This is a genomic window from Streptomyces sp. NPDC050422 (genome assembly GCF_044458665.1).
In the GTDB taxonomy this organism is placed as follows: Bacteria; Actinomycetota; Actinomycetes; order Streptomycetales; family Streptomycetaceae; genus Streptomyces.
This window is the reverse complement of the sequence record NZ_JBITIE010000011.1, coordinates 57,672-113,616: the sequence shown is the minus strand read 5'-3', so window position 1 is coordinate 113,616 and position 55,945 is coordinate 57,672. Positions and strand designations below refer to the sequence as shown.

The 55,945-nt window shown below is 69.4% G+C and carries 54 protein-coding genes and 4 pseudogenes (2 of these 58 only partly in view); 32 read left to right on the top strand and 26 right to left on the bottom strand.

The genetic code is table 11. From position 1 onward, the window contains the following. Window positions 1-142: the 5' portion of an NEW3 domain-containing protein gene (locus tag ACIBJG_RS18930; RefSeq protein ID WP_399308659.1), read on the bottom strand. 860 nt of this gene lie to the left of the window's left edge; the window shows 142 of its 1,002 coding nt (coding positions 1-142); its start codon is at window positions 140-142; its stop codon lies beyond the left edge, outside the window. A 26-nt stretch (window positions 143-168) separates the two neighbouring features. Beyond that, complete coding sequence (locus ACIBJG_RS18925; protein WP_399308658.1) at window positions 169-1,617, bottom strand: Gfo/Idh/MocA family protein; 1,449 nt, start codon at window positions 1,615-1,617, stop codon at window positions 169-171. 218 nt (window positions 1,618-1,835) lie between these two features. On the opposite strand from ACIBJG_RS18925, the gene ACIBJG_RS18920 reads away from it, so the two are divergent. The 4 genes from ACIBJG_RS18920 (at window position 1,836) to ACIBJG_RS18905 (ending at window position 4,426) form a co-directional block, all read left to right on the top strand. After that, window positions 1,836-2,174: a YciI family protein gene (locus tag ACIBJG_RS18920; protein WP_399308657.1), complete on the top strand. Its 339-nt coding sequence runs from the start codon at window positions 1,836-1,838 to the stop codon at window positions 2,172-2,174. Window positions 2,175-2,212: 38 nt separating this feature from the next. After that, complete coding sequence (locus ACIBJG_RS18915; protein ID WP_399308656.1) at window positions 2,213-3,334, top strand: RNA polymerase sigma factor; 1,122 nt, start codon at window positions 2,213-2,215, stop codon at window positions 3,332-3,334. A 74-nt stretch (window positions 3,335-3,408) separates the two neighbouring features. Beyond that, on the top strand, window positions 3,409-3,966 hold the full coding sequence (locus tag ACIBJG_RS18910; RefSeq protein WP_399308655.1) for a YceI family protein: 558 nt from the start codon (window positions 3,409-3,411) through the stop codon (window positions 3,964-3,966). Between the two features lie 16 nt (window positions 3,967-3,982). Then, a complete protein-coding gene (locus ACIBJG_RS18905) occupies window positions 3,983-4,426 on the top strand; it encodes an ester cyclase (protein WP_399308654.1) in 444 nt (147 codons plus the stop codon). A gap of 90 nt (window positions 4,427-4,516) precedes the next feature. Here the strand turns inward: ACIBJG_RS18905 and ACIBJG_RS18900 are convergent, their stop codons facing one another. The 6 genes from ACIBJG_RS18900 to ACIBJG_RS18875 form a co-directional block, all read right to left on the bottom strand. Further along, window positions 4,517-5,848 (bottom strand): MFS transporter, encoded by a 1,332-nt coding sequence (locus ACIBJG_RS18900; protein WP_399308653.1) that lies wholly within the window; start codon window positions 5,846-5,848, stop codon window positions 4,517-4,519. A 227-nt stretch (window positions 5,849-6,075) separates the two neighbouring features. Further along, entirely contained in the window at window positions 6,076-7,026 is a 951-nt protein-coding gene (locus tag ACIBJG_RS18895) for a catechol 2,3-dioxygenase (RefSeq protein ID WP_399308652.1), read from the bottom strand. A 49-nt stretch (window positions 7,027-7,075) separates the two neighbouring features. After that, complete coding sequence (locus tag ACIBJG_RS18890) at window positions 7,076-8,146, bottom strand: 4-oxalomesaconate tautomerase (protein WP_399308651.1); 1,071 nt, start codon at window positions 8,144-8,146, stop codon at window positions 7,076-7,078. Beyond that, window positions 8,143-8,859, bottom strand: coding sequence for a 4-carboxy-4-hydroxy-2-oxoadipate aldolase/oxaloacetate decarboxylase (locus ACIBJG_RS18885; RefSeq protein WP_399308650.1), 717 nt, complete (start codon window positions 8,857-8,859; stop codon window positions 8,143-8,145). The genes ACIBJG_RS18890 and ACIBJG_RS18885 overlap by 4 nt, the downstream gene beginning before the upstream one ends. Then, a complete protein-coding gene (locus ACIBJG_RS18880; protein ID WP_399308649.1) occupies window positions 8,856-9,605 on the bottom strand; it encodes a PIG-L deacetylase family protein in 750 nt (249 codons plus the stop codon). Before ACIBJG_RS18880 ends, ACIBJG_RS18885 begins: the two co-directional genes overlap by 4 nt. Window positions 9,606-9,650: 45 nt before the next feature. Next, window positions 9,651-10,304 carry a GntR family transcriptional regulator gene (locus ACIBJG_RS18875; RefSeq protein WP_399308648.1) on the bottom strand — a complete coding sequence of 218 codons (654 nt, stop codon included), beginning with the start codon at window positions 10,302-10,304 and terminating at the stop codon, window positions 9,651-9,653. Between the two features lie 254 nt (window positions 10,305-10,558). Here ACIBJG_RS18875 and ACIBJG_RS18870 point away from each other — a divergent pair, with 254 nt between their 5' ends. Both ACIBJG_RS18870 and ACIBJG_RS18865 read left to right on the top strand, forming a co-directional pair. Then, the gene (locus ACIBJG_RS18870; RefSeq protein ID WP_399308647.1) at window positions 10,559-12,331 is read left to right on the top strand and encodes a tannase/feruloyl esterase family alpha/beta hydrolase; all 1,773 of its coding nucleotides are present in this window, start codon (window positions 10,559-10,561) and stop codon (window positions 12,329-12,331) included. A gap of 193 nt (window positions 12,332-12,524) precedes the next feature. Next, the gene (locus ACIBJG_RS18865; protein ID WP_399308646.1) at window positions 12,525-12,947 is read left to right on the top strand and encodes a hypothetical protein; all 423 of its coding nucleotides are present in this window, start codon (window positions 12,525-12,527) and stop codon (window positions 12,945-12,947) included. Here the strand turns inward: ACIBJG_RS18865 and ACIBJG_RS18860 are convergent. Beyond that, on the bottom strand, window positions 12,926-13,714 hold the full coding sequence (locus tag ACIBJG_RS18860; RefSeq protein ID WP_399308645.1) for a helix-turn-helix domain-containing protein: 789 nt from the start codon (window positions 13,712-13,714) through the stop codon (window positions 12,926-12,928). The two genes, ACIBJG_RS18865 and ACIBJG_RS18860, sit on opposite strands and share 22 nt — an antisense overlap. A 261-nt stretch (window positions 13,715-13,975) precedes the next feature. Here ACIBJG_RS18860 and ACIBJG_RS18855 point away from each other — a divergent pair, with 261 nt between their 5' ends. Continuing rightward, the gene (locus ACIBJG_RS18855; RefSeq protein WP_399308644.1) at window positions 13,976-14,854 is read left to right on the top strand and encodes a DUF4157 domain-containing protein; all 879 of its coding nucleotides are present in this window, start codon (window positions 13,976-13,978) and stop codon (window positions 14,852-14,854) included. A 71-nt stretch (window positions 14,855-14,925) separates the two neighbouring features. On the opposite strand, the gene ACIBJG_RS18850 is transcribed toward ACIBJG_RS18855, so the two are convergent. After that, window positions 14,926-16,278: a hypothetical protein gene (locus ACIBJG_RS18850; RefSeq protein ID WP_399308643.1), complete on the bottom strand. Its 1,353-nt coding sequence runs from the start codon at window positions 16,276-16,278 to the stop codon at window positions 14,926-14,928. 210 nt (window positions 16,279-16,488) lie between these two features. On the opposite strand from ACIBJG_RS18850, the gene ACIBJG_RS18845 reads away from it, so the two are divergent. From ACIBJG_RS18845 to ACIBJG_RS18830, 4 genes are all read left to right on the top strand, one after another. Beyond that, window positions 16,489-17,124 carry a response regulator transcription factor gene (locus tag ACIBJG_RS18845; protein ID WP_399308642.1) on the top strand — a complete coding sequence of 212 codons (636 nt, stop codon included), beginning with the start codon at window positions 16,489-16,491 and terminating at the stop codon, window positions 17,122-17,124. 257 nt (window positions 17,125-17,381) lie between these two features. Beyond that, the gene (locus ACIBJG_RS18840; protein WP_399308641.1) at window positions 17,382-19,421 is read left to right on the top strand and encodes an HYR domain-containing protein; all 2,040 of its coding nucleotides are present in this window, start codon (window positions 17,382-17,384) and stop codon (window positions 19,419-19,421) included. 16 nt (window positions 19,422-19,437) lie between these two features. Further along, window positions 19,438-20,199: a DUF4255 domain-containing protein gene (locus tag ACIBJG_RS18835; RefSeq protein ID WP_399308640.1), complete on the top strand. Its 762-nt coding sequence runs from the start codon at window positions 19,438-19,440 to the stop codon at window positions 20,197-20,199. Further along, window positions 20,196-22,259 (top strand): ATP-binding protein, encoded by a 2,064-nt coding sequence (locus ACIBJG_RS18830; protein ID WP_399308639.1) that lies wholly within the window; start codon window positions 20,196-20,198, stop codon window positions 22,257-22,259. Before ACIBJG_RS18835 ends, ACIBJG_RS18830 begins: the two co-directional genes overlap by 4 nt. 25 nt (window positions 22,260-22,284) lie before the next feature. Here ACIBJG_RS18830 and ACIBJG_RS18825 read toward each other — a convergent pair whose 3' ends face one another. After that, on the bottom strand, window positions 22,285-23,151 hold the full coding sequence (locus ACIBJG_RS18825) for a helix-turn-helix transcriptional regulator (protein WP_399308638.1): 867 nt from the start codon (window positions 23,149-23,151) through the stop codon (window positions 22,285-22,287). Between the two features lie 114 nt (window positions 23,152-23,265). Between ACIBJG_RS18825 and ACIBJG_RS18820 the strand changes: the two genes are divergently transcribed. From ACIBJG_RS18820 to ACIBJG_RS18810, 3 genes are all read left to right on the top strand, one after another. After that, window positions 23,266-23,964: an SDR family NAD(P)-dependent oxidoreductase gene (locus ACIBJG_RS18820; RefSeq protein WP_399308637.1), complete on the top strand. Its 699-nt coding sequence runs from the start codon at window positions 23,266-23,268 to the stop codon at window positions 23,962-23,964. A gap of 156 nt (window positions 23,965-24,120) precedes the next feature. Next, window positions 24,121-24,915 (top strand): alpha/beta fold hydrolase, encoded by a 795-nt coding sequence (locus ACIBJG_RS18815; RefSeq protein ID WP_399308636.1) that lies wholly within the window; start codon window positions 24,121-24,123, stop codon window positions 24,913-24,915. Continuing rightward, window positions 24,912-26,189 carry a cytochrome P450 gene (locus ACIBJG_RS18810; protein WP_399308635.1) on the top strand — a complete coding sequence of 426 codons (1,278 nt, stop codon included), beginning with the start codon at window positions 24,912-24,914 and terminating at the stop codon, window positions 26,187-26,189. Before ACIBJG_RS18815 ends, ACIBJG_RS18810 begins: the two co-directional genes overlap by 4 nt. Window positions 26,190-26,299: 110 nt before the next feature. Here ACIBJG_RS18810 and ACIBJG_RS18805 read toward each other — a convergent pair whose 3' ends face one another. The 4 genes and pseudogenes from ACIBJG_RS18805 to ACIBJG_RS18790 form a co-directional block, all read right to left on the bottom strand. Further along, the gene (locus tag ACIBJG_RS18805; RefSeq protein WP_399308634.1) at window positions 26,300-26,854 is read right to left on the bottom strand and encodes a M23 family metallopeptidase; all 555 of its coding nucleotides are present in this window, start codon (window positions 26,852-26,854) and stop codon (window positions 26,300-26,302) included. A 254-nt stretch (window positions 26,855-27,108) separates the two neighbouring features. Beyond that, window positions 27,109-27,573, bottom strand: coding sequence for an MFS transporter (locus tag ACIBJG_RS18800; RefSeq protein WP_399308870.1), 465 nt, complete (start codon window positions 27,571-27,573; stop codon window positions 27,109-27,111). A gap of 349 nt (window positions 27,574-27,922) precedes the next feature. Further along, window positions 27,923-28,417: pseudogene (locus ACIBJG_RS18795) on the bottom strand (MFS transporter); the annotation flags it as partial. A gap of 740 nt (window positions 28,418-29,157) precedes the next feature. Then, window positions 29,158-29,514, bottom strand: a pseudogene (locus ACIBJG_RS18790) (GNAT family N-acetyltransferase); the annotation flags it as partial. 236 nt (window positions 29,515-29,750) lie between these two features. On the opposite strand from ACIBJG_RS18790, the gene ACIBJG_RS18785 reads away from it, so the two are divergent. Beyond that, window positions 29,751-30,374 carry a hypothetical protein gene (locus ACIBJG_RS18785; RefSeq protein ID WP_399308633.1) on the top strand — a complete coding sequence of 208 codons (624 nt, stop codon included), beginning with the start codon at window positions 29,751-29,753 and terminating at the stop codon, window positions 30,372-30,374. A 101-nt stretch (window positions 30,375-30,475) separates the two neighbouring features. Here ACIBJG_RS18785 and ACIBJG_RS18780 read toward each other — a convergent pair. Further along, window positions 30,476-30,650, bottom strand: a pseudogene (locus ACIBJG_RS18780) (GNAT family N-acetyltransferase); the annotation flags it as partial. Window positions 30,651-30,947: 297 nt separating this feature from the next. Between ACIBJG_RS18780 and ACIBJG_RS18775 the strand changes: the two are divergent. Next, window positions 30,948-31,442 carry a hypothetical protein gene (locus ACIBJG_RS18775; protein ID WP_399308632.1) on the top strand — a complete coding sequence of 165 codons (495 nt, stop codon included), beginning with the start codon at window positions 30,948-30,950 and terminating at the stop codon, window positions 31,440-31,442. A gap of 185 nt (window positions 31,443-31,627) precedes the next feature. Here ACIBJG_RS18775 and ACIBJG_RS18770 read toward each other — a convergent pair whose 3' ends face one another. Then, window positions 31,628-32,254, bottom strand: coding sequence for a TetR/AcrR family transcriptional regulator (locus tag ACIBJG_RS18770; protein ID WP_399308631.1), 627 nt, complete (start codon window positions 32,252-32,254; stop codon window positions 31,628-31,630). 175 nt (window positions 32,255-32,429) lie between these two features. Here ACIBJG_RS18770 and ACIBJG_RS18765 point away from each other — a divergent pair, with 175 nt between their 5' ends. Then, window positions 32,430-33,575 carry an FAD-dependent oxidoreductase gene (locus ACIBJG_RS18765; protein ID WP_399308868.1) on the top strand — a complete coding sequence of 382 codons (1,146 nt, stop codon included), beginning with the start codon at window positions 32,430-32,432 and terminating at the stop codon, window positions 33,573-33,575. A gap of 255 nt (window positions 33,576-33,830) precedes the next feature. On the opposite strand, the gene ACIBJG_RS18760 is transcribed toward ACIBJG_RS18765, so the two are convergent. The 4 genes and pseudogenes from ACIBJG_RS18760 to ACIBJG_RS18745 all read right to left on the bottom strand — a co-directional run. Then, complete coding sequence (locus ACIBJG_RS18760; RefSeq protein WP_399308630.1) at window positions 33,831-34,091, bottom strand: hypothetical protein; 261 nt, start codon at window positions 34,089-34,091, stop codon at window positions 33,831-33,833. 131 nt (window positions 34,092-34,222) lie between these two features. Further along, window positions 34,223-34,393, bottom strand: coding sequence for a hypothetical protein (locus ACIBJG_RS18755; protein ID WP_399308629.1), 171 nt, complete (start codon window positions 34,391-34,393; stop codon window positions 34,223-34,225). Window positions 34,394-34,432: 39 nt separating this feature from the next. After that, on the bottom strand, window positions 34,433-34,642 hold the full coding sequence (locus tag ACIBJG_RS18750; protein ID WP_399308628.1) for a DUF6093 family protein: 210 nt from the start codon (window positions 34,640-34,642) through the stop codon (window positions 34,433-34,435). A gap of 4 nt (window positions 34,643-34,646) precedes the next feature. After that, a pseudogene (locus tag ACIBJG_RS18745) lies at window positions 34,647-34,982 on the bottom strand (DUF6093 family protein); the annotation flags it as partial. A gap of 639 nt (window positions 34,983-35,621) precedes the next feature. Between ACIBJG_RS18745 and ACIBJG_RS18740 the strand changes: the two are divergent. After that, window positions 35,622-36,308 (top strand): hypothetical protein, encoded by a 687-nt coding sequence (locus ACIBJG_RS18740; RefSeq protein ID WP_399308627.1) that lies wholly within the window; start codon window positions 35,622-35,624, stop codon window positions 36,306-36,308. 88 nt (window positions 36,309-36,396) lie between these two features. Here the strand turns inward: ACIBJG_RS18740 and ACIBJG_RS18735 are convergent. From ACIBJG_RS18735 to ACIBJG_RS18720, 4 genes are all read right to left on the bottom strand, one after another. Further along, window positions 36,397-37,205, bottom strand: a protein-coding gene (locus ACIBJG_RS18735) for an IS5 family transposase (RefSeq protein WP_399308626.1) whose coding sequence is annotated in 2 segments (ribosomal slippage) — window positions 36,397-36,885 and window positions 36,888-37,205 — 807 coding nt in all. Because the reading frame shifts where the segments join, the coding sequence is not laid out codon by codon here. A gap of 457 nt (window positions 37,206-37,662) precedes the next feature. After that, on the bottom strand, window positions 37,663-38,184 hold the full coding sequence (locus ACIBJG_RS18730) for an SUKH-4 family immunity protein (protein WP_399308625.1): 522 nt from the start codon (window positions 38,182-38,184) through the stop codon (window positions 37,663-37,665). 13 nt (window positions 38,185-38,197) lie between these two features. Further along, entirely contained in the window at window positions 38,198-38,683 is a 486-nt protein-coding gene (locus ACIBJG_RS18725) for a hypothetical protein (protein WP_399308624.1), read from the bottom strand. Then, window positions 38,680-41,958, bottom strand: a complete 3,279-nt coding sequence (locus tag ACIBJG_RS18720) for a hypothetical protein (RefSeq protein ID WP_399308623.1) — start codon at window positions 41,956-41,958, stop codon at window positions 38,680-38,682. The genes ACIBJG_RS18725 and ACIBJG_RS18720 overlap by 4 nt, the downstream gene beginning before the upstream one ends. A gap of 274 nt (window positions 41,959-42,232) precedes the next feature. On the opposite strand from ACIBJG_RS18720, the gene ACIBJG_RS18715 reads away from it, so the two are divergent. From ACIBJG_RS18715 to ACIBJG_RS18655, 13 genes are all read left to right on the top strand, one after another. Next, complete coding sequence (locus tag ACIBJG_RS18715) at window positions 42,233-43,771, top strand: phage tail sheath family protein (RefSeq protein ID WP_399308622.1); 1,539 nt, start codon at window positions 42,233-42,235, stop codon at window positions 43,769-43,771. Window positions 43,772-43,843: 72 nt separating this feature from the next. Beyond that, entirely contained in the window at window positions 43,844-44,287 is a 444-nt protein-coding gene (locus ACIBJG_RS18710; protein ID WP_399308621.1) for a phage tail protein, read from the top strand. Beyond that, on the top strand, window positions 44,287-44,730 hold the full coding sequence (locus ACIBJG_RS18705) for a hypothetical protein (RefSeq protein ID WP_399308620.1): 444 nt from the start codon (window positions 44,287-44,289) through the stop codon (window positions 44,728-44,730). Before ACIBJG_RS18710 ends, ACIBJG_RS18705 begins: the two co-directional genes overlap by 1 nt. Next, window positions 44,727-44,870, top strand: coding sequence for a DUF6760 family protein (locus ACIBJG_RS18700; RefSeq protein WP_326733618.1), 144 nt, complete (start codon window positions 44,727-44,729; stop codon window positions 44,868-44,870). The genes ACIBJG_RS18705 and ACIBJG_RS18700 overlap by 4 nt, the downstream gene beginning before the upstream one ends. Window positions 44,871-44,898: 28 nt before the next feature. Next, the gene (locus ACIBJG_RS18695) at window positions 44,899-46,605 is read left to right on the top strand and encodes a hypothetical protein (RefSeq protein WP_399308619.1); all 1,707 of its coding nucleotides are present in this window, start codon (window positions 44,899-44,901) and stop codon (window positions 46,603-46,605) included. An 81-nt stretch (window positions 46,606-46,686) separates the two neighbouring features. Next, window positions 46,687-47,124 (top strand): phage tail protein, encoded by a 438-nt coding sequence (locus tag ACIBJG_RS18690; protein WP_148016756.1) that lies wholly within the window; start codon window positions 46,687-46,689, stop codon window positions 47,122-47,124. Between the two features lie 5 nt (window positions 47,125-47,129). After that, entirely contained in the window at window positions 47,130-47,930 is an 801-nt protein-coding gene (locus ACIBJG_RS18685; protein ID WP_399308618.1) for a peptidase M23, read from the top strand. Further along, window positions 47,927-49,825 carry a VgrG-related protein gene (locus ACIBJG_RS18680; RefSeq protein ID WP_399308617.1) on the top strand — a complete coding sequence of 633 codons (1,899 nt, stop codon included), beginning with the start codon at window positions 47,927-47,929 and terminating at the stop codon, window positions 49,823-49,825. The genes ACIBJG_RS18685 and ACIBJG_RS18680 overlap by 4 nt, the downstream gene beginning before the upstream one ends. Before the next feature lie 33 nt (window positions 49,826-49,858). Then, window positions 49,859-50,140 (top strand): PAAR domain-containing protein, encoded by a 282-nt coding sequence (locus ACIBJG_RS18675; RefSeq protein WP_399308616.1) that lies wholly within the window; start codon window positions 49,859-49,861, stop codon window positions 50,138-50,140. 6 nt (window positions 50,141-50,146) lie between these two features. Continuing rightward, a complete protein-coding gene (locus ACIBJG_RS18670) occupies window positions 50,147-50,581 on the top strand; it encodes a GPW/gp25 family protein (protein ID WP_399308615.1) in 435 nt (144 codons plus the stop codon). Beyond that, window positions 50,578-52,557 carry a putative baseplate assembly protein gene (locus ACIBJG_RS18665; protein WP_399308614.1) on the top strand — a complete coding sequence of 660 codons (1,980 nt, stop codon included), beginning with the start codon at window positions 50,578-50,580 and terminating at the stop codon, window positions 52,555-52,557. The genes ACIBJG_RS18670 and ACIBJG_RS18665 overlap by 4 nt, the downstream gene beginning before the upstream one ends. Window positions 52,558-52,561: 4 nt before the next feature. Beyond that, window positions 52,562-53,128 (top strand): phage tail protein, encoded by a 567-nt coding sequence (locus ACIBJG_RS18660; protein ID WP_399308613.1) that lies wholly within the window; start codon window positions 52,562-52,564, stop codon window positions 53,126-53,128. Between the two features lie 608 nt (window positions 53,129-53,736). After that, window positions 53,737-54,261, top strand: coding sequence for an NADase-type glycan-binding domain-containing protein (locus ACIBJG_RS18655; protein WP_399308612.1), 525 nt, complete (start codon window positions 53,737-53,739; stop codon window positions 54,259-54,261). A 39-nt stretch (window positions 54,262-54,300) separates the two neighbouring features. On the opposite strand, the gene ACIBJG_RS18650 is transcribed toward ACIBJG_RS18655, so the two are convergent. Continuing rightward, window positions 54,301-55,500: a four-carbon acid sugar kinase family protein gene (locus tag ACIBJG_RS18650; RefSeq protein ID WP_399308611.1), complete on the bottom strand. Its 1,200-nt coding sequence runs from the start codon at window positions 55,498-55,500 to the stop codon at window positions 54,301-54,303. Between the two features lie 251 nt (window positions 55,501-55,751). On the opposite strand from ACIBJG_RS18650, the gene ACIBJG_RS18645 reads away from it, so the two are divergent. Further along, window positions 55,752-55,945: the start of a flavodoxin family protein gene (locus ACIBJG_RS18645; protein WP_399308610.1), read on the top strand. Its footprint extends 259 nt past the window's final position; only the first 194 of its 453 coding nucleotides appear in the window; it begins with the start codon at window positions 55,752-55,754; the stop codon falls past the right edge of the window.

Here is a 55,945-nt window from a genome sequence, read left to right as displayed (position 1 = left end):
GAGAGACGGTCACCTCGGTCTGCGACTCGGCGGCCGCGGCCGGCGGGGCGGGTGCTGCCGAGGCGGCCTGCGCGGGAACGAGCAGGACCGCTGCCGCCACGGCGGCGGCTCTGAGCGGGCGGATCAGTCGGGCCGGTCTCATGGCGTGCTCCTTCAAGAGGGAGGTCATCAGGCGACGGGGGGCATCTCGGTGGTGCGCGAGTCGAGTCCCATGCGCAGGTTGACCCAGGAGCCACGGGTGAAGTCCGGGATCTCCACCGGACGCCCCTTGGCGGCGAGGGACATGACGCTCAGCGGAACCGGCGCGCACCACGAGGCGGAGTCGTAGACGTCGATGTCGGGGACGAGCCCGGCGCGCATCAACTGGACCGTGCGCCACTGCAGGACGTAGTCCATGCCGCCGTGCCCGCCGTTCTCGGCGTCGTCGGCGAGCTCCTTCCACAGCCAGTGGTCGAACTCCTTGCGGTACGTCTCGAAGTCGCGCCAGGTGTCGCCGCCGTGGTCCGGCTCGAAGTAGACACGGGCGTCGGTGGACGAGGTGCCCGCGTAGTCCTCGAAGATGCCGCGGCTGCCGACGAGCGAGTTGATCCGGCTGTACGGGCGGGGCGCGCTCACCGCGTGCTCGGCCCGGATCGTCCGGCCGTTCGCCGTGCGGATCTGGCAGGTGACCAGGTCGCCGTTGATGTACGTCTCGTTCCAGGACGGGTGCGACTTCGGCATGAAGCGCTCGCGGTAGTCGGCGAGTCCCTTCGGTGCCGTCGCGGTCGCCGTCAGCGTGGTCATCCGGTCGCCGCGGTTGATGTCCATGGCGGCGGCGATGGGGGCCAGACCGTGCATGGCGTAGAAGGACGCGGTCGAGCGGGTGTGCCACAGACGGCGCCAGGAGTCGGTGTAGTAGGTGTCGGAGAACAGCAGGGAGCGCAGGTCATGGAGGTAGCCGCCATGACCGTTGGTGAGGTCGCCGAACACGCCCTCGTGACCCATCTTGAGCATGGCCAGCTCGTTGCGGCCGTAACTGCAGTTCTCGGACAGCATCAGGTTCTTGCGGGTGCGCTCCGAGGTGTCCACGAGGTCCCAGAGCTCGTCGAGCTCCGTCGCGATGGGGAGCTCGACGACGACGTGCTTGCCGGCCAGGAGCGATGCCTTGCCCTGCTCGTAATGGAACTCCCAGGGCGTCGCTATGTAGATGAGATCGATGTCGTCGCGCTTGAGCATCTCGGCGTAGCTGCCGGCGGACCCGCCGAACTCCGCCGGACGCGGCTTTCCGGCCGCCACCAGCTGGTCGGCGGTGCGCTTGGCACGGTCGGCGCGGATGTCGCAGACCGCCGTCACGACGCACCCGGGGACGGCCGCCCATCCCGGGGTCATGGTGGAACCCCGGTTGCCGAGCCCGATCACACCGACGCGCACGGTCGCGTAGGTCTCGAAGGGGACGTTGACCATGGACTTCTGCCCCGCCCGCCGACGGGGGGCGGCTGCTGAGGTGAGTGCGGAGGCCGCGGCGGAACCGGGGGCCGCCGAAGCGGGGGTAGCCGATCCGAGGCCGACGGCGAGCGCCCCCGTGGCCAGCGTTCCTCCCAGGACCAAACGGCGTGAGACTGCAGGGATTTCAGGCATGCGACAACGCTCCTTGCTACGCGACCGGCATCACTGGCGGGGACGACTCTCGCCGGAACGACAGTGACATGTCAAGAGTTGCTCACCATTGCCGAGTTTCGAGCATTAGCAAACATTCGATCGTCGCCGGGTGGTTCCGCGCGCGTGCACACGCTGTGTCCCCTACGCTGCTGCTCGTTCGTCGTGTGGGTGAGAGCCCACTCACTTCGGAGGATGCGATGCAGTACGCCCTGCTGATCTACGCGGCGCCCGACCAGGAGGAAGCGCTGTCGGACGAGGAACGCGAGGCGGCGTATGCCGAGTACCTGACGCTGGCCGACGACACGCGGTGTGTCGCGGCGGCGCAGTTGCAGCCCGTCGAGATGACGACGGGCGTGCGCGTGGCCGGCGGCCGGACACTGATGACGGACGGCCCGTTCGCGGACACCAAGGAGGTGCTCGGCGGCATCTGCCTGATCGAGGCAGCGGATCTGGACGAGGCGGTCGAGATGGCGTCGCACGTCCCGGCCGCCCGCTACGGCGGCGTGGTGGAGATTCGGCCGGTGGTGCGGCGCTGACCGGGCTGGAGGAGGTCTTCCGGGACGAGTGGGGCCGGGTGCTGGCCCAACTGGTCGGGTACCTCGGTGACTTCGACAGGGCCGAGGACGCCGCACAGGAGGCGTTCGCGATCGCCGCCGAGCGCTGGCCCACGTCGGGCGTGCCCGACAGGCCGGGTGCGTGGCTCGTCACGACGGCCCGCAACCGGGCGATCGACCGGATCCGCCGGGAGCGGACCCTGGCCGGAAAGATGCATCTCCTGCCGGCACCGGAGGCCGTCATGGACGAGTTCGACGACACAGCGGTCAAGGACGAGCGCCTGGAACTGATCTTCACGTGCTGCCACCCCGCGCTGTCGCCGGAGGGGCAGGTGGCGCTCACGCTGCGGGCCCTCGGGGGTCTGGAGACCGCTGAGATCGCCCGGGCGTTCATGGTGTCCGAGGACACCATGAAGCGGCGCCTGTCCCGCGCCAAGGCGAAGATCAGGGCGACCGGAATCCCGTTCGCCGTGCCCGCGGCGCACCTGCTGTCCGACCGTGTCGACGCGGTTCTGACCGTCATCTACCTGATCTACAACGAGGGCTACCGGGGCCGGGTCGACCTGGGTGCCGAGGCCATCCGCCTGGGACGCGTGCTCGCCGGGCTCATGCCGGACGAGCCGGAGGCGCACGGGCTGCTGGCGCTGATGATGATCCACCACGCCCGGCGGCACGCCCGGTTCGCCGGTGAGGACCTCGTACTGCTCGGCGACCAGGACCGGACGCTGTGGGACGTGCGGCAGATCGCGGAGGGGAGGGCGGTGCTCGACCGCGCCTTCGCACTGGGTGGGCGCGGCGCCTATGTCGTACAGGCGGTGATCGCGTCGATGCAGACACGGCAGCCGGTCGACTGGCCGCAGATCGCCGCGCTGTACCGCCGACTGGTCGAACTCACCGGCTCGCCGGTCGTCGAGCTCAACCATGCCGCAGCGCTCGCCCAGGCGGGCGAGCCCGCCGCGGCACTGCGCGCCGTCGACCGTCTCGACCTCGACGGCTACCTCTACTACCACTCGACCCGTGCCGAACTGCTGCGGCGCCTGGGCCGGGCCGCCGACGCCCGGACCGCCTACCGCCGGGCGATCGATCTGGCCACCTCGACACCCGAGCGGCGGTTCCTGAACCGGCGGCTCGAAGAATCCTGACCCGGGCTGTCCCCCGGACGGGGTCCCGTTCGTCTTCCAGGTATGAGGGACAACCCTGAACCATGGAGGACGTCATGAGCTCCGCCCCATCCAGTGCCGCGATTCCGGGCTGTCCGGCCGGCACCTGGAAGGCCGACCCAGCACGCTGCGAGATCTCCTTCTCCGTCCGCTTCCTCACGGTCGGCACGGTGCACGGCCGGTTCACCGGCTGCGACGCCACGATCGTCACGCGCGAGGAACCGCTGGGCTCGGCGCTGACCGCGACGATCGACGTGGCGTCCGTCGACACCGGCAACGCGAAGCGGGACACGCACCTGCGCTCCGCCGACTATCTCGACGTGGAGAGCCACCCGACGATGAGCTATCGCTCCACCGGCATCCGCGGGAGCGGTGGCGGCTGGATCGTGGACGGTGAGCTGACCCTGCACGGTGTCACCCGGCAGGTGCCTCTGGCCGTCGAGGCGAACGGGTTCGGCCCGGGGCCGTCCGGCGCTCAGCAAGCCACCTTCTCCGCGACCGCGCGGATCGACCGGCGCGACTTCGCCGTCACCGCCCGGACGGACGGCGGCGGTGTCCTGGTCGGCTACAAGGTATCGATCAGCCTGGTGATCCAGGCCGTCCTCCACAAGTGATCCGAGGAGAAGCACCATGTCGACAGAGCAGGAAGCCCGCAACAAAGCGACGTTCAGCCGCTTCCACGACGCGGTGAACAGCAGCGACCTGGACGTCGTCTCCAGGACGATCGACGAGGTCGTCGCCCCGGATCTGCTGTTCCACGCACCCGTGCCGAGCGGCGGGACGGGGGTGGAGGCACTCAAGCAGGTATGGGCTGTGCTTCTGCGTGCCTTTCCCGGCATTCGCGTCACGGTCCAGGACGTGATCGCGGAGGGGGACAGGATCGTCAGCAGACAGACCGTCACCGGCACCCACCTGGGCGAGTACCGGGGCCTCCCGCCGACCGGCCGGTCCGTCACGTACGACGAGATCTTCATCCTCCGCTTCGACGGCGGCCACATCGCGGAGATCTGGGGGGTGGTCGACGTCTTCGCGCAGCTGCGCCAGCTCGGCATGATCCCCGGGAGCGCTCCGTGACCGCAGGCCACGGAGACGACGAGCCCGGTGGGCCGATGAGGCGTGACGACACCCCTCATCGGCCCACCGGGCACCGTCGCGGCCGCCCGGTCAGGCCGTGGCCGCCACCGAACGTGCCGCGGGCTGCTCCGGGTTCCGCCGGGACATGCGCAGACCGGCCAGCGTGATGAAGACCGTGGAGAACACGGCGGAGAGGGCGAACGCCGTGAAGCCCCAGTTCGCGGCTCCGTTGGCGAGCAGCTGACCACCCAGCCAGGGGCCGAACACGGCACCGAAGCGGCCCATTCCGGAGGTCCAGCCCACGGCCGTGGCCCGGTTGGCGGAGGTGGAGTAGCCGGCCACCGTCGCGTAGATCATCGTTTGGGCGCTGTTGAGGAACAGGCCGGTGAGGAAGACCACCGTGAAGGTCAGTCCGAGCGGCATGTGGACGCTCAGCAGATAGACGCCGACGGCCGTCAGCAGGAACCAGATCGCGGAGATACGTGCGGCGCCGAAGCGGTCGGCGCAGCGGCCCGCGACGAGCATCCCCACGATCCCGCCGAGGTTGAAGACGACGACGAAGTTCAGCGAGGAACCGAGCTCGTAGCCCTCGCCGCGCATCATGGTGGGCAGCCAGGTGGCGACGCCGTAGACGAGCAGCAGACCGCCGAACGAGGCCAGCCAGAACATCAGCGTCTGGATCCACTCCCTGCCCCGGAACAGCTGGGCGAGGGCGTACCAGCGGTCGCCGGCTGCCCGGGCCTCCTTGGCCGCCGTAGGCATCTCGACGTTGTAGCGCGTCGCGAGTTCATGTGCCTCGGTGGTACGCCCCTTGGCGACCAGGAAGCTCAGCGACTCCGGCAGGTACCGGGCGACCAGCGGCACCGCTATGACCAGCGGGACCACGCAGACCCAGAAGGCCGCACGCCAGCCGAGGGGTTCCACGATCCACAGGGCGACGTACGCGGAGAGGATGCCGCCGACGTGATGGGCGGTCATCAGTGCGCCGATGACGAAAGCGCCGCGGGCGCGCGGGGCGTAGTCCGAGACCATCGTGATCGCGGTCGGCAGCAGGCCGCCGAGGCCGAGACCGGCCAGCGTCCGGCCGAGGCCGAACACGGCGACCGTGGGGGCCGCCGCGCAGAGAGCCGAGGCCAGGGAGAACAACGCGGTGCAAGCCATGATCATCTTCTTGCGCCCGATGAGGTCGGTGAGCGTGCCCGAGGAGAGGGCGCCGACCAGCATCCCGAACGTGGCGTAACTGCCGAGGTCGCCGGCCATGGACGGTTCGAGGCCCAGGGCGTGCTGCTCCAGCATGTGGGGCAGCACCGAGCCGTAGATGAACATGTCGAGGCCGTCGAAGAGCACGACCAGCCAGCACAGTGCGATGACCAGCATGGCCATTCTGTTGCCGCGGGCGGCAGGGGCGAGCGAGGAGGACATCGTTGTTTCCTCTCGTCCGGGAGGAGAGTCCCTGGAGGTTGGGAAGAGGGGTGGTCGGCGCGGCTCAAGCCGCCGACCCGACGCGAGGCGAGATACGCGCTCGCAGTGATGGCCTTGACGGTAGAAACACCGGAAGAGTGTGTCAACGCTTTTGTTGACAATCGTAGAAACGATTTGGCCCCGGTTCGGAGTGCTGCCGGACCGGGGCCGAACGGTGGTGCAGGACGTCAGGCGACGGGCGGCGTTCCGTGGGTGTGGAACGACTCGATGGTGCGCAGACCCCAGGCCTGCCCCTTGGCGCGCTCGGCCTCGGTCCAGGTGATCAGGGGCCAGTCGGGGGCCAGTACCAGGCGGGTGAGCGGGTTGCAGAGTTCGATGCGGTTGCCGCCCGGCTCGTAGACGTACAGGAAGAACGTCTGCTGGATGGCGTGCTTGTGCGGGCCCGTCTCGATGAACACGCCGGTGTCCAGGGCGAGATCGGCGGCGCGCAGGATGTCCTCGCGGGTGTCGGCGGCGAATGCGATGTGGTGGAGCCGGCCGCTCGACCCCGTCCAGTCCTCGGTGTAGACGAGGTCGTAGGACTTGTTGGTGAACGTCAGCCACTGGGCCGCGATCTTTCCGCTGTCGAGCCGGATCTGCTCGGTGGGGCGGGCGCCGAGGACCTCGCGGTGGAAGTCGCCGTTGGCTGCGACATCCGCGCCCAGGAAGTTGACGTGGTCCAGTCGGCGTACGCCCACGCCGTGGCCCGGTTTGGCCTGTGGCTGGTTCTTGAGGCCCGGCCGCAGTTCGTCCGGCGCCTCGTACCACTCGCTTTCCCAGTACAGGGCCAGCTCGTGGCCGTCGGGGTCGGTGGTGACGTACAGCCGGCCGATGCCCGGCTCGTCCTCGACCCAGCGGCCCGGCCGGCCCGCCGCCTCGATGGCCGCGACCCGGCGGCGGAGCGCGTCCTTGCTGGAGGTGCGCAGGGCCGTGCGGCGGATCCCGGGGGTGGTGTGGGCGGTGAGCGTGAGGCTGTGATGTTCGTAGTCGTCCCAGGTCCGCAGATACACGGAGTCGCCGGAGCGGCCGTTCTCGGTCAGACCGAGGAAGTCGGTGAAGAAGCGGACGCTGGCGTCCAGGTCGGGGGTGAGCAGTTCGACATGGCCGAGGTGGGCGATGTCTCCGAGCGGCGGGGTCATCTGCGACTCCTAGAAGTGCGGGGTGCGGGAGGGCTGTTCCGGGTGTGGGTCAGGCGGGGCGAGGGAAGACGGCGCCGTCGAAGATCTTTCGCGCGGTACGTACGACAGCGGTGCGGCCGGCTCCGGGAAGGGCCCCCTTCGCCCCCTGCTCGACGGCCGACTCGATGTCGAGGAACCCCGTGGGGTGCTCTATGCGCAGCCGGTCGCCGTGGGCGGGCAGCCGCGCCACGTTCTCGCCGACGCCGCCCGCGATGCGCAGCCCGGCGGCCACACTCGCGGCGCCCAGTACGCCGATGGACGTGTGGCAGCGCACCGGAATGAACGTGCGCGTCGACACGGCGCCGCCGTGTCGCGGCGGCGCCAGCAGGCTGACCTTGGGCACGGTGGTGCCGGTGACATCGCCGAGGCCCATCAATATCCCTGCTTCGAGGCGAAGTTCGAGGATCTGCCGGGTCAGGGCCGGGTTCGCCTCCAGCTCCTTCGGATCCTCGTAGCCGGTGAGCCCCAGCGCCGGAGCGGCGACCAGGACCGTCGGCATGCCGTTGTCCACGCACGTCACCGAGAGGCCGGCAAGCGTGTCGCGGACGCTGCCCGTGGGCAGCAGGGGACTGCTGCCCGGCGGGAACTCGATCACCACCGGCGCGGCGGTCCCCGGCACCCCGGAGATGTTGGCGGCGCCTTCGTACGAGACGTACCCACCCGGAGTGGGGAAGGTCGCGGTGGCGAGATCCCCGGTGTTGAGCATGCGGATCCGCACCGAGGTCTCCACCGGGCCAGGGGTGACCAGGCCGCGCTCGACGGCGAAGGGGCCGACTCCCGCGAGCAGATTGCCGCAGTTCTGACGGTCCGACACCTCAGGTGCGGTGACGCCGACTTGGAGGAAAAGGTAATCGACTTCGGCGTCGGGGCCGGGTGACGGGCAAACCACCGCCACCTTGCTGGTGAGGGGGTGTGCCCCGCCCAGTCCGTCGATCTGGCGGGCATCGGGGCTGCCCATTATCCGCAGCAACAGGTCGTCACGCAGGGCCGGTTCGGCGGGCAGGTCCTCCGTCAGGAAGTAGCCGCCCTTGGAGGTGCCGCCGCGCAGGAGCATGCAGCGCACCCCGGCGGGCGCGGTCACCGCCCGCGCCCGGACGTGTCCGCGGCGTACTCGTCGTACTGCTGGTACCGGACGCCGAGGCGTACGAGCGTCTCGCGCAGCCCGTACCGGTCAAGACCCAGCTGCCCCTCGGCGAACGCGGCGCGTGACGCCTCTTCCTTCACCGTGCGTGCCTGCGACAACGCGACCGCCTCCGTGGCCTGTTCGCGCGGAACGCACATCACGCCGTCGTCGTCGGCGAGGATCACGTCACCGGGACGGATGATCCGGCCCCCGATCGCGACCGGCACATTGACCGATCCGCCGGTCGCCTTGACCGTGCCCTGGGCGCAGACCGCGGCCGCCCAGACGGGAAAGCCCATCTCGCGCAGCTCGGCGGTGTCGCGGACCCCGGCATTGGTGACCAGGCCGCGCACGCCCCGGTACCGCAGCGCCGTGGCGAACAGCTCGCCGAACATACCGTCGGTGGAGGGCGAGGTGGTGGTGACCACGAGAAGGTCGCCCTCGCCACACTGCTCGACGGCCGCATGGATCATGAGGTTGTCGCCGGGCCAGCTGAGCACGGTGACCGCGGTGCCCGCCACCCGTACGTCCTGCTGGATCGGGCGCAGGTGCGGGCCGAGGAGACCGGTGCGGCCCAGGGCCTCGTGCACCGTGGCCACGCCGTAGCCGGCCAGCGCCGTCACGTCCTCGCCGGCCGCCTTCGGGGGGCGGGTGACGATGACGCCGCTCATGCCAGCTCCCCGGTGACCTGCGGGTAGGGGCGCATGTACGCCTCGGCCCAAGTGGTGTGCGAAAGCCCGAGGTTGGGGCCCGCGTTGCGCTTGAGCTGGACACCGCGCCGTTTGCCGAGGTCCGTGTAGTACTCCCACAGGTGCTGCTGGGCCGTCAGGCACTCCATGGCCTTGCGCTTGGTCTCCCAGACCTCGGTGATGTCCAGCAGGACCTCGGGCGTGAACCCGCACATCTCCGGCTGGTGCGGTTCGAAGAAGAACACCGGGGGAGCCCCGATGATCTCGCCCTCGGCCGGGTAGCCGATCGCCTGGGCCAGCACGCGTGCGTCCAGCGCCATGCGCGCGGCCGCCGGGTGGTCCCCGTTGTACGGGTCGGTGAGGGGATGGGTGAGGACCACGTCCGGCTGCGCCTCGCGGTAGACGGACACCAGCCGGTCGGTGAGCTCCGGGGTGACCGGCAGCGGGTAGTCGCCGGCGTCGAAGAAGACGATCCCGGCGCCGAGCGCCGCCGCGGCGCGCTCGGCCTCCTGGCGGCGGATCGCCTTGATCTCCGCCAACTGCTTGCCCTCGCGCCATGCCTTGGCGGACTCGCCCCGTTCGCCGAAGGTCAGGCACGCGATGGTGACCTTCTCCCCGCGGGAGGCGGCGAGGGCTATCGCGCCGCCCGCCCGCCATACGAAGTCCCCGGCGTGCGCGGTGATCACCAGCGTCGATCGTGGGGTGGCGGGCACCTTGCCGTGCGTCATTGCGAACTCTCCTTGGTGACAGGTGTACTCCCGCCCCGAGTCGCGTCAGTCGTCGCGCAAGGCGTCGATCACGCTGCCGAGGTGGGCGCGGACGGCTGCTTCCGCCGCCTGCGGGTCCCTGGCCGTGATCGCCTCGATCACGGCCAGGTGCTCGCCCAGGGATTTCTGTGGACGGCCCGGCCTGAGCGCCAACTGGAACTGATGGCGCACGATTTGGCCGTTCAGCCGCTCCAGGAGCCCGACGGCCGTCTGCTGGCCGGAGAACTCCCGGATCAGTGCGTGCAGCCGGTGGTTGAGCTCGGAGTAGGTCATCGGCTCGCCGTCGGCGACCGCCTTGGCCATCGCCGCGCCCGTCGCCGCCAGCTCGGCCAGCTGCTCCTCGGTGGCCTCGGCGGCCGCCTTGGCGGCGCAGAGTCCTTCGAGGACCATCCGGCACTCGGTGATGGCGACCGCTTCCTCCTTGGTCACCACGCGGACGCGTGATCCGCGGTTACGGATCCGCTCCACCAGCCCCTCGGATGCCAGCTCCAGAAGTGCCGCCCGGATGCTGGCCCGGGTGACACCGAACTGCTCGGCGAGTTCGTCCTCCACCAGCCGCTGGGCCGGTGCCATCTCCCCTTGCAGAATCGCCTGTCGCAGCTCCCCGAGTGCGTGCTGTTTGGCCTGCTCTCCGGAACTGGGACGCGCTTCCTTCGGCATCAATGCCCTCCCTGAGTGAGTGCCTGTCGAACGTAAACTTACGCCAACAGGATTGTCAACAATCTCGTTGCCAAGTCTTGCGCGGAGATCCACGCGGGGCTACGTTCCTCGCCGTGGAGCCGCTCCGGAGCCGCATGGCGGCGGCGTCCCACGCATCGAGGCCGCATCCGCCGCCTCGCTCCACCTCTCCTGTACGCACCCACAAGCCCGGCTTACGGGCACGAGCCCCGGGCCGCGATCGAACGGAGTCCGGTATGCCCATACCCTCACGCTGGTTCCGACGGAAAACGGCTGCCGTACTGGCCACCCTCGCCGCCGTGCTCGCCCTTGCGGGCGGGACGGGCATGGCGCTCGCCGACAGCACGGCAGGCAACGGTTCGGACACCGCCGCGGCCTCGGCCGCCGCCCTGGCGACGACGGCCGTTTCCTCCGGTACCGCACCGGCCCTTCCCTGTTCCGGAATCGCCGCACTCGACCTGGCGGCCGACGTACCCGGCGTGCCCTTCGAGATCAGCTCCGCGACGGAGCTGGCGGCCGGCAGCAACACGCTCGGGAACTGGGCAGCCTGCTACGTCAAAGGTGTGATCGCGCCACAGATCCACTTCGAGCTCCGGCTGCCCGAGAGCGGCTGGCAGTCGAACTACCTTCAGGTCGGCTGCGGCGGCCTCTGCGGAAACGTGAACACGGGCAGCGCTGCCGCCTCCAGCGGCTGTGTACCGCTGACCACCGGAGCCTTCGCCGTCGCTTCCAGCGACGAGGGGCATTCCCAGGGCGGTGGACTGTTCTCCACCGATCCCACGCTGCGCGCCGACTTCGGCTACAAGTCCGACCACCAGCTCGCGCAGGCGGCCAAGGCGATCATCAAGAAGTACTACGGGCAGGCGGCCGCCCACTCCTACTTCGACGGCTGCTCGCAGGGTGGCCACCAGGCACTGACCGAGGCGCAGCGCTACCCGGACGACTTCGACGGCATCATCGCCGGCGCCCCCGCCAACAACTTCACCGCGCTGAACACCTTCTCCCACGCCTGGACGGCCCAGTCCGTGTTCCTCGGCGGCGGCCCCGCCACGCTCACCACCGCCGATCTGGCACCGCTGCACGAGGCGGTCCTCAGGGGCTGCGCCGCCACCGACGGAATCATCGCGGACCCGCTGGGCTGCACCTGGGATCCGGCCACCCTCACATGCCGGGCAGGGCAGACCTCCACACCCGCGGACTTCTGCCTGAACACCGACCAGGTCGCCACACTCCACCGGATCTACTCCGGCCCCACCGACAAGCACGGCAAGCTGCTGTACCCCGGCTACCAGCTGCGCGGCTCCGAACTCAACTGGGCCGGGGTCATCGTGCCGGCTCAGGCCACCGGCACCAGCGGAGACGTCAACTTCGTCAAGGAGACCCTGCGCTACCAGGTCTTCGACAGCCCGCAACCCACGCTCACCTACCGGGACATCGAGTTCACCGAGGCCTACTACAAGAAGATCGTCCGGCCCAACGAGGGCATGTACGACGCCACCGACCCGGACCTCGAGGCATTCAAGGCGAGCGGCGGCAAGCTGATCCTCTGGCACGGACTGGGCGACCAGCACATCCCGGCCGTCGGCACCATGGCGTACTACAAGGCCGTGCAGAAGACGATGGGCGGCACGGCGGCGACGGCGAGCTTCGCCCGGCTGTTCCTCCTCCCGGGCGTCGCGCACTGCGGCGGCGGACAGGGCCCGAGCGACTTCGACGCGCTGACCGCAGTCGTCGACTGGGTCACGAAGGGTGAGGCACCCGGCAGTCTGATGACCACGTCCACCGACAGCGTAGGGAAGGCCACGGCCACCCGCCCCGTCTACCCCTTCCCGTACGTCGCCGAGAACACCACCGGGGGCCCTGCCGACGAGGCCGGCAGCTACACCCCCGTCGCATCCATCGCAGAGGCGGGCCTGACGCTGAACTGGCTCGGTTCCTTCCGGTCCGGATACGAGACCGTCGGCAACTGGGTCAACGGCAAATGGCTGGTCACCAAGGGCAAAGCCTGACCGGGTGACGTGAGCACAGCCGACGAGTGACGCCGTGCGGTGCGGCCCCGTTTCCCGACGGGGGCTCACCGTATGCCCGGCTGCCCCGCCCCACTTGGCACCGCCGTCGCCCATTCCCGGCAGGGAATTGCCGGTACGTCGCGCCCGGCGCAGGATCTCGTCCGAAGCGATCCACCGGGCAAGGAGTTCACACGTGACCCAGACCGACCCTCAGGACCTGGCCAACCGCTACATCGCCCAGTGGGTGGTGCCGGACGCCGCCGAACGCCGCGCGGCCATCGAGCAGCTGTGGGCGGATGACGGCACCCACATCCTTCAACCACCCGTGGAGATACGGGAGATCGCCGCAGGACTCGGCTTCGACCGAACGACCCTGCAGGCCCAGGGTTTCGACGCCATCGAGACCCGGGTGGCGCGTAGTCACGAGCAGTTCGTCAAGAAGGAGGGGTTCACCTTCCGCTCCCGCGGCGATGCCGTACGCCTGCACGACCTGGTCAAGTTCTCCTGGGAGACGGTGGCCACCGGTACCGGCGAGGTGGTCGGTGGCGGACTGGAGATCCTGGTACTCGACGAGGGCGGCCGGATCAAGGCCGACTACATGTTCCCGGGAGCCTGACCCGGCCCCTGCCCTCCTCGGGGGGCCTCTGACCGGGCCGCCGCCGAGAGGGCCTCGGCCGTCTCCTGGTCGGCCGGCAGGAACGCCTCCAGTCTCAGTTCGGCGAGAGTCACGTCGACGGCGGTGGCGAAGGTCGTCACCGTCGTCATCAGGCGCAGGTCCCCGTACGACGTCCGCAGCTGGAGCGGGACCGCGAATCCGAGCTGCCCGGCTGACGGCTCCAGAGCGGGCACGTACCCGGTGAGTTCGTCGCGCAGTTCCTCCAGATGGCCGAGGGCGGCCAGAATGTGCCGCGCCCACTCGGCGAGGTTGCGGATGCGAGGTGCCAGCCCGTCGGGGTGGAGCGCCAGACGGTAGACGTTCCTGCCGGGGCCGACCAGCTCAGGGGCCGCGCCCTCGGTGATCAGATCGAAGGCGGAGTTCGCGGCGATCAGGGCACCGGACCGGTCCACGACCACGGCGGGGTAGGGCAGATGGCCGCGCAGGATGCGATCGATCGCCGCCCGCACCGGGGCCAGTTCGGGATCGTCGAGCGAACTCTCCGGGTACGCGGGCGCGTATCCGGCAGCCAGGAGCTGTTCGTTGCGCTCGCGCAGCGAGAGCTCCAGTGACTCCGCCAGCCGTACGACCATGGACCGGCCGGGCGCGGACCTGCCGGACTCGACGAAGCTGAGGTGACGCTGAGTGGTGCCCGCGCGTAGCGCCAGGTCGAGCTGGCTGAGACGGAGACGGGTGCGGCGGTCGCGTAGCGCGCGGGGGAAGTCCACGGGCCCGTTGTACCGGTGCCGGAGGATTCGGGTCCATTCCTCCGAGGGAATGGACCGCGGCCTTCCCCGGTGCCCGGGGTGCGGGCGGGGGTCCGTTCGTGCCTCCCGACTGCCCCAAGAGGCAGCGCCGGATGCCCCGGGCCCGTAGGGGGCGGGCTGGACGGGGCAGGGAAACCGGCGCGAAGGTGGGGGGCCGGTAGGGGCGGCCCACCGCGGTCCTGCGCGGTGCGCCCCCATGACGGTGCGGTCAGGGAGACGACGATGAACGCACAGGACCACGGCCATGAGCACGAACACGATCTTGAACGGGACCATCACACTCCGCCTCGGGAGAGCGACCACGGCCCCGAGCGGCTGCACGGGGAGCACGCGCACGGCGAGGCCTCCGTGGCACAGCGGGCGGCGGAGGCCCATGAGGCCGGAGCGGACGCCCACCACCTCTTCCGGGCGGCGGCCACCGGGCGGGCGGACGTGGTCGGAACAGCCGGCATGGGCGTACTCCAGCGGAGCGTCGGGAACGCCGCGCTCGGCCCGATGATCCAGAGGTCCAGGGCCGGTACGGCGGAGCAGGTCGAGGAGGAGCAGCGGTCGCCCGTCCACGACGTCGTCTCCTCCGGCGCGGGCGCCCCCCTGGACACCGAGACCCGCACGGATCTCGAAGGCCGCATGGGGGCCGACTTCTCCGACGTGCGCATCCACAACGACTCCTCCGCGCACGAGTCGGCCAAGGGCGTCGGCGCGCACGCCTACACCGTGGGGAACAACGTGGTCTTCCAGCGCGACGCGTACGACCCGTCGTCACCGCAGGGCCGCACGACGCTGGCCCACGAGCTGACTCATGTGATCCAGCAGCGCAGCGGACCGGTGGACGGCACGGAAGCGCCCGGTGGCATCCGGGTCAGCGACCCGTCCGACCGCTTCGAGCGGGAGGCCGTCGCGAACGCGGACCGGGTGCTGTCGGACCCGGCTCCGGCTCCGGCGGCCGCCTCGCCCTCGCCCGCCGCCGCCCCGGCCGGCTCTGTCGTGCAGCGGGCGGCCACGGAGGACGAGGACGAGCAGCCGGCCGATGTGCAGGGCTCCTTCGTCCAACGGGCTGAGGAGAAGGGCCCGGAGGAGGAGGAAGAGGCCCCGCCGGCCTGAGGTACTGTCTCGCACTGCCTCCGGTGTCCGCGCGTGCCCGGCCGGCGGCCCGGCACGCGCACCGGCCGGGGTCAGTCAGTGGGGTCGGGCCGCATCGTGCCCCCGAGGAACAGCGACTCGGAGCATCGCGAGGGTGTGCGTGCGCCGACCGGCTTGCCGACCTTCCGGCAGTCGATCGTCATGGTGACCTTGCCGCCCGCCGGGACGAGGATCGGCGTCACGAAGTGGTAGTCGGAGTCACGGAAGTTCTCCAGCCCGAGGCTCAGCACACTCGTGTTCGCGCCGGCCGAGATGACGACGGTTCCGGCGTCACCCTGCGGGTTCTGCACCACGATGTCGGTCAGCTGGAAAGTGTGGCCGGCCGGCACCTGGAGGGCGGTCGCCGTATTCGTTCCGCCGCCCACCGAGTCCCTGACCCGCACCTGCGCACTGGTCGGAGTGGCCGCCTTGTCGCCCGCTTCCGCCCCCGCACTCGCCTCCGCCTCCGCGGAGGGGCTCGGTGTCGGCTTCGAGGCGCCGGTGCCCGCGTCCGCCCCGGCGGCGTCTCCGGCTCCGGCGGTGGCGCCCGTGCCCGCCGTGTCACCCCGGTCCGGTGCCGCGCTCTTGTCGGCCGCGGCCGCGGAACGTACCGCCTCGGGCGTGACCGCCTCCCGCGCCGCCGACTTCACGGCGGGACGCAGCAGGGCGTACCAGATACCGGCCAGGGCGATCAGCAGCACGGCAGCGGTGATGAGAGCCCGGGGCAGCCAGCGCGGCAGGAGAGGCTCCTGCTGGTAGGAGCCGTCGACGAGCACCGGTGCCATCGGCTCCTCGCCCTCGGCCACCTGGGTGGCGGCGAAGACCTGGAAGGGGTGCGTCACCGGCGTACCGCGCCACATCCGCTTCGCGGGCCTGACCCGCAGCCTTCCGAACTCCGCGTGCCCGGGCGCCACCTGGAGTTCGGACACGGTGAAGTCGACGCGCGCGAGCTCGCTGCCCGGCTGGGCGCCCAGCCGGACCGTGACCGGCGTGTTGCCCCGGTTGTCGACTGCCAGCTGGTGCCGTCCGCGCAGTGAACCGTGCGAGCTGCGCGGGACCAGCTCGGCCGTCGTCTCGGTGAACGGCAGTACGGTCACCCGCCCTTCGGGTACCACCGTTCCGCTCTGCTCCCCGGTGGGCACCACCCGGACTCCGAACGGCGTCTCACCCGCCGGGACGGTCGCATCGCGCGGCGGGCGCAGCATGAGCGACACGGTCCGGGAGTCACCCGGATACAGCGACAGAACCGCCGGTTCCACCGCCGACCAGGCGGCGCACGCTCCGACCACCTCGAAGCGGTACTCCTCGACGGTCGCGCCGGAGTTGCGGACCTGGAGCGGGACAGCCGTCTCCTCGCCCGGTGCGGCGCTGACGGACGTTGCGTCGAGACTTGCCGTGAGACTCATAGGCGGACCGTAGATTCGCCACGGACGACGGACATCGGCCTCGAAGGAACACTTTCGGGCAGATCCGCTGCCCCTGACACCCTTTTAGTTTCCTTGTCGGTAAACAAGGGCATCTTCCGACCGCCTCATAACCAATGAGACGGACGAGAACGGCTGCGAGGCGTGTGCTTGTAGTGGCCTTCCAGTCGTTGCCCAAGGGGGAGCATCGGCATGGAACGCAGGGAACGCACGACGGTCGCGTTACGGGCCCAGGATCCGATCTCGCAGGCGGGCGTGGTCAGCCAGCTGAGGGCCCGCCCCGAAGTGAACGTCGTGGAATGGGGCGAGGACGAGACGGCGCCGCAGGTCGTGGTCATGGTGGTGGACACGGTGGACGAGGACGTACTGAGGATGCTGCGCCGCATTCAGCGCACCAGTGAGTCGCGTGCCGTGCTGGTCACGACGGACATCGACGAGCAGAAGCTGGTGAGCGCGGCGGAGTGCGGCGTCGTCGGGGTGATCAGGCGCGCGCAGTCGACGCCGGAACACCTGGTGCAGGTCATAGAGACGGTGGCGCGCGGCGAGGGCCATCTCCCCTCGGACCTGCTCGGCAGGCTCCTCGCGGAGGTGGGCCGGCTCCAGGGGCAGGTGCTCGGGCCGCGCGGACTGCACTTCACCGGGCTCGCGGCACGCGAGGTGGACGTGCTGAGGCTGGTGGCCGAGGGGTACGACACCGCGGACATCGCCACGAAACTGGCCTACTCCGAACGCACGATCAAGAACGTGCTGCATTCGGTGATGACCCGGCTCCAGCTGCGGAACCGGTCCCACGCGGTGGCGTACGCGATGCGGCAGGGGCTGATCTGATGACTCACCGGGTCTTCCGGCGACCGTAGGCCGCCCTTCCCTTCCCTGCCCGGACCGCGGCGGGGGCCGGGTGTGCTGTTGCTGCGCGGGGCTGCCCCAAAGGGCAGCCCCGCCTTCCCGGGGAAGTGACTCACCTCCCGCTGCGGCGGATCGGCGCCCGCGCGATCGTGTGGGCGCAGTTCTTTCGGTGGGAGGTCCGGGTGCGGGGGAGAGAATCGGTGCGGTGGATTCAGCCGGCGACACGATCACGCGGACTCATGGGCGCGCGGCGGTCGGCGGCGCTCGTTCTGCTCCTGCTGGCCGCCGGTCTCGCCCCCGCCTCGGCGGGGACGGGCGTGGCCACGGCCGTCCCTGTGCCTCCGGAGCCGTGGGTCACTCCGGCGAGCCTGCACGAGGCGCTCGACCCGGGCGGGTCGACGGGGGTGGACAAGTCGGTGCGTACACCGGCCATTCCGCCGAAGCCGGATGTCGTGCTGCTGGTGGACGGCACGAACAGCATGCCGGTACCCATCCGGAAGGTGCAGGAGAACTTTCCCGCCATCACCGAGCGGATCCTGGCGGAGCAGCCCGACACCCACTTCGCCGTCGCCACGTTCGGCGACCAGGAAGTCGACCCGGGCGCGGGCTTCGAGGTTCTGCAGGAGCTGACCGGTGACGTCGGCAAGGCTCAGGCGGGCGTCGACCTTCTGAGGGCGCACCTGGGGGGCGGCAGTCGTGGCCCCTCCGAGGACTGGATCAACGGACTGTGGCAGATAGCGGACGGGGCAGGAGGCAAGACGGCCTTCCGCGAGGGGTCCAACCCGGTCGTCGTACTGATCGGCGACGCCTCCAGTCACGCACCCAGCAACGGTCACAGCATCGACGACACGATCTTCGACCTTCAGGACAAGGGCGTCCGGGTGATCGGTATCGACCTGGACAGTCCGATCGGCGACGGACTGAACGGCAACGGGGACGCGGGCGACCCGAATTACGTCGAAGACCCGCCGACCACGCCGGGGCAAGCGACGCGCATCATCGAGGCGACCCAGGGGCGTCTGCTGGAGGGAATCCAGCCCGACACGGTCGCCCAGGCGATCATGGACGGCTTCGACAACCTCCCCACCTCCGTCGGCTACCGCCTCGACAACTGCGACCCCCACCTCACCGTCGCCCTCGACCCGCCCACACGACAGTTGACCAGCGGCGAGACCGCCCACTTCGCCGAGACCATCGACGTGTCGGACGACGCACCCCAGGGCACCACCCTCACCTGCACGGTGCAGTTCCTGCTCGGCACCCAGGTGCCGGGGACGGACACGATCGGGCCCGCCGCGGCGGCCGACCCCGACTTCCAGCAGCAGATCAGCATCGACGTCAACGACATCGACGCCCCCGTCGTCACGGTGGACGACCGCATCTCCTGGCCGGACAACGACGACGGGGCGCGCGTCAGGTACACGGCGACGGCGACGGACGCCCAGGACGGCACGCTGCCCGTGACCTGCACCCCCGCATCCGGTTCCCTGTTCCCCGTCGGAACGACCACGGTGACCTGCTCGGCCACGGACGCGGCGGGCAACACCGGCACGGACACCGCACGCTTCGAGGTACTGCCGCCCCCGCCACCGTCCGAGCCCCCGTCGCCGCCGGGCCCGGTTCCGCCCTCGGCTGAGGTCGCAGTCAACGTCGACGTCAGCCCGGACCGTACGTACGTCACCCGCCCGGCCGGCGCGCGGTTCACCGTCACCAACGCCGGCCCGGACACAGCCAGGGAAGTCGTCATCGGCGCGACCTGGCCTGCCCCGTCCTCGCCGAAGGACCGCGACCTGCAGCCCCTCACCCGCTGCACGGCCGCCAAACCGTGCACGATTCCGGCGGGCGGCCGGATCGAGGTGACGCAGAGGGCGACGTACCGGGCGGCCATCACCGGGGACGTACGCGCCACGGCGCGCGGCACGGTCCCGGACCGCAGCACGGCCAACAACCAGGACAGGGCGCGGCTGCGCGTGCTGAAGCCCTCCCTCACCGTCACCCCGCAGGTCGCCAAGCCGGGGCAGCCCGTGCTGGCGCGCGGCAAGGACTATCCGCCGGGCGAGACGGTGGACCTCACCTGGAACATCGGGATCACGGCCGACCGGTCGGGCGTCCGGGTGGGGCGCGACGGCACGTTCGAGGTACAGATGCTGGTGCTCCGCAAGGACACCCTCGGCCCGCGCATCCTGCGCGCCGGCATTCGCAGACTGCCCCGGCTCCAGAAACCGGTCCTGGTGGTCCAACGCAACCTGCAGCCACCGGACTTCAAGGGCCGGACGTGAGAGGGGCGATCCACGGATGATCCATGAGGTGGACGACGTACTGCGCTCCCTGATCCGGGCGGAGGTGCTCGAAGGCGGCCAGATCGCGGTGGTCTTCGACGCACCGACCCGGGAGTGGGCGGCCAAGGTGAACGCCCCGATGGTCAACCTCTACCTCTACGACATCCGCGAGGACATGCGGCGCCGGGAGCGCGGGCTCCACAACGAGTACGACGAGCGAGGCACCGTCGTCGCACGACGCCGCCCGCCCCGCTACTTCAAGCTGTCGTACCTGATCACCGCCTGGACGAAGCGCCCCGAGGACGAACACCGGCTGCTGTCCTCCCTGCTCGCCTGCCTGCTCGCGTACGAGGCGCTGCCCCCGGAACGACTGGGCGGCACCCTCGCCGAGATAGGGGCCGCCGTCCCCATGTCGATCGCGCTGCCACCGCCGGAGGACCGCTCGTTCGCGGACGTGTGGAGCGCGTTGGGCGGCGAGCTGAAACCCTCGCTGGACCTGGTCGTCAGCGTCCCCGTGACCGCCTCCCCGACATACACGGCGGGCCCGCCGGTGGGGGAGGAAGGGCTCCGGGCGCACTTCGGGGACGTACCGCCCCCCGCGGAACCGCAACGCGATCCGATGCCGGGACGCGGCGGCCTCCCGGTGTACGGCAGCCGCCCGGGGCGACCCGCACCCGAGACCGCACCCGGCTCCAACGAGCCCCGCCGGGGTCTCGCCCTCCGGATCACCGAGAACCGGCGCACCCAGGACGGCCGTACGGAGGACAGCACCGCATGACACCCCCGGAGCATCGGGACGACGACCCGAACCTGCGCCACCTGCTCGCCCGCGCGGTGGGCGTCGAGCAGCGCGTCCGTCACGCGGTCGAGCTCCGGCAGCGCACGGATCCGGACCCGGAGAACGAGTTCCGGGGGCTGTACCTCGCGGACGAGAACATCGCGCGGCTGCTGGATGAGGACGGGGTACGCGGCTTCCCGGAACCGATGGCGGGGGAGGGCGGCCCGGTGGAGGTTCCCGGCTCCCGCCTCACCGCGCTGGAAGCCGACTTCGGGCTCACCGCACTCGACGTCGAGATCCTGGTCATCGCGCTCGTACCGGACCTGGACGACCGCTTCGAGGCGTTCTACGGCTACCTCAACGACGACGTGACCCGCCGCCGCCCGTCCATCGGCCTGGCGCTCGGCCTCTGCGGACTGTCACCGGCCGACGCCGTCGCGCGGGGCCGGCTGGCTGCCCGCGCCCCGCTCCGTCACGCCGGCCTGCTCCTGGCCGAGGACCTCGACCGGCCGTTCCTGAGCCGAGCACTGCGCGTCCCGGACCGCGTCACCGCCCACCTCCTGGGCGACGACACAAACGACCCTCGCCTCGCCGACCTGCTGGCTCCCTGGCACGCGGTGGCGGGCGTCGGAGATCCCGCACCCCTGGCACGAGTCCTCGCCGGCGGGCTCCCGCTGGCCTACCTGGGCGAGGACCAGGGCGGCGCGGGCACGGCCCTCGCCGCATCGGCGCTCACCCTCGCGGGCCGCAGGGTCCTGGGCCTGGACCTGTCCCGCCTGGCGGAGGACCCGGCGCCGGCCGACGCCGTACGTTCCCTGGTCCGCGAAGCCCGGCTGACACACGCCGGCCTGGTCTGCGCCCCGCTGGACGCGCTGTCCCGCGAACACCCGCACCTGCTCAGGCTGCTCACGGCCACATCCGTACCGACGGTCATGGTGGGCAGGGTGCCGTGGGACGCGTCCTGGTCGACGGTCCCGCCGCTGCTCCTGCACGCCCCCAGGGTGGAGCCGTCGGCACGCGGCGCGCTGTGGAGCGACGCGTACGAGCACACGACCTCGGCCCCCCTGCCTGCCACGATCGACCCCAACCACCTCCTCGCACCCTTCCTCCTCACCCCGGAACAGGTCACCGGCGCGGCCCGCAGCGCGGCCCAGACGGCGCAGCTCGACGGCGGAACCCTCACCCCCGCCCACGTACGCCAGGGAGCCCGTGCCCAGAACGCGGCCGGTCTGGACCGCCTGGCCCGGCGCATCGAACCCGCGGTGACCTGGCACGACCTGGTCCTGCCACCCGACGCCCACGCCCAACTCCGCGAACTCACCGCTCGCGCCCGCCACCGGGACCGGGTCCTGGGGGAGTGGGGCATGCGTCCGGGAGGAGGCCGCGGCCGGGGCGTATCGGCCCTCTTCGCCGGCGACTCCGGTACGGGCAAGACGATGTCGGCGGAAGTGATCGCGGCCGACCTCGGCCTCGACCTCTACACGGTCGACCTGGCGACGGTCATCGACAAGTACGTGGGCGAGACCGAGAAGAACCTGGAACGCATCTTCACCGAGGCGGCGGGCGTGAACGGCGTCCTGCTCTTCGACGAGGCGGACGCGATCTTCGGCAAGCGCTCGGACGTGAAGGACGCGCACGACCGCTACGCGAACGTCGAGAGCGCGTACCTCCTCCAACGCATGGAGTCCTTCGACGGCCTGGCCATCCTCGCCACCAACCTCCGCGCCAACCTGGACGACGCGTTCACCCGCCGCCTGGACCTGGTCATCGACTTCCCCGTCCCGGATCCGGAACAACGCCTGCTGCTCTGGGAACGCTGCCTGGGGACGGTTCTCCCGCGCGGAACAGATCTCGATCTCCCGTTCTGCGCCGAGAACTTCGAGCTGGCGGGCGGCAACATCCGCTCGATCGCGGTGACGGCGGCGTACCTGGCGGCGGACACGGGGGGCGCGGTCACGATGACCACCCTGATCCACGCGATCCAGCGGGAGTACCAGAAGCTGGGCCGGCTGACGCTGGCTTCGGAGTTCGGGCCGTATCTGGGGCTGGTTCAGGGGTGAGGGGCGGGCGGGCTCCCGGGTCGGTTCATGTGTGCGCGGTGGCCGGTGAACCGGCGAGGGCGATGAGCCGGAGCTTGGTCTCGTCCTCGCTGCCGGGCACGGCGGTCATGATGACGATCTTGAGTTCGGAGTCGCCGTCGGTCAGGACGTCGCAGTCCACCGCGACCGGGCCCACCGACGGATGGTCGATGGTCTTGTGATCCTCACGATGCACGGCCACCTCACCGGCGGCCCACAGCTCCGCGAACCTCCTGCTGCCGGCGTTGAGATCGCGGATCAGCGCGGCCAGACGGCTGTCCCGGGGGAATCGGCCGGTGGCTCGGCGCAGGTCGGAGACGATGGCCGCATCGGTGGTGTCGCGGTCCGTCTCGGTCACCGGCCACCGTGCGAGGTGGGCGGGGCCGGGCTCCACCGGGAACCTGTCGCGGGCGAAGTTGCGCAGCCGGGGCGGCGAGGCGGAGGGGTCGCCCAGCAGAGCGGCCCACCCACGGTTCCACCACACGAGCTGCCAGTCCGCCGCGAACACGGCAACCGCCACATCCCCGAGGCGGGTAAGCACCCGCTGCACGCCGGGCGGGAGATGGTCGGAGACCTCGCCGTCCACCGGAGACGCGAGCCGGGCCAGCCGGTACAGGTGGTCCCGCTCGGCGGAGGTCAACTGCAGGGCGCGCGCCAGGGACGCCACCACCGACTCCGAAGGGGTCACGGCCCGCCCCTGTTCCAGGCGCACGACGTAGTCGACGGATACCCCGGCCAGGTCGGCCAGCTCCTCGCGCCGCAGCCCGGCGGCCCGGCGACCGTGCGACACCGGCAGTCCGGCGGCCGACGGGGGCAGCCGGTCCCGCCAGGTACGGATCATCTCGCCCAGTCCGGTTCCGGATGTCGTCGGCATGATCTCCATCCTTCCGCATCACCGGTCGCGCGTGCGGACGTGAGGGTGGTACCGGTCTTCCTACCGTCGAAGCGTCCCTGGTCCGTTTTCCCCGGCGGGCCCAGTATCGACCGCATGACGATCACTTTCATCACCGGAGCCAACAAGGGTCTCGGCCGCGAGACCGCCCGCCGTCTGATCGAGTGCGGTCACACCGTCCTCGTCGGAGCGCGTGACCGTGAGCAGGGTGAGGAGGCCGCCGCCGCGCTCGGCGGACGTTACGTTCCCATCGACGTGACCGACGACGCGTCCGCGGCCGCCGCGGCCGCGGACGTGGCCGCACACGAGGGCAGGATCGACGTCCTGATCAACAACGCCGGCGTGCACGGCCCCGCCGGCGATCCCAGCGGCCTCACCGCCGTCGACGCCCACGCCGTCCTCGACGTCAACGTCATCGGCGTCATCCGCACCACCACCGCGTTCCTGCCGCTGCTGCGGCGCTCGGACGACCCCGCGATCGTCAACGTCAGCAGCGGCATGGGTTCGCTCGCCCTCACCCACGACGCCGACCGGCCCGAGTCGCAGGTCGTCGTGCCGCTGTACGCCTCCTCCAAGGCGGCCCTGACGATGCTGACCACGCAGTACGCCAAGGGGCTCAAGGGCATCCGCGTCAACGCCGCCGACCCCGGCTACACCGCGACCGACCTCAACGGCCACAGCGGTCCGCAAACCGTCACCGAGGGCACGGACGCGATCGTCGCCCTCGCCACGGAGAAGCCCGGCGCCGGCACCGGACGATTCGTCTCCCGGCACGGCGAGATCGGCTGGTCCTGAAACCTGAAACCGCTGCACGGGTGTGGCCGTTACGACCGACTCCGCGTGTGCCCTTGCGCGGGCCGATGGTTACCGCCACCGTGGGCGGGCACGCGGACGGGCTGTTGACTGACCGACAGATCACCGCCGTACTCCGACGCTCTGACGGGAGCCAGTGTGACCGCTCTGTCCGTTCTGCCTCATGCCCTGCACGGCGACGGCCCGCACAAGGTGATCGCCGTACACGGCTGGTTCGCCGACCGGTCCGCGTACGACCCGGTGCTGCCGGACCTCGATGCCGGTTCGTTCCAGTACGCGGCGGTGGACCTGCGGGGATACGGCGAGGCGAGGGACGCGGACGGCGCATACACCACGGCTGAGGGCGCCGCGGACGTGCTCGCGCTGGCCGACCGGCTCGGCTGGGACCGGTTCTCCCTGATCGGCCACTCGATGGGCGGCTCCGTCATCCAGCGGACGCTGGCCGCGGCGCCGCAGCGGGTGCGCAGGATCATCGGCGTGTCGCCGGTCCCCGCGTCCGGCCTGCCGCTGCCGCCCGAGCAGTGGGAGCTGTTCGCCGGGGCGGCGCGGAACCCGGACAACCGCCGGGTCATCCTCGACATCACCACCGGAGGCCGGCGCCCGGCGGCCTGGCTGGATCGCATGGTGCGTCGCTCGGTCGAGTGCAGCGACGCGAAGGCGTTCCGGGCCTGGCTGGATTCTTGGGCGGGCGAGGACTTCCACGACCGGATCGAGGGCTTCTCCGTGCCGGCCCTGGCGGTGGTGGGAGCGCTGGACCCGGCCCTCTCCGCGGATCTGCAACGTTCCACGTGGATGCGGTGGTTCCCGCGCGCCGAACTGGTGGAGCTGCCCTCGTGCGGCCATTACGCGATGGACGAGGCTCCGCTCGACCTGATCCGGGTGGTGGAGGACTTCCTGCGGGCGGACGCCGAGGGCGGTGAGGCGACGGAGTGAGCGGCCCCGCCTCCCCGGTGCCCGTACCGGACGTCTTCGACCCGAGGCAGTACGGACGCGGCATCCCCCACGACCGCTACCGCCACCTGCGCGACCACCACCCCGTGGCGTGGCAGGAGGAGCCGGAGGTACTGGGCTGGCCGGCGGGCCCGGGCTTCTGGGCGGTCACCCGGTACCGGGACACCGTCCGCGTACTGAAGGACTCGTCGACGTACTCCTCGTACCTCGGCGCCACCCAGATCCGCGACCCGGACCCGGCCGACCTGCCGTTCATCCGGCGCATGATGCTGAACCAGGACCCACCGCACCACCGGCGGCTGCGCGTACTGGTCAGCCGCGCCTTCACCCCGAAGCGCGTGGACCGCTTCGAGACGGTCGTACGTGAACGGGCCCGCGACCTGCTCGCCCGTGCCGTCACCGAGGCGAGGGCGGGCGACGGCAGGTGCGACCTCGTCACCCAGGTCACCGACGACTACGCCCTGCTCAACCTCGCCGACCTCCTGGGCGTACCGGACACCGACCGTGCACTTCTCCTGCACTGGACCAGGCGCGTCATCGGCTACCAGGACCCGGACGAGGCGGGGACGCCGGTACTCGGCCCGGACGGCAGGCCGGTCAACCCGCGCTCGCCGGCGGCGCTGCGTGACATGTTCGACTACGCGCACGTCTTGGCGGCCCACAAGCGCGAACACCCCGCCGACGACGTGATGACCGCCCTGGCCACCGACCCCGACCTGACGGCGCCGGAACTGGAGATGTTCTTCTTCCTGCTGGTGGTGGCGGGCAACGACACGGTACGCAGCGCGGCCCCCGGCGGCCTGAACCTCCTGGCCGAGCACCCCGAGGCGTACGCCAGTCTGCGCAACGGCGAGGTGGAGCTCACCACCGCGGTGGACGAACTACTGCGCCGCCACCCACCGGTACTGACCTTCCGCCGCACGGCGACACAGGACACGGACCTGGCGGGCACGCGCATCCGGGCCGGCGACAAGGTGGTCGTCTTCCACGCCTCGGCCAACCACGACGAGCGCGTCTTCCCCGACCCGTTCGTCCTGAACCTCGCCCGCTCCCCGAACCCGCACGTCTCTTTCGGCGACGGCCCGCACGTCTGCCTCGGCGCGCACTTCGCGCGCTTGCAGTTGCGTGCGTTGTACGAGGAGGCGTGCCGCGTACTCCCGCCCGGCCCGCTCCGGCTCGCGGCCCCGCCACGCCGCCTGGTGTCGAACTTCATTAACGGTCTCAAGTCGCTGCCCGTGCAGATGTCCGATACATGACAACAACCGCCCTCGCGGCCGTGGTGGTGTCGGTGGACGCGAGGGCCGGCTGTTGATCCGCGTGGGCGTGTTCTTGCCGCACCACGTGATGCAGGAACAGAAGGGGCCGATCAGGCCCGGGTGTTGACGCTCACCGGCGCGGATCCGGTGTAGGGCGTCCAGCCCTGGAGCGTGGCCGGGAGGCTGACACGGGTGTTGCAGTCGATCACCTGGAAGTGCAGGTGCGGCCCGGTGGCGGCACCGGTGCTGCCCGACCAGCCGATGACCCGGCCCTGCGGGACCCAGTCACCGGTGTTGTAGATCGCCTTGTTGAGGTGTATGTACTGCGTGCACTGGCCGTTGGAGTGCCTGATGATGACCTCGATGCCGTTCCCCGTGTAGACGGACCAGTCCGACACGAGAACGGTCCCGCCCTGCGCGGCGGACACCTCGTAGTCCGCCGGGAGCCCGAAGTCCCAGGCGTATTCGTTGTACGGGCCGGTGTGCGAGTACGTCGACTCCGGCCCTTGGGTGACCGTGTAGGCCTCGCCCGCCGGGAAGGGCAGTTCGTAGTAGTAGTCGACAGCCGCGGCCGGGCTTGCTCCGAGGAGGCCCGTCCCCAGGGCGATCAGTGCGGCGCTCGCGGTGGCTGCCAGACGGTGTAGAACTCTTCTCGCGCTGACCATGATGCGTCTCCCGTTCGGGTGCTGGATGTGGATCAGATGAGAGTGTCAGTAACTAGCCTGTGTGGACAGGGAGTTGGCTGAATCAGCAAGGGTATCTATTCCACTCCACTGGGCATCGGTGCAGAATCTCGAAGTGGACGGCTGGCCCTACTTCGCTGAAGTCGTGGACCGGCATTGAAGTCGTGGACCGGACCGACGCAGCTGGATCTGATCCTTGACGGAGGAAGCGACGGGCGGCGAGCCGTCGCCTGTCCTCAGCGGTCGCTCGCCACTGAACGCGCCAGCGCCCGGGACGCGTCGGCGTCGTACGTGCTCCTCGCGCGGAGGACGACGACACAGCCGACTGCGAGTGGTGCGAGCACGACGGCGAACGCGGTTCCGAGTGACCCGGTGGCATCGGACACCACCCCGATGAGCCATGGGCCGAGAGAGCCCGCGAGGCTCATCACCATCTGCAGCACGGCGAAGCCGAGCCCCCGGCGCTGGGCGGCGACGACGTCGGCGTTGGCGGCGGTGAGATTGGCCAGCGCCACCGCGAACCCGAAATTGGCGAGGGCGAAGCAGGCGATCTGGGGCGCGAGGGAGGGGGAGGCCACAGCGCCCGCGAGCGCACACGTCCCGAGTACGAGCCCGGCGCCCCCCAGGGTGATGCGCCAGCCGGGCCGGACCCCGTGGTGGCGGTCTCCCAGCCGGCTGCCCAGGATGATGCCCGCCACGATGCCGACGAGCCCGGCCCCGCCGGGCGACGGCTGCCGCGTCGGCCTCGCCCAAGCCGAACTTGCGGTCGTAGAAGGAGGGCATCCAGTAGAAGAGTCCGCCGAGGCCGAAGAAGACGATGCTCAGTCCGGCGACGACGGAGCGCAGGGTGGGGATGGCGAGAAGTTCCCCGATCTGCTGCCTTGCCGACGATTCCGGGGCGGACGATTCCGGGGTCGACGATTCCGGAGCGGGCGGTTCCGCGGCCGACGCTCCCGGGGGCTGCGCTTCTTCCTCCGTGGGTACGCCGGGCTCCTGCTGGCACCAGACGGTGAGTCGGTCCCCGGTGCCGCGCAGGGGCTCCCGCAGGGTCAGGACCAGCAAAGCGATGGCGATGCCGGGCAGGGCGACGAGAAAGAATCCGACGCGCCAGCCCACGTACTCGGCGAGCGCACCGCCGGCGATGACTCCGACCGGGAGGCCGCCGAAGTAGGCCATGCGCTCGAACCCGAAGGCGCGCCCCCGCCCGCTGCCCGGATGGAAGTCGGCCAGCAGGCTGGAGGCGGGCGGGTTGTAGAGCTGCCCGGCCGCACCCAGCAGCACCCGGACCGCGAAGAGCGTGGCGTAGCCGGCGGCAAGACCGGTGCCCACCGTGAGCACGGCCCACACGGCGACCACGGCGGCGACGGATTTGGTGCGGTGGGCCCGGTCGGCGATCCTCCCGGCGGGCAGCAACAGGACCACTGCGGCGATCGACCCGGCCGTGGCGATCCCACCGGCGGCCGCGTCACCGAATCCGAACTCCTCCTGGATCTTGGGCAGTGCTCCGGCCAGGAGGTTGTACTCGATCCGGTCGACGGCGGCCACCAGCGCGATACACACGGCCGGCCACCACCCGAAGGGCGCGGGGTCGCCCCGCCTGACACGTACCGCCGGACGTCCGGGAAACACCGTGAACTCACGGAACTGGTCCGCTTGTTCCTTCGGGACCTTCTCCGATGCGGTCACGGTGCCGTCCTTTCGATGAGGCGGGGTGGGCGTGCGGCGCGGGCACGGGTCCGCGAGCGGGTGTCAGGGGCTGGCGGAGTATGGGCAGGGGCGGAGATCTGCGCGGCGCCAACGGTCAAGCCGCTGCAGAACGAGCTCGGAGCCGGTTCAGCGCTGCGAGGAGGCGCAGGAGAGCGAGGACGCCGCTGCCGACAGCAGGGCGGGGACCGCGCACCGCGGTCGGCGGATCACGTGGTCACCTCTCTCAAGGGGTATGGGAAACGCTGTTTCCCATACGAGAACAGAAAAGCCCGCGCCTGACAAGGGAGTGCGCGTAGGTGCTGAGGGGGCGGGTATGCCGCTCGGCGCTCTTTCCCGTCGACGCGGGGGGAAGCCGGCCGAGACGTGAGCAACGGCCGTCTAGGTGTGTGGCGTTGGCGCACTGCGGCCATCACGGCGCAAGGGTGTCAGTGCACCGTCCACGGTTGGTGCAACAGGGGGGCAGAGAGGGGAACAGCGAGCGGCCTGGCCCAACTGCCTGGTCCAACTGCCTTCCGCACCGGCGATGAAGCGTGAGCGGGGGGCGAGATGCGCTGCGACCCACGCTGTCGAAGGTGAGCTCAATCGGACAGTGCGAGCGGGGACCACATGCCGAACCACTGTTCGGCGCCGTAGGCCTCAAAGCGCTCTACCTCGATGAACCCCAGCTTTGCCGCGAGGCGCATCGAACGGATGTTGGCGGTCTGGGTGGTGAGCACCACAGGCGCGCCAGGGAGCGCGCCGGCGAACCAGCCGAGTGCAGCGACGCATGCCTCGGCGGCGTACCTACCTCCCCATGCCTCCGGCAGGAACAGGTAGCCGAGCTCGGCCATTCCGGCAGCCGGGCGCAGGTTCTCCGCTTCTCTGGTGAGCGTGATCTGGCCGATCATCGCTCCGTCAAGATCTGCGACGAATCGTCTGGGGCGCCGACTGGGTACTGTCCTTGGACACGGAAGATAGCCGAACCTGATTCCTTGACCTGCGCGGACTGGATTGATGGTTCAGGCCGTCTGGCAACGACATCTTGCCGGATCGCCTGCCGGGTGACCCGACGTCGCGAGGCCGCGCCGTGAGCGACACCGAACTCGCCGCCGTAGTTGACGCGTTGGCATCGTTAGGTGTCTGGGTACGGCTACTCATGCGTCGCGCAATGCTGACACTTACCGTCACATGCATGTTCAAGACCCCTGTACGTAGAGCCCGGACGTTCGGGCGGTCCGCCCTGTATGCCGTCACAGGGGTGGTGCTGGTCGCTGCCGCGGTGGCGGGGAACGCCGTGTGGAACGGCACGCCGTACCCTTCGGCCGACCCCGACGCGGTCGCGCAACGGCTCAAGGCCCGGTCCGACTGGGTGTACGACGGCTTCGCACTGCCCGGCAAGTACGCCGCGGAATCGGGCAGTGTCGATACCGGCGCCTGCTACTACAACGGACTGAGGGGCATCGCCCACATTGACGAGCCACGAAGCGACGTCCGTAGCTTCGGGCTTGATTGGAACGTGCCCGATGTCCCCCAAGCCACCGCCCTGGAGGCGCAGCGGCGCGTGCGTCAGCGGCTGGTGCAGCAGGGTTGGAAACTCACCCACGAAGGCGACCGTGCAGGGGCAACCTTCCGCGAGCTGGGCTTCCGATTCGAAAATCCGGAAGGTGGCGACCAGGTCGACGTGCGGTGGAACGACTCGACCACGACTCTGTTCATCAGCGTCTACGCCTCCTGTGGGCAGGTTCCCGACGCATTCGAGGAGTATGGCTGGTCCGAAGCGGTCTGGCACCCGAAAGAGCAAGCCTCGGGGTTTTGAAGGGCCCCCTCCACCCTTCTTGAGGTTTGGAAGCCATTCGTCACTCGGCTGGATTCGTTGGCAGAGCGGCTGACTTCATTGTCAACGGACAGCTACCCCCCCGGAATTTCGTGTTCGAGCTCATCATGCGGCCGGGGGCCACCGAGGTAGACCCGCCTCTTTCGAGGCAAACAGTTCGATGAGCGCCGCACGGTCCCGGGCCTCGGGCTCACGGAGCACGAGCCTCGCGGTCCTGATCGGGGCGGGCGGCCAGGGGACGGGGCCGAGCTCAGTCATGCCGATCAGCTAATTAGCAGGATCGGAATCGATCAATAGTCGCGAACGGCTCAACCGACCGTCCCGGGGCCACGCGCGGCGGAGCGGTGGCGGCGGGGAAGTTGAGAGCGAAGTGGACGGGGTGGATGCGGCCATGGCGGCTGTGGGAGCGTGTGTATCCGCCCACTTCGCTCTCAACTCCGGTTGGCGCGGGGGAGGCGGGGCGTTTGCTGAACTTGAGTGGGTGATGTCGGGGAACGGTCAGTGTGGTGGTGTTCCGAGCTGCTCCGCGGATGGCTGCTGCGTCAAGATGAGCACATGGCCGGGAGCGAAGCGGATCTGCTGGTGTTGCTGCGTGAGCTCGATGATCCGGAGTGGCTGGAGTGGCCGCAGTACTACGACCGTGGCAAGGCCGCAGTCCACTTCGGGGTTCTGGTGGCCCGGCTCGAGAGTGACTTCGCAGCTCGCTGCATGGTTGAGCGGGACACCCAGGACTCCAGCGAGTACGGACGCGTCGTCGTGCCCGGGGACACGACCGTATGCGGCACCCGGATCGTCGTCTGCGTGAGCAAGTTCGGCTCACTGGCTCAGGTCTGCGCCGACAACCCGGGAGCCTTCTTCGGAACGGATGACGCCCAGGCCGAGGGCGGGCTGGACGGCAAGGACCTTGCCAAGGTCAACCGGGCGCTGGTCGAGCTTGGCTATGTCGTGGTTGCCGAGGAACTGCTGGAGAGCGACTACGACGGGCCGAGCCGACTGCCCTCGCACGTTCAGCGGCCCAGCTGGTCAGATCGCTTCTTCGGCATCTTCTGATGATTACGCCGACAGGGGAACGAGGGTAGCCGAGGCCATCCGCACGCTGTCTGGCGAACAGCCCGACATCACCCGATCAAGTGCAGTAGCAGCCAGTCGAGGCTGCATGAAGTCGCTGCCGGTGTGGGCGGCCTATGAGTGACGACGACATCGTCCGGCATGGGCGGGCAGGACGCTCGAATGCGTTACCGCTCGTGCGTGCCCGCAGTCGTGCCCCCATCACCGGAGCCGAGCTGTGACGCCTGCCATCCGTGGATGAGAAGATCGAACACGGTCTCCACGGAGGCGCGTGGATCGTGCCGGTCCGTGGCCAGGGCCGGGACCTCCAGGACGAACCGGGCGAGGGCCGCGCAGGCGAGGTCATCGGGTTCCCGGCCGAGTTCCTCCGCGATCGCGGCACCGAGGGCGCCCGCGTGCCGCATCCACATGCGCTCCCAGTACTCGTGGAGCGCGGGCGTCTGTTGCACCAGTGCGGCGAACCGCTCGCGACGCGGATCCGACTCCAACTGCCCCCACGACGTCAGCGCGTGCGCGCGGAGCGCTTCGACCACGTCCTGGCCCTCGGGCCGCTCGCGGACGGCGGCGGTCAACGCGGCCTCGACTTCCGCTTCGCGGTCGAATACCAGCGACTCTTTGCTCGGGAAGTGCGCGAAGAGTGTCGTCGTCGATACATCGGCCTGCTCGGCGACGTCTCGGACGCTCACTCCTTCGAAGCCGTGCTCCAGGAAGAGCTCCAGGGCGGCATCGGCGATGGCCTGCCTGGTCGCGGCCTTCTTGCGTTCGCGGCGGCCAACGGCCGGGGTCTCGGGCATGACGCCCACCGTACCCCATAGCTGGAATGAAGCAGAAACTTGAACCGTTGCAGTTTCTGACTCGTTCTGCTTTTCTGGTTCCGGCAGGGGCTGCCGCCCACCAGGGCGCGGCACCGGACATCGCCGCGCCGCGGCGTCACCGGAGCCCCGACCACGAAAGGAACCCACCGTGGACCTGAACTCTCCGACACCCGCAAGCGCACGCATCGGCATCATCGGTGCCGGCCCGGGAGGCCTCACCTGTGCCCGCATCCTGCAGCAGCACGGCATTGCGGTGACCGTGTACGACCGCGATCCGGACGCGGACTCCCGGAACCAGGGAGGCTCGCTCGACCTGCACGACGACGACGGCCAGATCGCACTCCGAGAAGCGGGCCTGCTGGAGGAGTTCTTCGCGCTCGCCAGGTTCGACGGGCAGGAAATGCGCCACCTGGACCCGGCGGGCACCCTCCTTTCCCACCATGTGCCGGAGGAGGGCGAAGCGACCAAGCCCGAGATCGACCGCGGACAGCTGCGTGACCTTCTGCTGCGCTCACTCGCCGAGGGGACGGTCCAGTGGGGCCGCACGCTCGAGTCGGTGAGTGAACCGGCAGACGGCCCCCGCGTGTTGACGTTCGCCGACGGGACGACCGTCGAGACCGACCTCGTGATCGGCGCGGACGGCGCCTTCTCCCGCGTACGCACTGCGGTGTCGTCCGCTATACCGCAGTACACCGGGGTCAGCTTCCTGGAAGCGCATTTCGACGACATGGAGGCCGCGCACCCCGAGCTGTCCGCACTGGTGGGGAAGGGCAGTGCCCACGCCGCCGACGGGAAGCGTGGCCTCTTCGCGCAGCGGAACAGCGGCGGCCACATGCGCGTCTACATCATGCAGAGCGTCTCCATGGACTGGATCGCGGCGCAGGGGCTCCACCCCGAGGACACCGAAGGCATCCGTGCGTACCTGCGCGCCGAGTACGCGGACTGGTCACCCGAGACGCTCCGGATGATCACCGAGAACGACGGCGCCTACGTCGACCGCCCCCTGCTCGCCTTGCCGGTGCCGCACACGTGCGAGCACGCGACCGGCGTGGCGCTCCTCGGAGACGCCGCACACCTCATGCCCCCGCTGGGCGTCGGCGTCAACCTGGCCATGCTCGACGCCAGTGAACTCGCGCTCGCACTCGTCAACTCCGCCACCGTCGACGACGCGGTGCGCGTGTACGAGAAGACGATGCTGCCGCGCTCGGCGGAAATCGCCCAGATGCTCGAGGGCGGCGCCGAGTCGATGCTGGCCGTGCCCGACCCCGACGACGAGCGGTTCGGCCCGGACCGGCCTTGACGCGCGCGCCGAGCTCGGGCGGCCCTTTCCCCCTTCTCCCTTCTTCATCCCTCCCCCGAATCGCGAGGAGAACGGCGTACACACACATCTCTGACCAGGTGTTCAATCGCCCCGACGGCACCGCCCTCTCGTCCGCGTTGCTGAAGGCGCCCGCGCCCGCGCCCGGGCCTGGGAGCGGGGGGCGCCACTATCCGGTCACCTGTGGCTGCCACAGCCCGGACGCCCAGTCCTGCAGCAGCCGCAGCATCGCCCGGGTCATCTCGTGTGGCCCCCGTCCAAAAGGTCGTACCGGGCCAGGGTGTTGCGCTCCAACTCGCCTGCGTTGATCGCCGACAGGAACGCTGCGGCGGCCGGCCCTGGGTCCGGAGGCACGCCTACGACGACGCGCGCCAAACCGTCGAACTCGTCCTTAATTGGGGGCGACAGGAACAGGACCAACTCGGCCGGCCGCCCCGCGCGGTGGCGAAGGTCGTGCCCGGATACCTGGGAAGAGATGTCGCGGGAGTCGAGTGCCACGGCCCCATTGGCGGGGGGCGGCTGTAATCCGCGCCCAGTGCGCCTGATCATCCATGCCGTTCAGCCTACGAAGGGGTCCGGACAGCACTGCGGCCTCCGCGACGTGCGCGAGGCCGCCAATACGCCGCGGGTCAGATGGCGCTGGACGCGGTGGCAATGCGTTCTATCAGCCGGGTGGAACGGCAGATCTCCACCGTGGGTGCTTCGGTGACGTCGCCGGCGAGCCAAATGCGGCGGGCCAGGCCACCCGTCTCGGTGACGACCTCGACCAGGTCGCCGAGCAGCGCAACCGGCGCCGCCACGGGCGTCACGAGCCGGTATCAGGCGGAGCCCTCGGCTAGTCAGCCCTGGCCGAGGACCTGACCGAAGACGATCTGCCCGTGCGTGGACAGCACTGCCCCCGGCCCTTCGTACACCACCGTGGTCGGAGTCTGGCCGGGCTCCCCCGTCACGAGGTCGAGGGCGGGCTGGCCGGCTGTACGGGAGATCAGCACCGTGTCGGTCAGCTGCGCTTCGAGTGCGGTCCTGGCCTGGGAAAGATCCAGCGGCATCGGCTCACGCCCAGGTCGTCTGGGTGGACTCGTCCAGCCACGCCGTACGGACGATGGCGAGCGAGTTGGCGTCCGAGATGTCCACGACCCTCCACACCCTGTTCATCAGGCCCGGATCCTGCGTGGCCACGGTGACGCGCACGTGGTCCTCACGCGACGCGAGCGGTACGTTCAGGGGCGTCAGTAGCCGGTACCGGTTTCGGGTGTCGTCGGCGTAAGCCTGCCCTTCTAGGGACAGAACCAGGCCGGGACCGCCGGACGAGAAGATCGCACCGGAACCGGTGTAGATGATCGCGTCCGGGCCGGGGTAGTACTCGCCGGAGTCCGGGTCAAGGACCGGCTCCCCAGGGCGGAAGGTCCCGAAAACTCAGGGCCGTCTGGCGAACTGGCCAGCCGGAACATAGAGACAGTCATGGCACCTCTGTCCGGCGACCATTACCCAGACAACAGGCCTCACCCTGAGGCCTGTTGAGTTGCGCCACCAGCCCGATGCATCATGTACCCCCAGCTCATTGACGTCAATTCCCTCGAGGGCATCATGCATGGTTCGGACACATCGACAGGCTCATCTGCGAACGACGAATCCGCCTCGGGGGGTTCGTCCCCCACGAGAGACGAGAGCACTCCCACCACCACAACTTCAGCTGGCTCAACCACGCCCGCCTCACCACCAGCTAGCCCGCCCGCCCCCACGCCACCTCCCACAACCCCTCCGTCAAACAGTGCGCTTGATGTGATCACTGGGGTGGTCATTCCAGGTGCGCTGGATGACCCGCCGGATCAAAGACGCCGCAGGGTCATCTGGTCTCTCCTCACCCTTGTTGCCGTTGCGGCCTTGGCGTGGGCCTTCCCCTATGGCCTTGACTATTTTTCAACTGAACAGACAACCCGCCACACAAAGAAGGTGGAAGAAAACTTAGACCGGGAGGGCCCTGCTTTCACTTCGATCGTCCGCTAGGATAAATCTGAAGACAATCATATGTTCATCCTTGATCGCCCCATTGGGGCAGAGGAAAGGAAGGAGTTATTCAAGGCAAACACCAAAACAGGGGCGAACTTCAAGGACCTTGAGAAGATTGTTGCTGCTCACAGCGGACAAGAATTGCGAGTACCGGCACTGCGCGAAGCCGACGGCTATACCGAGGTTTGGCTAATAGACCTCTTCAGCGACAGGGATGCCAGCTTGGTGATCACGGGTGTACGGGCCAAGGGTGCTAAGTGCAGGCCCGCCGCAGCAAAGACGGTGATCCTTTTTGAGTATGGAGGAGGGGGGGACTACGAGGGAATGCTGTTCAATCTGTCTAAGCCAGATACGCCTCTCGGCCTTCACGGGGATGAGAATAAGGTGAAACCTTACTTCTCGTTCAAGAAGATAGATCTGGGAAGCGGGGCAACTCCCGGAGGTCTGCGCACCGAAGTATCATCTGGCATTAAAGACTGTAACTTCATTTTTGAGGCCGAGTATCGGGATGCGGAAGGGGCCCACGTACAGGACATCCGGAATGACAAGGGGCGGTTCGATGTTCGCGGTATTCCGGCCAATCCCGAGCAAGTGTTCGTTGTAACACTCGAAGGCATAAAAGATTGCGGCGCAGATCCTGGACCCATGATTCCGTGCCCGAACCTGCCCTTCAAAACAGGTCGGTGGTCCATCTTTGGCGACTGAGGCGGCCGAACGGGGCGACCGCGACTTCCCTCAACTCCGCCGGCCTGGCGGCAACCGACGCAGCCGCCCCTAAGAGCTCGTAACACGATCATGATCTGACCCTTTTGAGGCGTCTCCAGCAGATCAGGCCGCAGGCGAGGGAGATGAAGGCGTCGTGGAGTTCGGTGCGGCGTTCCCAGCGGACGGCGAGGCGTTTGAAGTGGTGCAGCAGGGCGAAGGTCTGCTCCACCACGTAGCGGAGCTTGCCGATGCCCTTGATGTTCGGTGATCCCTTGCGGGAGATGACGGGCAGGATCCGTCGGCGACGGAGCTCGTCGCGGTGGGCGTTGGAGTCGTACCCCTTGTCGCCGAGCAAGGCTTTTGGTCGGCGGCGCGGCCGGCCGGGGCGGCCCGCGACGGGCGGGATGCCGTCGACCAGGGCGAGGGTCTGGGTGACGTCATTGACGTTGGCCGCAGTCGTGATCACCTTGAGCGGGGTGCCACGTCCGTCGCAGATCAAGTGGTGTTTGCTGCCCGTCTTCCGCCGGTCGACCGGCGACGGACCGGTGTCAGGTCCCCCTTTTTCGCGCGGATGTGGGAACCGTCCACACACGCACGCGACCAGTCGAGCTCACCGGCAGCGTTCAGCTCCGCAAGCAGAACCCGGTGCAGCCGGTCGAAAACCCCTGCCTTCTGCCACCGGTCCAGTCGCCGCCAGCAGGTCTGCCCAGAGCCGAACCCCAGCTCCAGCGGGAGGAGTTGCCAGGCTATGTCGTTGTAGAGGACGAACAGGATCCCCTGAAGACAGAGCCGGTCCGACACCGGCCGCGGCCCCGGCGACCGCTCCGGCCATGGAGGCAGCAGCGGCTCGATCAGTGCCCACAAGTCGTCGTCCACGATCCACGGTCGAGTACTCACACCCTCACGAACGGCCGAATCATCACACCGGTCACGGCCAACCAGGACGTTTCAGCAAGATCGTGTTACGAGCTCTAAGGCCCCCGAAGCGCGGTAGATTGCCGAACATGGCTGTCGGTGGGCAAAAGTGAGCCCTGTGGCATTCGCTGCCGGCGGAGTAGAGGGCGAAGCCTTGCCTACTGGTCATCCTGCCGCGCAATGCAAGCACAGCAGCTTGTCCCTTGAGCCCTGCAACTGCAGGCGTCCCTGGGCTGTCCGGCAGCGCCAGCCCGTCTCGGTGGGGGCCTCTCACCTCGCTCGAAACCGTGGCGGCTCGTGGCGCAGCCGCGAAATGCGACAGGAGAGCCCACGTTTTGAGCGGCATCGTTGCCGTCACCTTGATCCGGCTCTGCCCCAAACGCGATGTACCGGGGAGGGGTGTGTTCGGCACGGCACAAGCTGTGAGCCGGTGCCGAGGTCAGTTTGCGAGCTGCAGAAAAACAACCGACCACCAGGATTCTGGATCAGCAAAAGCGGCGGAATCGATCGATCTGAGTTCCCTGTTCAGGCGTGAGACCTCTCCGGCTCGAATAGGGTGCCCCTTTCCGTTGTTTTTCAGGAGTTGCTGCAGGGATGTCAAGAATTGCACAAAGGTGCGAACAGAAGAATTGGCAAGTTCGATTGCTGGTTGATTGATATCGACCAATGCCACCGCTCCTGTGTTCGTGTCGAGACAGAACAGTAGGTCTGGATCATCAGGTGCCGCCCCTATCGCAATGAAACGTAATACTTCTGCGCCCAAGTGCATTTCGATCACATTGAACAGCCTTGCAGGCCCGTTGATATTCACTGTGAATACAGAGGGTAGGAATGTTGGAATTGCCCCATTGGGAGGGAGGAGGGTGAGGTCGAAATTAAGAAGCTGGCGATATCTGTCCACTGGGAAGTGAATTAATCTTTTCATTCCCCACTGGTCTACGAGGTCCTGATGGTCAAGCAAGGGTAGTTCCAATCTATGTGCGTGGACTGAGGGTGAGCATGAAGTCGTACCATCGATCTCGTCCGGGTGCGACAGTTAGATACTGTTCACCCATGGCGTATCGATTGAAAAACTCGGGAACATCGCGAGAAAGGAATTCTAGGTGATCGCTAATTCGCCACTCCTGCACGGGGTGGGGGAATTGATAGACATGCCCGGAATTCCGTTCGATAAGTAGCGGGTTATCTTCGACGTGGCCGAAGCAGAACCATCTTTCCCCTCCTCCTTCATACTCTTCGCAGAGATATTGAGCTTCATTAACTATGCTTGAGGGATAAATAACGATGGCCTGGCAGCGAGGGCCATCGGATCCCCCCAGCAGTTCGCCGAGCTTGCCAGGGTAATCGGCAGCTGCAGCCGCCCGGGATCCTGGAGGGAAGTCGGCGAATGTAATTCCATCCGGGATGTCATCTAGCCGTTCCCGGGCGATAGCGATCATGGCGTGCAATTCTGATGTCACTCGACTATCCTAATTAGTATTGGAGTGCCGTCCGGTAGATCTTTTATTTGCAATCGTATCTGCTGAGTCCCGATGTGCCAATTGGTGAATGTGTCTAAGAACTTTAAGTTTCCCGCGACATCAAGTCCGCCAAGTTGTAGTTCGTGAACGTGATCGGGTTGCATTCGTTGAGTTATTCTCCTGATGAGGCGTTTGGAGAATTCAGGGTTACGTGATCCGAACTGTTTGTGTATTCGAGCGATCAGGTCTTGACGGTAGTCGCTGGCAGCGGGTCCCCGGGCGGCGCTCTTGGACTTGAATAACTTCCCTTGGTTCCCTAGTTCCTGCAGTGCTCTTGCTTTACGTCTGAATTCATGCTTCGGCATGCTGTGATATACGCCTGGAGTCTTTTTGTATTCATAATTTTCCGTATACTTTAGCTCGATGGTGACTGGGTGTAGTGTAGCAGTTTGATTACCCTCGGAGTCTGAAATGTAATGGTTGGCCTCGGCGACGAGAGTCTCGTCCTGCTGGCTGTCGAGTAGGGGTTCACTACCCTCGGCCAATGCCTCGGTCGATCGGGACCCTTCGGGGTTGACCTTCCCTTTAACGGTCCAATTTTCATCAACTTTCACGGGTTTGAGTTCAGTCAACCTGTATCGGACGCGAATGGCGAAAAGTAGGGAGGTGAGGATGCGGTGCGAAACGAGGCGTCCGCTATATTTATTGACCGCTCGAACGGCGGCTTCGAGACCTTGGTTAAGCCTTTTCTTTTTGCCGCCGGGTGTGTCGTCCTTGTCCTCCTTTTTCTTGAGTTTGGACCAGAGTGTTTTTCCCCTTTTGGTGATGAAGCTCACGATCTTGTCGATCGCCCGGTTCACCGGCCGCGCCACCGCATGGAATACGTTCTTGACCTTGTTGGCCAGGCTCCCGATTCCCAGCAACGACGCCAGGAACCCGATAAGCAGCGGCACGCTCGCCGCCAGCGCGACCTCGACCATCTTCGGGACGCCCGCCGAGCCGCCGTTGGCTATCGCCACCACCGCGTCCAGTACCGAATTGACGAACTCCACGATCTGGGCGCCCTGGTTCACGATGAACGTGACGATGTCGATGATTCCCTTGACCGCGCGGATGAACGCCGAGGCCGGGTTGAGCAGGGAGAGGATCCAGGTGATGCCTGCGATGATCACCGTCGGGATCAGGTAGCTCGTCAGTTTCTGCAGGATCGTGGCTTTGAGGTCGCCGACCTCCGCCTGGATTTCCTTGACCGCGCCCGCCGGGCCCTCGCTCGCGATGCTCTTTGCGACCGGGACCGATGTTTCGACCGCCGCCATCGCCTCGTCGGGGACGCCCTTGCGGGTGACGCGGGCCTTGATGTTGTCCCAGGTCAGGCCCAGTAGTGAGCCGATGAGCTGGATGATGCCCTTCATGTCGAACTTCTGGGGGAGTTCGAGGCCCGCCTTGACTGCGGTGCCGAGGAGCCAGGAGACGACGCCGGTTTTGAGGTGCTCGGCGATGTTCGTGATGAAGAGGTTGAGGCCCGCGCCCACCGCCTTGACCAGGTTGCCCAGGAAGCCGATGGGGTCCTTGATGATCTTCATGATCGCGCCGGCGGCCTTGGCGAGGATGCCGAGGAGGAGGTTCTTCAGTTCGTTGATCGTCTTGATGACGCCGACGATCGCGTCCTTCGCCTTGTCGATCAGGCCCTTGTTGGCTTCCTGGAGCTTCTTGATCTCCTCGTCGATCTTGTTCAGGGCTGCCGTGTACTTGGACGCGAGGTCCTGGACCAGCTGCTCCGACTTCTCGTTGACCGTGGCTTCAAGGTCGTCGAACTTGCCTGCGAAGTCCTTCGCCGCCTCCTCGCCGAACTGGCGTAGGTCCGCGGGGAGTTTGTCGACCTCGGCCTTGAGCTCGGTGCGGCCTTTGGCGATGCGGGCCTTCGCCTTGCCCAGTTCCGTGCCGATGAGGTCGGCGACCGAGCCGATCACCGTCTGCATCTGGGCGACGTAGAGCTTGCGGGCCTCCTGGTAGAGGTCGTTCGCTGCCTTGGGGAGGCCGGCGAACTTGTCCTTCAGCCAGCGGCCCTTGCCGGTGAAGCCCGAGTAGCGCTTGTCCTTGTACTTCTTCATCCGGCGCTTGTGATCCGCCGTGAACGCGTCCCGGGCCGACTTCTCGCCTGCCGTGAACGCCGTGTCGACCTTCTTGTCCAGGTCGGAGAGCGTGGTCTCGACGTCCTTCTTCGTGCCGTCGTAGACCTTCTGGAGCTTGGCCGTTACCTCGGCGCGCTTCTTCTCGTCCTTCGACTTCGTTTCGCCCTTGCCGCCGTCCACCTGCTGGCCGGCCTTGCCGCGCGTCGCCGTGAGGGCGGACATGGCGGCGGCGCCTGAGGCCGCCGCGCCTGCCTTGGCGGTGTTGAGCTGCTGGTTCTCGGCGGACTTGCCCTTCGCGGGAGCCTTCTCGGAGTCCGTTTCGGCTGTCTTCTTTGCCGACAGCGCCTCGTTGAACTCCGGTTCGTTGCTCTTGGCCAGCTGGTCCTCGGTGACCTCGGCGTCCGCCATCTCCTTGTCGTTGGCGGCCGGGCCCTCGGAGAAGTCCGTGACAGCGGGGGGTTGCTTCGCCGGGATCGCGTCCGCTGGCGAGGGGGCGCCCGGGTTGCCTGGGGGCTGGTCCGGGGTGAGGGGGGTGACCGGCTTGTCCTTGGCGGCCGAGGTGTCCGGTGGGGCCTTCGTTGCCGTGTCGATGTCCTTGGCTGAGGACTCCTTGCCGTCCGTGACCTTGCCGTCGACCTCTGCCTTGACCTTGTCCGCCTTGCCGGACTTGGAGAACTTGTCGGCCTCGTCGAGGTTCTTCGGGGCCTGAGCGTCGATCGCCTTGTTCACCGCGTCGACGAACGCCTTCTTGTCGAACTCGCCGGGCTTCGCCGCGTTCATCTTCTCGGCGTTGGCCGCCTTGCCCTGAGCTTCCTTGTCGTCAGGGGGTGCGACCGCCGCGTCCTGGGATGCCTTGGACTCCGCAGCCGCAGGCGGGTGGACGGCGATCCGTGTCTTCTTCGCCGCCACGGCTGCCTTCATGCTGCGGAAGGCGGGGGCCTGGGCCGGAGACGGCTTGACCGGGGCCGTGTAGCGCTGGGCCACCAGACGTGAGACCGCCGCGTTGCCGGCCGCCCGTTGCAGGCGTTGGATGCTTCGGCGGTCCGGGGCCGGAGCGGAGGGTGCAGGGGCGGCCCCGTCCGTGCGGGGAGTGGCGTCGGAGCGGGTCGGTGCGGTGGGGGTCTTCTCCGGAACCGCCTTCATCCGCCCCTCCCGCCAGCCATGCATCCGCCCGGACGTGGTGTGTCAGGCTGCCGCGCGTGGAACGAGCGGGCAGAGCGTGAGCGGGACGTGGCCGGGGCACGTTCGCGTGGGGTATGAGGCGCAGGCGGATTGCCTCTTCGGGCAGCCGCCCGTGCACGGCGGGGCGGCCGATCATCCGTTCCCGGTGATCGCGCGAGTGGCGAGAATTGCCCGCGTTCCCCGGCCCTGATCGGGGCGAGGAGCATGTCGAGGAGCGCGTCAAGGAGAGGCTCATATGCCGTCGTACCTGTCCCCGGGCGTCTACGTCGAAGAGGTCGAGTCCGGATCCCGGCCGATCGAAGGGGTGGGCACCTCGGTTGCCGCCTTCGTCGGCTTCGCCCAGCAGGGCCCGTTCGACGAGCCGACACTCATCACGAACTGGAGCCAGTTCGTCAGTACCTTCGGCGACTTCGTCGACGGAACGTACCTGGCCTCCTCCGTATACGGGTTCTTCGCCAACGGAGGCGGCATCTGCTACATCGTGCGGATCAGTGACGGGTCGGACTCCGTAGTCGGTGGCGAGGGCGGGGAGTTGGCCGCCGGCGCCGAGGTCCAGATCGGGCCGTACGCCGTCAAGCCCCGGCCGGGCGTCGCCGGAGAGATCAGCGTCGAGGTCGCGGAGGCCGAGGGCGACGACCCGCCTTCCGACGTGTTCCAGCTGATCGTGAAGCGGGACGGGCAGGTCGCGGAGACGTACCCCTCCGTGACCACCAAGCGCAGCAAGGAGAACGTCGCCACCCGGGTCAACGCGAAGTCCGAGCTGATCGAGATACGGGAGACAGGGCGCGGCGCCGCCCCCGCCAGGCCCGACGTCCAGTCGGTTGCTCTCGCTCCCGCCGCACCCGTAGCGGGCGGTGCCGGTGCACTCGCCCCGGAGGTGTACGTCGGTGACGCCGACCGGCGCACGGGGCTCGGCGGGCTCGAAGCGGTGGACGAGGTCACGATGATCGCCGTGCCCGATCTGATGGGCGCCTACCAACGCGGGATGCTGGACCTGGAATCTGTCGTCGCCGTGCAGCAAGGACTCATCAGCCACTGTGAGTTGATGGGCGACCGCATCGCCATCCTCGACCCGCCTCCCGGCCTCTCGCCGCAGCAGATCAGGGGGTGGCGCACGGACCGCGCCAACTTCGACTCCAAGTACGCGACGCTCTACTACCCCTGGATCAGCATCGCCGACCCCGCCTCCGGCCGCGCCACCCTCGTACCGCCGAGCGGGCACGTCGCGGGGATCTGGGCGCGCAACGACGACACGCGCGGGGTGCACAAGGCGCCGGCCAACGAGGTGGTGCGCGGAGCCGTGGCGCTCCAGACCCAGCTCACCAAGGGCGAGCACGATCTGCTCAATCCCATCGGGCTGAACTGCATTCGAGCCTTCCCCGGGCGCGGCATCCGGGTCTGGGGCGCACGGACGCTGGCCTCCGACCCGGCCTGGCGTTACCTCAACGTCCGGCGGCTCTTCAACTACCTGGAGGAGTCGATTCTCGCGGGTACGCAGTGGGTCGTCTTCGAGCCGAACGACGACGCGTTGTGGGCGCGTATCAGGCGTACGGTCTCGGCGTTCCTGGTGAACGAGTGGCGCAAGGGTTCGCTGTTCGGGCTCACACCGGACGAGGCGTTCTACGTGAAGTGCGACCGCGAGACCAACCCGCCCGAGAGCGTCGACGCGGGCCAGGTCATCTGCGAGATCGGCGTCGCCCCCGTCAAACCGGCCGAGTTCGTCGTGTTCCGGCTCTCCCAGCTGACCGGCGGCACCGGAGGTGTCGACGAGTGACCGGGTCGCAGCCAGTGCCCGTACTCCGAACAGTGACCCGCCCGTCCTCGAACCTGGCGTAAGGAGCCTGTTGTGCCGCTTCCCGATCTTGACAGTTCCGTCGGGCATTCCTTCGGCCTGGAGTTCGACAGCGTCATCATCAAGCAGATCACCGAGGTCAGTGGTCTGAAGATGGAGCAGGACGTCATCGAGCTGAAGCAGAACACCGCCGACGGCAAGTACGCCATCAAGAAACTGCCAGGCAGGCCCAAGGCCGGCGAGGTCACCGTCACGCGCGGTCTCACGGAGGACAACAGCTTCGAGCGCTGGATCAAGGACTCCCGCTTCGGCCGCATGATGAGCGCCCGGCGCAACGGAGCGGTCATCGTCTACGACTACGAGGGCATGCCCATCAAGCGGTACAAGCTGATCAACGCCTGGCCGAAGTCTCTGGAGATCGGCACGCTCAAGGCCGGTGACACCTCGGTGCTCACAGAAAAGCTGGCGATCACGTACGAGAGCATGGAGCTCGACTGATGCGGCGCACGGTCCAGTTCCAGGCTCCGCAACAGGAGCCGGGGGAGCGGGAGGGCGCGGGGCGGCCCGAGCCGTTGCGTACGGAGTTCGGGTTCGACCTGCCGCGCGGGTACGTCGACGAATCGGGCACCGTACACCGCTCCGGAGTGATGCGGCTCGCGACAGCCCGTGACGAACTCGTGCCGTTGCGCGACGACCGGGTGCGGGAGAACTCCGCGTACCTGTCGGTCGTCCTGATCTCCCGGGTGGTGACCCGGATCGGAACGGTCGAGGACATCCACCCGGGAGTTATCGAGGACCTGTTCGCGTCCGACCTGGCCTTCCTCCAGGACTTCTACCGCCGGATCAACGCGGAGGGGCACACCCGTGCCGCCGTCTCGTGTCCGTCCTGCAAGGAGGAGTTCGCGGTGGATCTCGCCGGCGGTCGCCTGGGGGAATCGTGACGTACGCGGCCGACCTGCTCTACGAGGAGGTCGCGTACCTCGCCTACCACTTCCACTGGCCGCTGGACGACCTGCTGGATATGGAACATCCGGAACGACTGAAGTTCGTCGCACAGATCGCTCGCCTCAACGGGCAGTAGCGAACAGCGCAGAGAGGGCGGGAGATCCATGGGGCTGATGTCCTGGCTGCGCGGCGGTCGCTCCACCGACGCGGCTGCGCACCCGGCCGCTGCGGACGCTCCGCGGCCGTCGCGGGGGGACCGCGTCGATGTGAGCCGCCTGGAACCCGTCCAACGGTCCGTGACCGGGCAGGACCTCGTCATCGACCCCGGTGGTTTTCAGGCCGCGCTGACCACACGGCAGGAGACGGCACTCGGTACGCCGCTGGGGCATCTGGTCAGCCCGGACGCGCCCGCCGGGCTGGTGCACGGCGTCGCTCTCGCGGCGCCGGGGAGCCCCGCCCCCGCGGTCCAGCGGGCCGTCGAGATGCCGCTGCGCCCGCGGAGCAGGCTCGCTCCCGTGGCTGTTCAGCGTGCGTACGGGGACGGTGCACCGGCTCTGACGTCCGCTGGGGGTTCGTCGGCCGCGGCCGCGCTGCCCGTACGCCAACTGGTCGGCGAGCAGCCGCTCGTTCAGCGGGTGGAGCCCGCGGAGGGGACGGCCGCCGGCGCGAGCGCGGGTGCTGAGGCGTCGCCGGACGCGGTCCAGCGCACCGGTGCGGCACCTCCGCCGCAACCGCCTCGGCGCACGCCTGGGCTGGGGGCGCCGCTGGCCGGTCTGCCGCCGACCGCTCAACGGCAGGCCGACCGATCGCCGGCCGCGCAGCCGCCGGTCACCCGGCCTCCGCTGGTGCAGAGGGAAAGTTCACCGGCGAGGACGGTGGGCGAGTCGCCCGTTCCAGCAGATGGCGCCATGCCCGCGGGTCCGGAGACGTCCGCCGCGGCAGAAGCGGCAGAAGCAGTAGCAGGAGAAGTCTCCGACGTGGCCGAGCCCATCGCCCCACTGCTTGGCGATGCGCCCCTGGCCGGTACGGCGCCGTCCGGGGGAGAGGCCGGCGGTGAGAGCCCCGCCCCGGCCCCCACGGCCCAGATGCCCATTGCTCCGGTGCAGCGCTCCATTGCCTCGCCGGGCCCCACTCCGGTACCACTACCCCAGGTCGGTCCCATCGGTCCCACAGCGCCTCTCCTCGGGGATCGGCCGCTGTCCCTCCAGAACGCCGGCGTTCCTGCAGGCCCTCCCCCTCTGGCCGGGGCGGCTGTCCAGCGCTCGGCCGGGGACGGCGGGGTACCGGGGGCCGAGGGCACGCCGCCTCCAAGTACGCCGGACGCGCAGCCCGTACGGTGGATCACCCCTGACCCGGGAACGCCGCCCGGCATTCCGCCCGCCGCACCGGTCCAGCGTGCGGTGCCGCCCGTACAGCGGCAGACCGGCGCAGCGCCGCCGGTTCCCCGCTCCGTGGCCCGTAGCACCGACCGTGCCACGTTCCCCACGGCCGGGTCCGTCGCCGTGGCGGCCGGGGTGGCCCAGCGCATGGCCGACGGGAGCGTCGTGTTCGGGGCCGCGCCCCTGCACGGGACATCACGGCCGGTCGTCCAGCGGGACACGGAGATCGCCGAGGAGCCGCCGCCGCTCCCGGAACCCGAGCCACCCCCCGTAACGGAACCGGAGCCGGAACCCGAGGCGGCAGCGGGCCCGGAGTCCATGCCCGGAGCCCCCGACCCGCAGACACGCGCGGGATCACCGACGGGGCAGGGGAGCCCGCCCGTGACGGACGAGCTGGTCCGGGCGCTCTACGGACCGCTCAGCCGGCTCCTCAAGGCCGACCTCCGGCTCGAACGCGAACGCGCCGGCTTCCTGATCAACACCCGCCACTGATGCCCCACCCCGCCACTGATGCCCCACCCCGCCACTGATGCTTCACCCCGCTCCTGAGTCACCGATCGAGAGGCATGTGCGATGGCCACCTCCCCGGACGACGACCCCGCCGTCAGCGTCTGCTTCGTCGTGACGATCGACGACATCGAACTCGGGTCGTTCAACACCTGCGACGGGCTGGGCTGCGAAGTGGTCCTGGAGACCCGCGAGGAGGGCGGCAACAACGGGCATCTGTGGCAGCTGCCGACCCGGTTGAAGTACTCCAACGTGAAGCTGTCCCGCCCGCTCACCCGGGAGACGGAGAAGGTGGCGCGCTGGTTCGCCACCATGACGACGGGCTTCAGCCGCAAGACGGCACACATCGAGGCGCGTACCGGGGACGGGCGGAAGGTGGCCCAGTGGGGGCTGCTGGAGGTGGTGCCCGTGCGCTGGACCGGCCCCTCGTTCACTCCCGAGTCGCCCAAGGTCGCGATGGAGACGATCGAGATCGCCCACCACGGCTATGTGATGGAGGGCTGAGCGGCGTGAGCGGTGCGGGACCCATCGCCTTCAGCGCCGCCGGTACGTCGGGGGTGGCGTCCGCGGCGAAGGGCGGCTCGGCCAGGCCCAAGCTGGAGCACGCCTACCTGGAGCTGCGGACGCCGCCCACCGGGGGCGGTCTCACGCCCGGCGGTCCGTGCGGGCGGATCGACTTCCAGTTCAATCCCAAGGAGTTGAGCCTGACCAAGGCCGCTTCCTGGAAGCGCACGCCGGCGAAGGGGGCGAAGAGTTCGGGCCCTCCGGAGTACCAGGGCTCGCAGCCCAGCAAGCTCACCGTCGAGATGTTCTTCGACGCCAGTGACACCCAGGACACCCGGGTCGTGACGTCGGTGGAGCAGCTGTTCGCCTGTTGTGTGCCGACGAGCGAGACCCGGCAGCAGCAGCGGTCGTCCCCGCCCTGGGTGGTGTTCCACTGGGGCGGGCTCACCGGGTTTCCCGGATACGTCAGCCAAGTGGCAGCCAAATACACCCTGTTCACGACCTCAGGGGTGCCGATCAGGGCCGTCTGTCAGGTCACCATGGAGGAGATCAGCGGCGAGACGCCCGGCCAGAACCCCACCTCGGGCGCGTTGGCCGCCCGGCGTGTGCACCGGGTGGCGTCCGGGGACTCGCTGCCGTCGCTGGCCCACCGGGAGTACGGGGACGCCAGTGCCTGGCGGGTCATCGCCGAGGCGAACCGTATCGACGACCCGCTGCGACTCGCGCCCGGGACACAGCTGCTGCTGCCCGCCCTCGACGAGCTGAGCAGGCTCGGCAACGACACGGAGAAGGGGCGGGGCCGATGACCCAACAAGGTGTTGCCACCGCGCTGGTGCTGGAGTTCAACGGCACTCCGCTCCCTGCGAAGTTCGTGAACACCCTGGTCGAGGGGTACGTCGACGACAGCCGTACGCTCCCCGACCTGTTCCTGCTGCGGTTCCGGGACCCCGACCGCATCCTGCTGGCACAGACCGGGCTGAAGATCGGCAGCGAGGCCCGGCTGCTGGCCCGGGCCGGCGGTGACACGGCTCCGAAGCCGCTCCTCGAAGGAGTGGTCACGGCGCTCGAGGTGGAACTCGACGAGACCGGTACGTTCACCGTCGTACGAGGTCTCGACGAGTCGCACCGGCTGCTGCGGGGACGGCGGGTCGCCAGCTACCAGAACATGACGCTCGCCGACATCTGCGGCCAGGTCGCCCAGCGCGCCGGACTGAAGCCGGGAACGGTGGACGTGGCAGGACCCGTCATCGAGCACATCGCCCAGCCCAACGTCACCGACTGGGAGTTCGTGCGCGGGCTCGCCGAGGAAGCCGGTGCGCAGGCGTACGTACGCGACGGGCAACTGCACGTCACCCGCCCCGCCGAGGCGAGCGCGGCGCCGGACGGATCCGCACGCGCCGACCGCGACCCCCTGGTCCTCGAACTGGGCGACAACCTGCTGCGCTGTCGCGCCGGGGTCTCGGCCGCCGAGCAGGTGTCCGAGGTGGAAGTGCGCGGCTGGGACGTCGGGGCGAAAGCGCCGGTGGTGGGCAGGGCCCCGGCCGGTACGTCGTCGACGCTGGAGCTCGGCGTGACGGCGGCCGAGGTGTCCGCCCCGTTCGGCGAAGCGCGGTTCGTGGTCACCGACGCGGCGTACGGCGCACAGGCGCAGGTGGACCGGGCGGCGAAGGCGCTGGCCGAGCGGATCGCGGGGTCGTTCGCGGAGCTGGAAGCGGTGATCCGGGGAAATCCCGAGGTCAGGGCGGGCAGCGCGGTGGCACTGAACGCGGTCGGCGCACCTTTCGAGGGCCGGTACACCGTCACGTCCTCACGGCACGTCTTCGACGCCGTACGAGGGTACGAGACCTGGATCACCGTGTCCGGACAGCAGGAACGCTCACTGTTCGGGCTCACCGGAGGCGGCGGGCAGGGGGCGCAGGGCCCCTCCGGCCGATGCGCCGGACTGGTCAGCGGGACGGTGACGGACACGCATGATCCGGAGGGGTCGGGCCGGGTGAAGGTGCGCTTTCCCTGGCTGTCGGACGAGTACGCGAGCGACTGGGCGCGCACGGCCCAGTCCGGCGGGACGGGCGGCGGCGAGGCCTTCATCCCGGAGGTCGGGGACGAGGTGCTGGTCGGCTTCGAGCACGGGCACCTGGACCGGCCGTACGTGCTGGCCGGGCTGTACAACGGGAAGGACCGGCCCGGGGGAGGCGGGGGCGACCCCGGGGGCGCCGCCGGCCCCGCCGGTGACGGCAGCGACCTCGTCGATCCCACCACCGGAGCGGTGAACCGTCGAGCCTTCGCCTCCAAGAGCGGAAACCAGCTCGAACTGCTGGACGCGGCGAACGGCCCGCAGGGGGTCAGGCTCCGTACCGGCGACGGCAAGCTCACGATCGACCTGGACCGGCGGGGCACGGCCGTCGTCATCAACAGCGACGGCAGCGTGACGATCGAGGCCAAGGAACAGGTCTCCGTCAAGGCGGCCAAGGGAGTCGCGCTGGACGCCGGACGCGGTGCGCTGGAACTCACCGGCGACAGCGTCACGGTGACATCCCGCAGCGGCGTCGCGCTCAACGGTGGGAACGGCAAGGTCGCGCTCTCCACCGGCGGCGCGGTGGAGGTCCAGGGCGGCCAGGTCACGGTCAACGGCACGCAGCGCACGGACGTGAAGAGCGGCGGGTCGGTGGCCGTCAACGCACCCATGATCACGCTCAACTGACCTACCGCAATCAGGGGAAGAGGAGTACACCGCATGCCGTCAGCCGCAGCCGCCCGGGTCACCGACCCCACCGGGCACCCCGGCACGGTCGGTCCGCCAGGGGTGCCGTCGGTCCTGATCGGCGGGAAACCCGCTGCCATGGTGGGCACCTCGCACCAATGCGCGTCACCCGTCGCCCACCCGCCGTCCACGATCGCGCCACCCGGCAGCTCCACCGTACGGATCGGCGGCAGTCCCGCCGCCCGCGTCGGCGACCGGAGCGGCTGCGGATCGCCGGTCGTGTCGGGGTGCGCCACCGTTCGGATCGGAGGCTGAGCCGGGATGGGACAGCAGTTCATCGGAGCCGGCTGGGCGTTTCCGCCCCGCACGGACGCCACCGGGTCCATCGCGCTGGTGCGCGGCGAGCGGGAACTCGAGGAGTCGATCCGGCTGATCCTGGCGACCTCGCCCGGCGAGCGGCCGATGCGGCCGGAGTTCGGCTGCGCCGTCAACGACTACGTGTTCGCCCCCGCCGACGCGGGGACGGCCGGGCAACTCGCGTACGAGGTACGGCTGGCGCTGGAGCGCTGGGAGCCCCGGATCGATGTCACCGACGTCACCGTACGGTTCGACGAGGCCGACAACGGGGTCCTCTACATCGACATCGGCTACTCGGTACGAGGCTCCAACGACCCCCGCAATCTCGTCTTCCCGTTCTACGTGATCCCGCAGCACGCGCAGGAGACGAGCCACGACGACGAGGAGGCCGGCGCGTGACGCTGCCCAGTCCCCATCTGGACGACCGCCGCTTCCAGGGCCTGGTGGACGAGGCCAAGCGCCTGGTCCAGCAACGCTGCCCGGAGTGGACCGACCACAACGTGTCGGACCCGGGCGTCACCCTCATCGAGGCGTTCGCCACCATGGTCGACCAGCTCGTCTACCGGGTGAACCGGGTGCCGGAGAAGAGCTATCTCACCTTCCTCGACCTGATCGGGGTCCGGCTGCACCCGCCCACGGCCGCGCACACCGACGTGACGTTCCGGCTCTCCGCGCCACGGCCCGACCCAGTCGTGGTCCGGGCCGGTACGGAGGTCGCCACGGTGCGCACGGAGACGGAGGAAGCCGTCGTCTTCACGACCACCGAGCAGTTGACGATCACCCCGTGCGCGTTCGCCCATCTCGCTACCTGGCCGGTGTCGGGGGAGGCGGCGGACCGTACGGAGGAGCTGGCGATCGGGCGGGACGTGACGTGCTTCGGGGCGACGCCCGCGCCGGGCGACTGTCTTTACGTCGGACTGTCGGCTGCCGTGCCGGCCGGAGTCGTCGCCCTGCGGCTCGACTGCAAGGTCGAGGGTGTCGGCGTCGATCCGCTGCGTCCGCCGTTGGTCTGGGAAGCCTGGGACGGCACCGCCTGGACGGCCTGCGAGGTCGAGAAGGACGACACCGGAGGCTTCAACCGGTCCGGCGAGCTGATCCTCCACCTGCCGAGGACGCACACCCCGGCGGCCATCGTGCGCCGCACCGGGGGCTGGCTGCGCTGCCGCCTGATCGAGGCCGACGACGGGCGCCCGACCTACCTGGCACCGCCCGTCGTCCGCCGGATCACCGCCTTCACCATCGGCGCCACCGTGGCCGCCGAGCATGCCGAGACCGTCTTGGACGAGGTGCTGGGCGCGGCGGAAGGCGTGCCCGGACAGGCGTTCGCGCTGGCCCGCCCGCCCGTGGTGCCGGGCGACTTCGTGGTCGAGGTGGCCGACCCCGCGAGCGGACCGGACCCGGAGTACAGCCGCTGGACCAGGGTCGACGACTTCGCGCACTCCGGACCCGAGGACCACCACATCACCCTCGACCCGAACACCGGCCGGGTCGAGTTCGGTCCCGCCGTACGCGAACGGGACGGCTCCGTCCGCCACTACGGCGCGGTCCCCGCGAAGGGTGCCACCGTCCGGGTGCGGTCCTACCGCACGGGCGGCGGTCTGCGCGGCAACGTGGCCCGGTCGACGCTGAAGGTGCTGCGCAGCGCGATCCCGTACGTGGCACGGGTGGAGAACCGCCGGCCGGCCCTCGGCGGGGTCGACGGCGAGAGCGTCGACAGCGCCCGGGTGCGCGGGCCCATGACGCTCCGCACCCTGCACCGGGCCGTCGTCCCGCACGACTACGAACTCCTCGCCCGCGACATCGCGCCGGACGCCGCCCGCGTGCACTGCATCCGGGCCGGTGCGGGCGAGGACGGGGACGACACCGACGGTTCCGCCCACGGGGTGCGGCTGCTCGTCGTCCCGGCCGGACGCAGTGACGAGCAGGGCAGGATCGAGTTCGACGAACTCGTTCCTCCCGCGCACACGCTGCGCCTCATCGCCGGGCACCTGGAGGCCCGCCGCCCGATCGGCGCCCGGCTCGTCGTCGAGCCACCGTTCTACCAGGGCGTCACCGTCGTCGCCTCGGTACAGGCCGAGCGCGGTGCGGTCGCGGAGCGCGTACGGGAGGCGGCGCTGGCCGCGCTGTACGGATACTTCAACGCACTGTCCGGCGGGCCGAACGGGCAGGGCTGGCCGTTCGGACGGCCGGTCCAGTCCGGCGAGGCGTTCGCCGTGCTGCAGCGGGTGCCGGGGGTGGACCTCGTGGAGGACGTACGGCTCTACCGCGCCGACCCGGTCACCGGTGAACGCACCGACGCCACGGCCAAGATCCCGCTGGACCGGCACGCGCTGGTCTTCAGCTACGAGCACCAGCTCCGGGTGAGGGGAGCCTAGGGCGATGCGTACAGGTGTCACCGGACTTCCGACCCCGCACCCGCTGATCGACCAACTGCCCGCCGTCTACCTGGAGCAGGACTTCCTCCGGCGGTTCCTCACCGCGCTCGACGACGTGCTCGCGCCGGTGCTGCTCACCATCGACAACCTGCCCGCCCATCTGGACCCGCGCAGCGCCCCCGAGGACTTCCTGGCATGGCTGGCCCAGTGGGTCGCGGTGGAGCCGCACGAGGACAGTCCCGTCGAGCGACGGCGGGACACGGTACGCGGGGCGGTCGCCCGGCATGCGCGGCGCGGCACGGCGGCCGGGCTGGCCGACGCCGTACGGCTGGAGACGGGCGCGGAAGCCGAGATCAGCGAGAGCGGCGGGACGGCGTGGTCCACTGCCCCGCACACGGTGCTGCCCGGCCGGCCACGCCCCTGGGTGACGATCCGGGTCCGGGAACGTCCGGGGCGGGCGATCGACCGGGTGCGGCTGGAGGAACTCATCGGCACCGAGGTCCCGGCGCACGTGGGGTACACGCTGGAGATCCTGCCGTCGGCCGGGGACATGGGGGGCGGTGCGCAGTGATCTGCGAGACGTGTGGTCACCGGAACGCGCCGGGGCGGGAGTTCTGCGCCTCCTGCGAGGCGTTTCTGGCGTGGGAGCCGGAGGGAGAGGGCGGGACGAGCAGGGCGGAGCCCGTGGCGCCGACAGCCGGTGCGCCCGAGCCCGTTCCGCAGGCCGCCCCTCCCGTTGCCCCGCCGTCCTCCGTCGCTCCGGCGCCCGGTCCCGTACGCATCCCCACCACACCGGCCACGCCTGCGCCCTCTCCACCGCCCCCTCCGCCGCCTGCCCCTCCCCGGCCGGCGACGGCTGCCGCTCCCCGGCGACCGGGGGACGCTCCGGACGGACCCGCCCCCGGCCCCGATGCCTGGGCACCCGGGCAAGAACCCAGCGCGCCCGCCCGTCCGGGCCCGTCGGCCGGAGTGCCCGTGGTGTGCCCCAACTGCCGCGCCGAGAACGCGCCGGGGCGCACACTCTGCGTCCGTTGCGCCCTGCTCCTCGATCCGGGGCCGCCTCCCGGCGTCCGGCCTCCGTGGTGGCGGCGGATCCTGCGCAGGGGGCCGGGGAAGGTCCACGCCGCCGGCACGCGGCCACGGCGGGGACGACGCCGGCCGCGGTTCACCCTGCCGATCGTGGTCGTTCTGCTGCTGGTCGGGATCTGGTTCGCACTCCCGCACCTCTCCGGCCTGCTCGGCTTCGCCAAGGAGGAGACGGGGGCCCCGGAGGCGGTCGTACCGTCGGCCTCCCTGAGCTCCAGCGCGGCTTCGGGACATCCGGCTGCTGCGGCCTTCGACGGGTTCAACAACCGGTACTGGGCCCCGCGGGAGAGCGGCGACGGCGTGGGAGAGTACCTGGAGTGCGCGTTCCAGCAGCCGGTCAGGCTGCTGAAGATGGTGGTGTTCTCCGGCACCTCGGCGCGGAAGGACGAGTTCCTCACGCAGGCCAGGCCGGCGCGGATCACGGTCGTCCTCACCTCGAAGGACGGCGAGGAGACGAAGCGGTCGATCAGGCTGGCGGACCAGGCGGGCCAGCAGACCTTCGACGTGCGCGGATCGGAAACGGTCGGTGTGCGGCTCACGGTGGAGTCCGCGTACGGCGCCGACAAGGGGCGCAGGGTGGCTGTGGCGGAGGTCGAGTTCTTCGGCCACGAGTCCTGACGCCCGGGTGATACGGCCCCGACTGCCGTAGCCCTGCGGTCAGGGACGGGGCGCGTCGGTCCGGTCTGCCGAACGCCGGACGAGGTGACACAGCCGCAGGAGCAGCTCGTCGTCGCCGAAACCACCTGCCTTGATCAGGACGGGGAGCGAGGGCGGTACGAGCGGGGTCCCGCGGGCGACGCCGGGCTCGGGTTCGTCGAGCAGGTCCATGCGGTCGACGCCGAGTGCCTGAAGCACGGTCGTGGCCGTCTCGCCGCCGGTCACGACGAGCGCGTCGACCAGGCGCTCCTCGGCCAGTTCCCGTACGACCGCGGCCAGGGAACGGGCGAACGCGCGGGCGGTTCGTGGCGACCGGCGCTCGTCGGGTGTCTGCAGAGTGAGAACGGGGGACGTCAGGGAGCGCAGTGCTTTCACCGTCGGAGCGGGATCATCCCCGACGGTGACTCCCTGCACGTCGGCCTGTGCCCGGAGCACGGCCAGTTGCCGTCGGGTCGACGGGTTGGCACTGCCGACGACGACGAGGGGGCGGCGAGCCGGTGCGGGTGCGGCGGCAACCGCCCCGTCACCGGGTGCGCACCGTCGTGCCAGGGCGGCCGCCAGTCCCGGGGAGCCGACCCACAGCACGTCGTCGAGGTGCGGGACCGCCGCCACGACGCGGTCGAGGTCGTCGTCCGTCGCGGCCGAGCAGACGATCAGCGCGCGTCGGCCGATCAGCACGGGCAGTTCGGCCGCCCGTCCGGGCCCGATCGGAACGGCGTCCGGGAACACCGCCGTGAGGTCCGAGCACCGCACCGGATGCACAGGGTCGCGGGCGAAGCCGCTCTCATGGACCGGCACGCCCCACACGTACTGGACCGCTTGCCGCGTCACCCTGCCCTCCGCGGGGAAGGCGGGGGCGATGACGACGGCTCGTCGCCGCGAACCCGCCCACGCTGCCCGGACCTCGGCCGCGACATGGCCGCGCAGGGTCGAGTCCACCGTCTTGAACAGGAGCGTGGAGCCGGCGAACAGGCGGGCTGCCCGCCCGGCACGCGTCGCGGCGGCTGCCTCGTCAAGCAGCCGGGTTCCCAGGTCGACCGCTGTCACACCCGGGGCCTGCGGGAGTGCTGTCGCCGGGGCGGACAGGAGGACCCGCGCCTCGTGACCGGTCCGGCGGAACGGTGCGGCACCGTCCCCGGCGCTGGTGAGATCGTCCGCGAGGATGCCGATGCTCTGCCGGGCGTCCCGGCCGGACCTCATGCCGCACCTCTGCGTCGACCACTCATGGATGCATAGTCGATGACATCGAGGACACGGGGCAATCGATTCGGCAGATGAGCTCGGCGTCGGTCCTCAGCAGGCCGGACCACCGGAAGCGCCGGAGACGAGTGGTGCCGGCCCGCCCGCGGTGGTCGCGCCGCGCCGGGCGGAACCGGCCGATGCCCGCAGTGCGCGCCGCACAAGGCGGACCGCGCTTGCGGCCGCGGTGCGGGCACGGCAGGGTTCCCGGTGTGGCTACCTTGCTGATCGTGCATCACACGCCCTCGCCGAACTGCCAGGCACTGTTCGAAGCCGTCGTCTCCGGTGCGACGACGGACGAGATCGAGGGCGTACGGGTCGTACGCCGCGCCGCGCTCGCCGCGACGGCGTCCGACGTGCTCGCCGCCGACGGCGTTCTGCTCGGGACCCCGGCGAACCTCGGCTA

Bases quoted from the DNA above. Each gene is read 5' to 3' on its own strand.
- ACIBJG_RS18925 (WP_399308658.1), bottom strand. From the start codon at position 1,617: ATGCCTGAAATCCCTGCAGTCTCACGCCGTTTGGTCCTGGGAGGAACG.
- ACIBJG_RS18920 (WP_399308657.1), top strand. From the start codon at position 1,836: ATGCAGTACGCCCTGCTGATCTACGCGGCGCCCGACCAGGAGGAAGCG.
- ACIBJG_RS18910 (WP_399308655.1), top strand. From the start codon at position 3,409: ATGAGCTCCGCCCCATCCAGTGCCGCGATTCCGGGCTGTCCGGCCGGC.
- ACIBJG_RS18905 (WP_399308654.1), top strand. From the start codon at position 3,983: ATGTCGACAGAGCAGGAAGCCCGCAACAAAGCGACGTTCAGCCGCTTC.
- ACIBJG_RS18900 (WP_399308653.1), bottom strand. From the start codon at position 5,848: ATGTCCTCCTCGCTCGCCCCTGCCGCCCGCGGCAACAGAATGGCCATG.
- ACIBJG_RS18895 (WP_399308652.1), bottom strand. From the start codon at position 7,026: ATGACCCCGCCGCTCGGAGACATCGCCCACCTCGGCCATGTCGAACTG.
- ACIBJG_RS18885 (WP_399308650.1), bottom strand. From the start codon at position 8,859: ATGAGCGGCGTCATCGTCACCCGCCCCCCGAAGGCGGCCGGCGAGGAC.
- ACIBJG_RS18880 (WP_399308649.1), bottom strand. From the start codon at position 9,605: ATGACGCACGGCAAGGTGCCCGCCACCCCACGATCGACGCTGGTGATC.
- ACIBJG_RS18875 (WP_399308648.1), bottom strand. From the start codon at position 10,304: ATGCCGAAGGAAGCGCGTCCCAGTTCCGGAGAGCAGGCCAAACAGCAC.
- ACIBJG_RS18870 (WP_399308647.1), top strand. From the start codon at position 10,559: ATGCCCATACCCTCACGCTGGTTCCGACGGAAAACGGCTGCCGTACTG.
- ACIBJG_RS18855 (WP_399308644.1), top strand. From the start codon at position 13,976: ATGAACGCACAGGACCACGGCCATGAGCACGAACACGATCTTGAACGG.
- ACIBJG_RS18850 (WP_399308643.1), bottom strand. From the start codon at position 16,278: ATGAGTCTCACGGCAAGTCTCGACGCAACGTCCGTCAGCGCCGCACCG.
- ACIBJG_RS18845 (WP_399308642.1), top strand. From the start codon at position 16,489: ATGGAACGCAGGGAACGCACGACGGTCGCGTTACGGGCCCAGGATCCG.
- ACIBJG_RS18840 (WP_399308641.1), top strand. From the start codon at position 17,382: ATGGGCGCGCGGCGGTCGGCGGCGCTCGTTCTGCTCCTGCTGGCCGCC.
- ACIBJG_RS18835 (WP_399308640.1), top strand. From the start codon at position 19,438: ATGATCCATGAGGTGGACGACGTACTGCGCTCCCTGATCCGGGCGGAG.
- ACIBJG_RS18830 (WP_399308639.1), top strand. From the start codon at position 20,196: ATGACACCCCCGGAGCATCGGGACGACGACCCGAACCTGCGCCACCTG.
- ACIBJG_RS18825 (WP_399308638.1), bottom strand. From the start codon at position 23,151: ATGCCGACGACATCCGGAACCGGACTGGGCGAGATGATCCGTACCTGG.
- ACIBJG_RS18820 (WP_399308637.1), top strand. From the start codon at position 23,266: ATGACGATCACTTTCATCACCGGAGCCAACAAGGGTCTCGGCCGCGAG.
- ACIBJG_RS18805 (WP_399308634.1), bottom strand. From the start codon at position 26,854: ATGGTCAGCGCGAGAAGAGTTCTACACCGTCTGGCAGCCACCGCGAGC.
- ACIBJG_RS18785 (WP_399308633.1), top strand. From the start codon at position 29,751: ATGTTCAAGACCCCTGTACGTAGAGCCCGGACGTTCGGGCGGTCCGCC.
- ACIBJG_RS18775 (WP_399308632.1), top strand. From the start codon at position 30,948: ATGGCCGGGAGCGAAGCGGATCTGCTGGTGTTGCTGCGTGAGCTCGAT.
- ACIBJG_RS18770 (WP_399308631.1), bottom strand. From the start codon at position 32,254: ATGCCCGAGACCCCGGCCGTTGGCCGCCGCGAACGCAAGAAGGCCGCG.
- ACIBJG_RS18750 (WP_399308628.1), bottom strand. From the start codon at position 34,642: ATGCCGCTGGATCTTTCCCAGGCCAGGACCGCACTCGAAGCGCAGCTG.
- ACIBJG_RS18740 (WP_399308627.1), top strand. From the start codon at position 35,622: ATGTTCATCCTTGATCGCCCCATTGGGGCAGAGGAAAGGAAGGAGTTA.
- ACIBJG_RS18720 (WP_399308623.1), bottom strand. From the start codon at position 41,958: ATGAAGGCGGTTCCGGAGAAGACCCCCACCGCACCGACCCGCTCCGAC.
- ACIBJG_RS18715 (WP_399308622.1), top strand. From the start codon at position 42,233: ATGCCGTCGTACCTGTCCCCGGGCGTCTACGTCGAAGAGGTCGAGTCC.
- ACIBJG_RS18705 (WP_399308620.1), top strand. From the start codon at position 44,287: ATGCGGCGCACGGTCCAGTTCCAGGCTCCGCAACAGGAGCCGGGGGAG.
- ACIBJG_RS18695 (WP_399308619.1), top strand. From the start codon at position 44,899: ATGGGGCTGATGTCCTGGCTGCGCGGCGGTCGCTCCACCGACGCGGCT.
- ACIBJG_RS18690 (WP_148016756.1), top strand. From the start codon at position 46,687: ATGGCCACCTCCCCGGACGACGACCCCGCCGTCAGCGTCTGCTTCGTC.
- ACIBJG_RS18680 (WP_399308617.1), top strand. From the start codon at position 47,927: ATGACCCAACAAGGTGTTGCCACCGCGCTGGTGCTGGAGTTCAACGGC.
- ACIBJG_RS18675 (WP_399308616.1), top strand. From the start codon at position 49,859: ATGCCGTCAGCCGCAGCCGCCCGGGTCACCGACCCCACCGGGCACCCC.
- ACIBJG_RS18670 (WP_399308615.1), top strand. From the start codon at position 50,147: ATGGGACAGCAGTTCATCGGAGCCGGCTGGGCGTTTCCGCCCCGCACG.
- ACIBJG_RS18660 (WP_399308613.1), top strand. From the start codon at position 52,562: ATGCGTACAGGTGTCACCGGACTTCCGACCCCGCACCCGCTGATCGAC.
- ACIBJG_RS18650 (WP_399308611.1), bottom strand. From the start codon at position 55,500: ATGAGGTCCGGCCGGGACGCCCGGCAGAGCATCGGCATCCTCGCGGAC.